Genomic DNA, 54,759 nt, shown 5'->3' with positions numbered 1-54,759 from the left:
TCCCCGTCCGCCGGGGCCCGCCCCGCGAGCCCGGCCCCGTAACCGACCTCTCACCCCATCGGCTCGACGGAAGGCTCGGCCCCGACGGTTCCGGGGCCGGCTTCGCGGCCGGTTCCGGAGCTCGCTTCGCGTCCGACTCCTGAACCGGCCGAAGAGCTTCCGCTCTCCGCCACCCGGCTGCCGGCCCCTTCCTCCCCCGGCAGATTCCGCATCAGCAGCCAGTACCCGAGCGCGGCCCCGGTCCCCAGGACGGCGCATGCCCCCCAGAGCCACTGCGCCCCGAACCGGTCGATCACCGCACCCGACATCAACGGGGCGACCAGCGCGGCGGCCGACCAGGACATCGTGTACATCCCCTGGTAGCGGCCCCGGCCCCGGGCCGGCGAGAGCCGGACCACCAGGCTGCTCTGGATGGGCGAGTTGACGATCTCGGCGACCGTCCAGACGCAGATGGTCAACGCGTACACGGCGACCGACCCGGCGAACGCGGTGAGCCCGAATCCGTACCCCGCCAGCAGCGACGACACGATGAGCAGCCGGCGCGGATCGCGGTGCTGGATGAAGCGGGTGACCGGGATCTGGAGCGCCACGATCAGCACACCGTTGACGGCGACGGCGGTACCGAAGTCGGAGCTGGAGAACCCGTCCGCCCCCATGGCCACCGGCAGCCCCACGTACCCCTGCTGGAAGATCAGGGCGATCACGAAGGACAGCCCCACGACGCTCATGAACCGGCCGTCGCGCAGCACGGTGGAGAGCCGGACCTCGTCCGCGCCGTCGACCGCGCGCTCGGACAACGCCGCCTTCCCGGGCCTCGACTCGGGCACCTTCAGGAAGACGACGAGGGCGCAGCCGAGGGTCATCGCGGCCTCGCCGAGGAACCCGGCGAGATAGCTGTACTCGGCGACGAACCCGGCCCCGGCGGAGGAGACGGCGAAGCCGAGGTTGATCGCCCAGTAGTTGAGCGAGAAGGCCCGTACCCGGTCCTCGGGCCGGACGATGTCGGCCATCATCGCCTGCACAGCGGGCCGCGAGGCGTTGCTGGCCATGCCGACGACGAAGGCGACGGCCGCGATCGCCACCGGATGGACCATGAACCCGAGGACGGCCACGGACGCGGCGGTGGAGCTCTGCGCGATGAGCATGGTGGGCCGACGGCCCAGCCGGTCGGTCATCACCCCGGCGCCGAGCGAGGAGACGACCCCGCCGAGCCCGTGCAGCGCGGCGACCAGACCGGCGTACGAGGCGGAGTAGCCCCGGTCCAGGGTCAGGTAGAGCGCCATGAACGTGGCGACGAACCCGCCGAGACGGTTGACCAGCGTGCTCGTCCACAGCCACCAGAACTCCCTGGGGAGACCGGACACGGACTCGTGTGCGGCCCGTCTGAGACCGGCGACAGACATACGGGATCCCCCCAGGGAAGTACGGAGCGAGCACCGCCGGTAAGAGGCCCGACGACTTTCCGAACATTACGAATCCTGGATCGCGGTCCGCCAGTGGATTGACGCCGCACGTCAATCGTCCCGGCCCCGGGCCTGTGGCACGGCTCACCCTCCCCACCCGTGCGCCGCCTGTCCGCCCTGTGACCGGCCCGCGCAGCGCCCACAGGGCTTCGATTACGCTCGGGCCCATGGCCGACGCACCGTACAAGCTGATCCTCCTCCGCCACGGCGAGAGCGAATGGAACGCGAAGAACCTGTTCACCGGTTGGGTGGACGTCAACCTCACCGAGAAGGGCGAGAAGGAGGCAGTCCGCGGCGGTGAGCTGCTCAAGGACGCCGGTCTGCTCCCCGATGTCCTGCACACCTCTCTCCAGAAGCGCGCCATCCGCACCGCGCAGCTCGCGCTGGAAGCCGCGGACCGCCACTGGATCCCCGTCCACCGCTCCTGGCGGCTGAACGAGCGCCACTACGGCGCCCTGCAGGGCAAGGACAAGGCGCAGACGCTCGCCGAGTTCGGCGAGGAGCAGTTCATGCTGTGGCGCCGCTCGTACGACACCCCGCCGCCCGCCCTGGAGGACGGCACCGAGTTCTCGCAGAGCGACGACCCGCGCTACGCGACGATCCCGCCGGAGCTGCGCCCGCGCACCGAGTGCCTCAAGGACGTCGTGGTCCGCATGCTGCCGTACTGGTACGACGGCATCGTCCCGGACCTCCTGGCCGGCCGCACGGTCCTGGTCGCCGCCCACGGCAACAGCCTCCGGGCCCTGGTCAAGCACCTCGACGGCATCTCCGACGCCGACATCGCGGGCCTGAACATCCCGACCGGCATCCCGCTCTCCTACGAGCTGGACGCCGACTTCCGCCCGATCAAGCCGGGCGGCACCTACCTCGACCCGGACGCGGCGAAGGCCGCGATCGAGGCCGTGAAGAACCAGGGCAAGAAGAAGTAGGAAAAGTGATCATGCCCCCCACCTGCGTCTTTCGGGCAGGTGGGGGGCCGTTTCATTTCCCGGGCCGTCCGTGGGCCGTCAGCGCGGGGGCTGGAGCGCCGCACTGAGCGCCTTCCGCGCCCGGTCCCGGCTGCTCGGCATGAGGTGGGCGTACACCTTCAACGTGAGGCCCGGGTCGCACCCCGGTGACCTGTGACGGCGAAGATTGATCCATGGCCACCGAACTTTGACTGAAAGCGAGGGCTGATGAGCCGCCGCATATCCCAAGGCGTCCTGGTCGTCGGTTCGATCGGCGTCCTGACCAACAGCGCGGACGCGATCGAGTCGGGGCATCTGGAGCCGCACCACGCCTTCGCCGCGGTGGTCGCGCTCGGTGCGGGTGGCGAGCTGCTCAAGGAGCGGCGGCCCAGGGCTGCGCGGGCGTTGTACGCCGTGATGTCGGTGCTGCTTGTGGTTGCCGGATCCGTCGCAGGGGCCCGGGCATGGGCCTCACTCTTCAAGGGCGCGGACTACAGCTGGCTCGACCTCGGACTCGGGGTTCTGGTCGTGCTCTACGTTGCCGTCAGCACGGGTCGGCTGCTCGCGCATCTGTCCCACAGAGCATCGAAGTCTCGTAGAACTGCCGGCATGCTCAGCGAGTAGCACCGGCACCGGTCGAACTTCGGTGGCCATGGATCAATCTTCGCTGTCACAGGTCACCCGGCACGGTCCGCCGGCGCCGACTCGGCCAGCCGGGATCGGCAGCGACGTCACGCGCCAGGTCTCCATGGCGGTCTGATCCTTCGAATGAGTCTTCAACCATGACGTGAAACTCGGGTTCTGAGCCATCTGTCGGGGCCGCATGGGAACCGCGGAACTGGGAGCGCTGGTGACGCCAGTACCGAACCGTCACCCGGAAGGTCAGCAGGAAGACGAGCCGGAGCTCCACGCGGACAACCATGGCGGCACCGGCGAACCAGGCGCGCAGCCGGAGCACTTCGGCGCCATGACAGGGACCGAGTCACAGCCTTCTCCACTGCTTCAAGGCACCGCGCTCCGGCCATGCCCGCGCTCCTGCCCCAGGCCCGCCCGGCGCTGCCGCCGTCGACGCGCGCCCGCAGTGGATGGGCCCGGACGGCACGGGACGAGAAGGCGGAACCGGCCGGATTCGAACCGGCGTCCTCGCGATTTTGGAGACCGCGCGCGACGACCTCTGCGCTACGGCTCCGCCCCGTCCACCATCGTACGGACTCCCGCTGTTTCCAGGGTGCCCGTGCCGCTGCCGTGACCGATCGGACAGGAACTGACGGGGAACCACGGTGACTGACGGACAGCCCGCAGAAGAACGGCTCCGACCGATTCACTGGGCGGGGCCGTTCCACCGCGTTGGGTGCCCCCGCGCCTCGTCACGCCCCCGGCGTCGCGAACGGCCCGCACTCCCCCTGCCTCTCCCCCTCCACGCTCAACACCCGCCCGATGCGCGCCGCCAGCGTGTCCCACGGGCGGCACGCGACCACCGGCAATGCGTGCAGGGACGCCTGATCGCCGAGCCATCGCGAGTACGCCGCACTGACCCGGGCCCGATGCGTCTGTTCCCCGCACTCGGGTTCCCGCGCCGCGTAGTTGGCGGTGATCCGGTCCGCACTCTCCTCGTGCAGGAACACCGCCCGGACGCGGCGACCGGCCGCCCGCCCCTCACGGATCGCTTCCACGGCCGCCGCCGGGGTGAGGTAGTCCCCCTCGACCAGGGCGGGCACGTCGACGGTCAGGCGGTTGCGTACGACGCCGAGCACCGCGGGCTCCAGGGCCCGGGCGGTGGCGATCTGAAGGTTCAGCACCTGCTCGACGGTGAGCCGCCCGGTGTCGGGGATGCCGTCGAAGTGATGGAGAGCGGGGTGATGCTGAGCCGTCGTCATGGCCTCGACGGCACTGACGACGTCGTCGAATTCGACCACGAACCCTGCCGCTCCGGTGGCCAGTTGGGCGGCAACCCGGCTCTTGCCGACGCCGGACGCTCCACCGATCAGCAATATGTCCCACGATGTACCTGTCACGGTGCGAACGTATCGCGCGGGTTCCTCGTCCGCCGCAGGCCCTGGCGCTAACGTGACCCACGTACCGGTCCGTACAAGGACGGAGCCGACCTGACGGGCCGTACGGAGCGCAAGGAGAGCGGGGAGAGCAACCATGGGCGAGCCCCTGAAGACCTACGTCGGTGGCGCCGAAGTCGACGTTCCCAACAGCATTCCGGACATCCGGGCCACCCTGCCCGAGGAGAGACGCGAGGAGTTCGACCGCGCCATCAACGACGCCGGTGTCAGCGAGATCCAGGCGGTCATGCGGCACTGGATGCTGGAGGCCGTCCCCGATCCGGAGGCCGAGAAGATCCTGGACCGGCTGGCGCAGGACGAGGCCGAAAGGCGGACGGTCGCTTGAGCTTCCGTATCTCCTACGCCCCGCCCGCCGACGACTCCCTGGCCAAGATGCGCGACGGCGAGACCTTCCGGAACGAGATGGCCCGCACCCTGGGACTGGACCCGTACGGGCACGGGTCGTCGGCCGTCAAGAGCGAACGCGACCGCCGCGAGGCGACGGTCGCCGGGGCCATCGTGCTCTACTACGTCTCCGGGTCCGTCCTGATCGTCACCGTGGTCCGGCTCGTCCCACTGCCCTGACGGGTACCGGAAGAACAGGGACCGAGGACCCCACGAACGGATCACCGGCCGGGCCCGCGCGACGCCCACCCAGGAACGGACCGCCCGGCGGACAGGCACGACACCCGCCCCCGCCCACGGACCTCCGCCCGCCCCTCGGAGCCCGGGGTGCTCCGCCCGGTCTCATTCCCCGGGGTCGGCGGGGAGGTCGATGATCCTGCCGTTCTCGTCCACGCTGTGGGTCTCCCAGTACTGGTCCCACTTGTCGCCCACGTGCTCGGGAACCTTGCCCTTCGGGTAGCGGGCGTACCCCTTCGGCGGCTCCTCGCCGTTGGGTGTGCACGCCCCCCCGGAGCTCCCGACGGCCAGGACCGGGTACTCACCGCCACCGCAGGTGGCGTCCTGGAGCGAGCAGCCCGTGGTCAGCACGGCCAGGGTCACGGGGACCAGCGCCAGGCCCACCGTGATCCGGCCCGTTCGGCGTCCGCCGCTCCTGCGTACGGCGTGGTCACGTCGACTGGTCCTGCGCATGTTCGACTCCCTCGGAACGACTGGTACGACTGGTGCGACCAGCCTGCCCGGAGGCCGAGACATCGCTCATGAGTACGAGTACTCACCATGGCGGGGGTGCCCTACCCACCCTGCGGGCACGGCACCCCACCCGCCCTCACGCCAGCTTCGCGGCCTGCGCCTCGACCACCGCGGTCGGCAGCTCGAAGTCTCCGCCACCGCCCATCGCGGCCAGGTTCATCGAGGAGAACGTGGCGAACGACGGGCCCTGGCGCAGAGCCACGAGCTTCATCCCGACCTTTTCCCCGTCCTGTTCCAGCTGGACCGTCCAGGCGGCCGCGTCCTCGCCGCCCTTGACCTTCTCCTCGGTGATCTTGCTGACCTTCTGCTTCTCACCGGCCGCCGTGAAGTCGAACCCGCCCGCGCACTCGGTGGCGGCGGTGCGCAGCGCGGCGACCGATTCCTCCGCGCCCTTGCCGTCGTACGAACCGAGGGCGAGCTGCGTCGTCGTGATGTCGAACGCCGCCTTGAACGCGCCCTCGGCATCTGTGCCCTGCTTGTCCATGCTGCCCTTCTTGGGCTCGCTGACCACCGTCCGCTTGGTGAACGCACCGGGCTCGCCCACCTGCGCGCCCATCAGCGCGTCGGCCAGCGGAGCGCAGACCTCCTTGCCGACCTTGATGTCGTCGACGGAGACCACGTCCTTGGCCGCGGCCTTGGAGATCTTGTGACCCTTGACGTCGCCCTGGGCCAGCGCGGCCTTCTCCAGCTCGGCGGCGGTCAGCGCCTTGGCGGCCGGCTTCGCGGCGGCGTCCTTGCCCTTGGCGTCCGCCCCCTTGTCGCCGGACCCGGAGTCCGAGCCGCCGCAGGCGGTGGCGAGCAGGGCCAGGCACACCGTGCTGGCGGCAACGGCGGTACGGCGTATGACGGTCGGTCGCATGGTCCGGGGATCCGTATCTCTGAGCTGATTCTTCGGGTTTTGCTCACCCTATGAGCGGGAGTTGGTTTGATGATCAATCAAAGGGGGCACGGGATGCGATCGTGACGGCGCCGTGATCATCCCGTGAAGGCGCCCCAGGCCACCGCGACCTCCACCGGATCGCACCACAGAGGGACAATTCCGCACATGCTGCCAGATGACACAACCTCGGCCGTCCTGCGCTCAGTTGGCGTGACCGCGGACCGGATAGCCGCACGGGCGCCCCTCGCCGGAGGCACGTTCAACGCCGTCACTCGCGTGACTCTCACCGACGGCGACGACTGGGTGGTGAAGACACCACCGCCCGCCACGGCCGGAACCCTGATGAGCTACGAGCGCGATCTCCTGGTCAACGAGGTCGAGTTCTACACCCGGGCGGCCGGTTCGACGGTCATCCCCCGCGTCCTGCACAGCGAGCTCGACCCGGACGCCCCGACCGGCCCGTACGTGATCACGTCGGCCCGTCCGGGACGACCCTGGAGCGAGTTCACCCCCGACTCCCTGTCCGCAGCGGAAGGGCGCCGGCTCCGCGGCGACCTGGGGCGGATCGTCGCCCGGCTGCACTCCGTCACGGGGTCCGGCGGCTTCGGCTATCCGGGACGGGCCGTGGGCCCGCTCGCCCCGACCTGGCGGCAGGCGTTCACCGCGATGACCGACGCCGTCCTCGCCGACGCGGACGCCTACCGCGCCCGGCTGCCGCGTCCGACGGCCGGCATCCGCGCGCTGCTCGCCGCCGCGTCGCCCGTGCTCGACGACGTCACCCGGCCCGCGCTGGTCCACTTCGACCTGTGGCAGGGCAACCTTCTCGTCGACGGTGAACCCGGCGCGCGCACCATCGGCGGAATCATCGACGGGGAACGGATGTTCTGGGGCGACCCGGTCGCCGACTTCGTATCGCTCGCGCTGTTCGGGAACATGGAGGAGGACGCGGACTTCCTCGCCGGGTACACGGAGGGCGACGGGCGCGGAATCGCGTTCGACGCGTCCGTGCGGCTGAGGCTGGCGCTCTACCGCTGCTACCTCTACCTGATCATGCTGGTGGAGACCGTCCCGCGCCGCGTTCCGCGGGAGCAGCTGGACCGGACATGGACGGACGTCGCCCCGCAGCTCGTGTCGGCGCTGGAGGATGTGGAGGCGGCGCTGCGGACGAGGGGCTGACCACCGGCCCGCAGCGCCCGCGCCGGCTCAGAGGCGGACGGCGCGCTGGGCGTCGTGGAGGTTCGGCGGCCAGACCGCTTCCGGTGTGCCGTACGCCTCCAGCCTGGTGTGCAGATCTCCGGTGAAGTCCGGGACGTCGATCTGGTCGAACTCCGTCACCTCGCTGACGCCGACCGTCGCGCTGTACGGGGCGAGCCCGTCGATCCGCATCAGGCCGGCCCGCCCGTTGGTGACCCGGATGTTCCAGTGCGTGAACCGGGCGCCGAAGAGCGGCCCCGCGCTCGCGTCGCCGCCGTGGCGCCCGTTGTTGTCGACGGTGATGTCGGTACGGACGTTGGCGAACGGCATGCCGCGGTGGGAGTCGAACGTCCCCATCTCCATCACCCCGCGCGACCAGACGTTGTGACTGGACAGGCCCTCGACGTTGATGCCGTGCAACTGGGTTCCGGCGGGCGCCGGCACGGTGCGCCGCTCGATCGTGAAGTCCTCGACGAGGTTGTCGTGGGAACCCTCGCGGCAGTAGTACGGGTGGTGCGAGCCACGCCCCCCGACCCGCGTGCGGCGCAGGGTGCAGGCGGACGCGCCGATCAGCCCGAAGCCGTTGTCGACATGGCGGACGGTGACGTCGTCGGCCCAGCAGTCGTACGCGCACTGGAACGCGACCCCGTTGTACCCCTTGTCCAGCAGATGCTGCGACTGCGGTGTCTCGACCGCTTCGAGCGTGAGGCCCTCGACGCCGGAGCCGGTGAGCGGGGCGACGAGCGTGGTCAGGCGCGGATCCCACTCGGGGCGGACGTCGAGCGGGAGCGGGCGCTCCAGCGTGACCCGGTGTCCGTGCACGGCGGTGACACGGACCGGCCACTCGTAGGGGACGTACGACGTCAACTTGGTCTTGTCGTCCCAGTAGTACGCCTCGGGGCCGGGGCCGCCGCCCGCCATGTGCTCCAGGAGCGTGTGGCCGGCGTCGTCGGCGAGACGGAGGAGGACGAGTCCACCACGCTTCAGCTCCGACGTGTCAGGGACGGTGATCGAGCGGTCGCCCCGACGGGCGGGGGCGACGGTGGTCAGGGTCCGCCACTCGTCGCGCCGGTTGCCGGTCCAGCCCTCGAAGGGCCAGGCCTTCGCCCTGATCGCTTCGGTGAGGGAGCTCCAACGCTCCTTCGGGCAGAGCCAGATGAGACCGCCCGCCCAGGACCAGCTGGACTTGTCGCCGCCGTAGCGGCTGCCGTACACACCGATCAGTTCGGTGAGGTTCTTGGTCGCGTACAGCTTGGTGCGTCCGCTTCCCGCGCCGCGGACCACCACATCGCTGTGGCCGATCCGGATGATGTCGTCGATGCGGTACGTGCCGGCAGGGATGAGCACGGTGCCGCCGCCGCGCTCTCCGGCGGCGGCGATGGCACGGTTGATCGCGGGGGCGGCGTCGGCGGAGTTGTCCGGCTTCGCACCGTGGTCCAGGACATCGACGACGAAGCCGTGGCCCTTGCGGCGGGGCGGTTCGCAACCGCCGCGGTAGCCGGCCCGGCCGATGAACGGGACCTGGGGGTGGGTGAAGGGAGCGGCGGCGAACTCCCGCCAGAGCGGGGTGGCGCGCGGACCGGCCGTGGCGGCCTCCCGGCCCGCGGGGGTCGTCCGCCCCGTACCGGACGGGGCGCCGCGCGTCGCGGCGGACGCCGTACCGCCGCCGATGACACCGGTGGCCGCCGCCGCGACGGCCACGGCGCTGCCGAGCAGCCCCCGTCTGCTGATGTTCCCCATGGTCGCCATGAATCCGAGCCGCCTTTCATGCATATGAACGACGTTCATATCTGCGTCGGTGGTGAGCATGCCACGGTGCCCCGGCGCGGCGAAAGGGTCATGCATCGGGGAAATCTTCGGCAGGGGAAGCGGACCGAGGAAGCCCGGAGGAGGACCGACGAACGGCGCCGACGGAGGATGTCAGCAGGGGAGGTCGGCCCGGCCCGATCGTTCCGGCCGGCCGGCACGGTCGGTCGGCCGAGCCACCGGGGCGGGCCGTTCGGCCGATTCGGCCGAGCCTCGCACGGAGGTCAGCGGGTCAGCGTTCGGAGCGCTGGGTCAGATGTGTGAACGCATCCAGATTGCGAGTGGACTCGCCGCGCGACACCCGCCACGCGTACTCCTTGCGGATCGCGCTCGCGAAGCCCAGCTCCAGCAGGGTGTTGAACGAGCCGTCGGCCGCCTCCAGGACCGTACCGAGCAGCCGGTCCAGCTCCTGCGGGGTGACCACGGAGAGCGGCAGCTTGCCGACGAGGTAGATGTCGCCCAGCTGGTCGATCGCGTAACTCACTCCGAAGAGACGGAGGTTGCGCTCCAGAAGCCAGCGATGGACCGCCGCGTCGTTCTCGTCCGGGTGGCGGACGACGAAGGCGTTGAGGGAGAGCGAGTGCTTGCCGACCCGCAGCGAGCAGGTGGTGGACAGCTTCCGTGTGCCGGGGAGCTTGACGACGTAGCTGCCGGACTCGGGGCTCTCCCATTCGAGCCCGGCGTCCTTCAGGGTCGCCTCGATGATCTGCGCGACCTGCGTCGTCACCGCTCGATCGGGTACGTCAGCCATGGTGCGAGCGTACGCGACGGCGATGTTCCTGCACCGCTGCCGTGTACACGTCGGCGGTCGCGGACGCCGCGGTGTCCCAGCCGAAGCCCTGGGCGTGCGCGGCGGCGGCGGCCCCCATCCGGGCGACCAGTTCCGGCGCTTCGGCGAACCGGGCCAGCGCCCGCGCGTACGCCTGCGGGTCGTGTCCGGGTATCAGGAAGCCGCTGACCCCGTCCCGGACCGCCACGGGAAGGCCGCCCACGGCCGCCGCGACGACGGGGGTGCCCGCCGCCTGGGCCTCGATGGCGACCAGGCCGAAGGACTCGCTGTACGAGGGCATGACCAGCACGGACGCGGCCCGGAACCAGTCGGCGAGCCGGTCCTGCCCGACCGGCGGGTGGAACCGTACGACATCGGCGATGCCCAGCCGTGCCGCCAGCTTCTGCAGCCCCTCCGGCTTGGCGAGCCCGCTGCCGCTCGGCCCGCCGACGACCGGTACGACCATCCGGGTGCGCAGCGAGGGGTCACGGTCCAGCAGGGCGGCCACCGCGCGCAGCAGGACGTCCGGGGCCTTCAGCGGCTGGATGCGGCCCGCGAAGAGCGGGATCAGGGCGTCCTGCGGCAGTCCGAGGCGCGCGCGGGCCGCGGCTCGGCCGTCGGCGGGGCGGAAGCGGTCGAGGTTGACCCCGGGGTGGACGACGGCGACGGCCCCGGGATCGGCGTCGTAGAAGCGGACGAGTTCGTCCGCCTCCTCGGCGGTGTTCGCGATCAGCCGGTCCGCCGCGCCGACGATCTGGGTCTCGCCGATGACGCGGGCGGCGGGCTCGGGGGTGTCGCCCTCCGCGAGCGCCGCGTTCTTCACCTTCGCCATGGTGTGCATGGCGTGGACGAGCGGGACGCCCCAGCGCTGGGCGGCGAGCCAGCCGACGTGGCCGGAGAGCCAGTAGTGGGAATGGACCAGGTCGTAGTAGCCGGGGCGCTGGCCGGCCCACGCCTGCATGACGCCGTGCGTGAAGGCGCAGAGCTGGGCGGGCAGTTCCTCCTTGGCCAGGCCCTCGTAAGGCCCCGCGTCGACGTGGCGGACCAGGACGCCGGGCGCCAGGTCGACCGCCGGGGGCAGCCCGCCGGTGGTGGACCGGGTGAAGATCTCGACCTCGATGTTGATCGCGGCGAGACGCTTGGCCAGCTCCACGATGTAGACGTTCATGCCGCCCGCGTCACCCGTGCCCGGCTGGTGCAACGGAGAGGTGTGCACGGAGAGCATCGCGATGCGACGGGGTCTGCGGTGGCCGCCGGGGAAGGCGGCGGGGAACCTGAGACGCGGCGCGACACGGCTGCTGCCGAGCCGGGAGACGTACTGACTCACGTCGTCCGGTCCTCCTCACTCAGGGCATGACAGCGAAGGGACTGGAGCCCCTTTCGAGGGCTGCAACAGCGGAACCTCTCCTTTCATTTCCGCTTTACCAAATCATTACGGCGAGCGGGCCGCACGCCGGGCCGGGGCCCGGCCCGGCACCCGCGCCGTCCCGGCACCCCACGGGATCGTTACGCTCGCTTGCATGCGCCCCATCGGCACCCCGACCCGCGGGACCACCAACCCGAACCGGCTCCGCCGCATGGACCGCTGGATCGCCGCCACCCACGGCCCGGCCCTGCGCCGCGCCGCCGCCCCCGTGGCCGTCGACCTCGGGTACGGCGCCGCCCCCTGGACCGCCGTCGAGCTGCTGCAACGCCTGCGCACCGCCGAGCCGCGCACGGCCGTGGTCGGCATCGAGATCGACCCGGAGCGGGTCGCGGCGGCGAAGCCGTACGAGCGCGAGGGCCTCACCTTCCTGCACGGCGGCTTCGAGATCCCGCTCCCCGAGCGCCCCGACCTCATCAGGGCGGCGAACGTGCTGCGCCAGTACGACGAGGTCGAGGTCGCCGCGGTCTGGGAGCGGCTGTGCGCCCGCCTCGCGCCGGGCGGGCTGCTGGTGGAGGGCACCTGCGACGAGATCGGGCGACGGCACGTATGGGTGGCGCTCGGTCCCGAGGGCCCGCGCACGGTGACCTTCGCGACCCGGCTCGGCTCCCTGGACCGCCCCTCCGACCTCGCGGAACGCCTGCCCAAGGCGCTGATCCACCGCAACGTGCCGGGCGAACCGGTCCACGCGTTCCTCCGGGACTTCGACCGGGCCTGGGCCGCGGCCGCCCCGTACGCCTCGCTGGGCGCCCGGCAGCGCTGGATCACGGCGGTGCGGGCACTGTCGGGCGACTGGCCGCTGACCGACGGGGTACGTCGGTGGCGCCAGGGCGAAGTCACGGTGAAGTGGTCCGCACTCCGGCCCGACCGGCAGCCCGACGCGCGCTGACGACCCCGGCGGACCCCGCGTCCGGGGAGGCGGGCGGGAACGCGGGCGGGGCATCGTTCGTCCTGATGATGGGGAGCGGTCCCCGGGACGGGGGAGCGCTCCGGGGGCGCAGACCGACCTCCGTGACCGTCAGGACAGCGACTGTGCGCCTCTGTTGCTTTTCGACACGGCATGGCACGATCTCGTCAACGGCGAAAAGTTACTGACGGTAAATCAGATTCATTGGATTCATTCGGAGGGGGATCTCGTGAACCGACGTCACTGTGCCGCAGCCGCGATCACTCTGGTCTGCGCACTGACCGCACTCACCGCACCGGTCCAGGCGTTCGCCGCGCCCGCACCCCCCTCCCCCTCCGTGACACAGCACGAGTCCGGGCCGAAGGCGCCGGAGAAGAGCCTCGAAGAGGTGCGCGAGGAGATCGACGCCCTCTACCGCAAGGCCGGGGCGGCCACCGATGCGTACAACCTCGCCGAGGAGAAGGCCAAGAAACAGTCCGGCGAGATCGTCAGGCTGGCTCGGGCCATCGTCGAGGGACAGGCGAAGATCGCCGAACTCAAGGCCCAGGCGGGCGCCCAGGCCCGCGAGCAGTACCGCACCGGCGGGCTCCCGCCCGGCGCGCAGTTCATGCTCAGCGACGACCCGCAGTTGTTCCTCGACGGGGTGAACCGCGTCCGGGAGGGCCAGCAGGCCGCCCAGGGTGTCCTCGGTGAACTGACCAGGACCCAGCAGGACTTGGAGACGTACACCCAGGACGCGAGCGCCAACTGGAAGAAGCTCGAGGCCGGCCGCCTCAAGCAGGCCGAGGCCAAGAAGAAGATCAACACGCAGATCGCCGCGGCGAAGAAGCTGGAATCCCGGCTGAAGAAGGAGGAGCGGGCCCGTCTGCTGAAGCTGGAGCAGGAGGCCGAGTACAAGCTCCAGACGGCCTGGCTCAGTTCCGGCGCGCTGAAGGACATCAACCGCGAGGCGAGCGCGAGCGGAAAGAAGGCGGTGGCCTTCGCGACGGCGCAGATCGGCAAGCCGTACGTCTGGGGGGCCGAGGGGCCCGGGTCGTACGACTGCTCGGGACTGACGTCACAGGCCTGGGCGGCGGCGGGCCGTCCCATCCCGCGCACCTCGCAGGAGCAGTGGCGGCTGCTCCAGCACATCGACATCAAGGACATGCGCCCCGGCGATCTGATCATTTACTTCGGCGACGCCAGCCACGTGGGCATGTACATCGGCGACGGCGCCATCGTCCACGCCCCCCGTCCCGGCCGTAACGTCACGCTGGCGGGTGCGGGTTCGATGCAGATCCTCGGCGTGGTCCGCCCGGACAAGTAACGGGCACCTCCGAGCACACGGCCACCGGCCGTACGGAGCAGGGGCGGCCGACCGTGCCAGAAGGGGAAGAACGGCCGCACGAAGAGACGGCGGCCGACCGCACCAAAAGGGAAATACCGGACGCACGAACAGGGGGCCCCGCCCGGCCCGGCGGAGCAACCGTCCGGACGGCGGGCCCGGCCCTCACGGCAGTGACCCGCGCCACCCGCCCTCCACAGCCCCGCGTGACGTTTGTCATGCCCGCACATCCGCGCCCGCACCCGCTCATCTCGCCGGATCCGTGACCTGACGCGGCTTATGCCGGTGCATATGACAGCGGTCGCGTGCGGTACGCCATTCCGTTCCCCGGCCGCGGACCGCTATGGTCCCCGTCTGGCGGGTCGTCGATCGTCGCTCCGCCGCGCCCTCGGGGGGAGGGAAGGAAACCCGAACCGATGCCCGTACCCGCACCGCAGCAGCGCGCCGTTCCCCCTGCGGAGACCTCCCATGGCGCCGACCTCACCCTTCTGGTGATCGGGGACGACCCGGCGGGCACCTTCACCGTCCCCGAGCTTCCGGCCGCGGCCGGAACCCGGGTCCGTATCCGCACCGCCCGCAACCTGACCGAGGCGGGCCGCCTCCTCACGGACGACGTGGACTGCGTCCTGCTGGACCTGGCCCTGCCGACCGGCGGCGAGGCCCGCTCCACCGGAGCGGAGGAGGCCGACCGGCTCGCCGTCCTCAAGCACGTCCTGCGGATCGCCCCGTGCCATGCCGTCCTCGCCCTCACGGCGGAGGACGACGTCGAGCTGGCCGCCGAGGCGGTACGGGTCGGGGCGCAGGACTACCTCTTCCGCGGTGAACTCGACGGACGCCTGCTCAGCCGTGCCATCCGCTACGCCGTCGAACGCAAGCGCGCCGACGTGGCGCAGCGCCAGCTCACCGAGTCCCGGCTGCGCGCCCAGGAGAACGCCCGCCTCGAACGCGGCCTGCTGCCCACCCCGCTGCTCGAAGGCTCCGATCTGCGCTTCGCGGCCCGATACCGCCCCGGCCGCAGCCGCGCGCTGCTCGGCGGAGACTTCTACGACACGGTGCGCACACCCGACGGCACCGTCCACGCGATGATCGGCGACGTCTGCGGGCACGGCCCGGACGAGGCGGCGCTCGGCGTGGAACTGCGCATAGCGTGGCGGGCGTTGACCCTGGCCGGGCTCTGCGGCGACGAACTGCTCTCCACGCTCCAGCAGGTCCTGGAGCACGAGCGGGAGAGCGAGGAGATCTTCGCGACGCTGTGCACCGTCGACATCGCGCCCGACGGCAGGCGCGCCGGCCTCTGCCTGGCGGGCCACCCGGCCCCGCTGATCGCGAGGCACGGCCGCACCGCGCGCCTGCTCCCGTACGAGGACGGCGGCCCCGCCCTGGGGCTGCTGCCCCGCCACGCCCTTCCCCGGACGCTTCGAACAGGGGACACCGCATGGCCACTGCGACAGGTGGAGCTCGGCAGTTCCTGGAGCCTGATGATGTACACGGACGGGCTGATCGAGGGGCGTGTGGGGCCGGACAGCACCCAGCGGCTCGGTCAGGACGGAATGGTCGCGATGATCGACCAGCAGCTGGCGGAGGGGCTCGTCGGCGAGGATCTCCTGGAGGCCGCGGTCGCCCGGGTCCGAGAGCTGAACGGCGGCGAGCTGACCGACGACGTCGCGGTCCTGCTGCTCGACCGCGACCAGGAACTCATCCGGGGCGAGGGCACGAACGGCGACCGGGGCGCGAGCATCCCGCGCCCGCGCCCCGGATCGGCCTCACCCACGGCTCCCGTGTACGCCGCGAACTCCGCGAACGCTCAACGCCCGCCGTTGTAGGGCCCGTACGGCCCGTCACTGCTGGAGCCACCGCGCCGGCCGCCGCCCGAGACCGCCTTCAGCGCGGGCCGTACGTCCACCAGGAAGACGATGGACGCGACCAGCCCCGCGATCTGCAGGAACAGCATCGGCACGAAGAGATTCACGGCAACGGTGATACCGAGGATGATCAGCCAGAAGGACTTCTTCTGCTTGTCCGCGGCCCGGTAGGCGTCCTCACGGGCCGTCGCGGCCATGAACAGGGCGACCACGGCCAGGACGAGCATGACCATGTAGAGCAGCCAGACGAGTGTGCTGAATCCTGTGAGCAACATGGTGTGCACCGCCTAATGAATGGATGAGCGCCTCGCGGCCAAGGTACCGGGACAACGAGCCGGGCACCTGGAAAGGTGCCCGGCTCGTTGTCCCGTACACACCCCGGCGGCGCCGGGGCCCAGGGCCTCTCGTCCGTATCGGGCCGGGCCGATCCGGATGAACGACCCTACTTCGCGGTCGGCGGAGTGGTCTTCTTCGCGGCCGGCTTGCGCGCGGGCGCCTTCTTGGCGGACGCGGCCGGGGCCTTGCTCTCCGGCTTGACGGCCTTCGGAGCGGGCGAGGCCTTGGCCGGCCCCGGCTTGGCGGTCTGCCCCGGCCTGGCGGCCGGCTCCGTCTTCGCGGTGCCTGTGGGCCTGGACTCCTTGCGCGGTTCGACGACGACGGCGATCTCCACGATCTCGTCGGCCGTCTCGCCACGCCAGTTCCTCACGGTCTGCTCACCGCGCTCGGCGACCTTCTCGTACGTCTCCCGGGCCCGGACCGCGTACTCCGCGGCCACTCCCAGGCTCCGCATCGCCAGGTCCTGGGCACTCTCGCCCAGCTTCCGCAGATCGCTGTCGAACGACCCGATCACCTCGGTGACCTTGGCCTGCACGGTGGCCTGCGCCTCCTTGGCCTGCGTGGTCACCTTCTCCTGCACGGCCTTGGGGTCGGCGTTGCGCACGGCCTCGATGCGCTCCGGCGCCTCGGCACGCAGCTGCTCGATCAGCGCCGGGACCTTGCGCGCCTGCTCCACGGCGAGGTCGGCCGTACCGGCGGCGAAGTAGAGGGGGGTCGGGTCGGTGAGGGTCTTGCGCAGGTCATCGGTGATGGCCATGACTGTGGTCCTCCCGGATCATCAGACTCAGTGTGAGGGTTTTGAAGGCTTTGAAGCCGGGTCGGCATCGCTGCCGTCGGCCGTGCGGTGGCCGTCGGCACCGGGGCGGCCGTCCGCACCGGCACCCGATCCGGACTCGCCGCCGGTCTCCGATCCGGCTCCGACGCCGGATTCCGGTCCGGGCTCGAACCCGTTCTCCCTGCGGAAGGAGTCGTAGATCTGCAGCAGCACACTCTTCTGCCGCTCGTTTATGGACGGGTCGGCCAGAATCACCGCCCGCGTCTCCAGCTCCTCCCGCTCCCGCTCATCCAGAATCCCGGCCCGCACATACAGGGTCTCGGCGGAGATCCGCAGCGCCTTGGCGACCTGCTGCAGCACCTCGGCGCTCGGCTTGCGCAGCCCACGCTCGATCTGGCTGAGGTAGGGATTGGACACCCCGGCGGCATCGGCGAGCTGCCGCAGCGACAGCTGCGCGTTGCGCCGCTGCTCGCGCAGGTACTCACCGAGATTGCCGACGTTGAGAGATGCCATACATCGATGGTGCGCCACTCTTGCTAACTTTTGCAAGCACCCGCTTGCAAAAGTGCGCCACACCACTCGCACGGAGGGGCGAGCCTGAGCACGATAGGTGTCGTATTTGCAGGACATCTGTCGTGCCGCTGCTGCGGCCTCAAGGCGATGCGGGAAGGCAGGATGCTCCTCACTGGACCGTCGCCTACAGAGGAAAGGAACCTTTGCCGACGCGCTGACCCGGCGCTCACGTGCGCCAGGCAACCGGCGTCCCGGCTACTCCCATAGCCCAAGTACCCTCCCCCTGGCCAAGCCCGCGATACTCAGACGAGTACGTTTTCCAGTGACCTGCCTGAGGGGGCTGCGTGGTGAAGGCATGGATGATCCGGGCCGGGGCTGACGGCGAACGCGAGGACGCCTCACTCAGCGAAGGCCTAACTATCGCTGGCTGGCCCGAGGTCGGTGACCTCACCCACTGCTCATCCTGGGACGACCTCCGCACAGAGATCGACAAGGCTTACCCACGCGAAAACCCGCGGGTCCTGAGCAACTGGCAAGGCCAGTTGTGGCGCTTTCGTGCCGTTCTAACTCCTGGCGACATCATCGTGCTCCCTCTGAAGGCCAGCAGCGTTGCGATCGGGTACCTCACCGGCGACTACCAATACCGGGCTGACTCGCCCCCCGGGTTGCGCCACGTACGCACTGTTACCTGGAGCCGTACCGATGTGCCACGCTCCGAGTTTCGTGCGGACCTGCGTGCCACGCTCGGCTCACTCCTCACGGTGAGCGAGCTGCGCCGTCTCGACGCAGCATCCCGGCTCACCGCCCTTGCCAATGGCAGCCCTGATCCGGGAAACCCCGACGCTCCCAAGCACTTGAGGCTCCTGGAAGGCCCGGCTGCCCTGGCCGAGAAAGTGGCTGAAGCAGCCAAGGGCCGCCCCATAGAACTTGCCGTACGCGACTTCCTAAGCATCTGGGACGTCGTGAGCCGCTCGTCCAAGGCCATAGCCACCATCCGGCGTGATCTGGCTGAGTTCGGCCTCTCGACCGTCCCGCCTTTTACCGAGGTCCCGATCGACCACACCATCCGTGTCATCCCCATCGGGCAGGCCCCGGAAGCCGAGCGGCAGCTCCTGGGGCAAGAGACGGGTGCCCTCGAACTGGAAACCGTAGAACCTGACGATCCAGGACCTGAACTCCTCGACGTTCCCGACGAGGACACAGCGACCGACGCTGGGACGGCGATCGGCGCTGTGGAAGGGGACGAAGACGAGGACGGAGATGAGCAGCAGGCTCCGCGAACAGTCCCGGTGGTGGTGACGGTGGGACGGCTTCCCTCAGCCCGCAGTCGCCTGAAGTCGGTCCGCCTGTCCGACCCGCTGAACCTCGCTATAGAGATCATGTCCGAGCACTCCTTCGATCAGCTACCCGTTCTCGACGATGACGGTCACCTACGTGGCTCCATCACCTGGCGGGAAATCGGCGCGACGAATCGCCCCACGAACGCGCTGGTCAAGGATGCTGCTGTTCTGAAGGTCCGATCGGTACGTACTGACGACCCCCTGGTGGACTGCCTAGTCAACGTCGCGGACCACGGCTGCGTGTTCGTCGTCAACCCGGACGGGACCCTGTCGGGCATCGTGACAGGGCACGATCTAGCCCACCGATTCGAACAGGAGCTGCGGCCCTACGCCCTCCTGGAGGAACTGGAACGCCGACTGCGCCGCGCCCTCATCCTCGCCCTGCGCCGGATCAAGGAGACGACCGGCGAGTACGGCCTGCCGGGCGACCCGACCAAGATCCAGAAACTCGCGACGAAGGGGATGAACTTCAGCGACTACGTGCAGCTGTTGAAACGTTCCGACGTGTGGGAGGCGACGGGCTGGCAGTTCCCCCAGGTGCGCTTCACCGAGCGCTTGGACCGAGTCAGAACGATCCGCAACGAGACGATGCACTTTCACGAGATGGATGACGACCGCGCCAGTGCGGTCGAAGAAATCCGTGTCGCCCTGCAGATGCTCAAGACGGTTCAGCCACAGGCCTGAACGCCGCGTCGCACAGTCGCTGGACGAGTGGGTCAGACGCTTCCGCGCTTCGGGCAGGTCGGCAGCTTGGAGAAGCTGCGAGGCGATGGGTGTCCAGGACGGCCCCGGCGCCAGATAGCCGCATCGTCCCTGGTCGGCTGGATCTCCGAACGTAGCAGCAGGTCCAGCCCACCCAGATCGAGCGCGGCCTGCGCGCTCGCCCGACCCTCCGCACACGCCAGCACGATCCTCGACCGCAACACCAACGCCTGAGACGCCGTCCGCTTACGCAACCGGCCACGCAGCACCTGTCGTTCGCGATCGGACAACTCCAGCGACAACGGCTTCGAACCAGGCACCACCCCGCCCTATGACCGCCCTTGAACTTTGGACTCAGGACACTAGCGCGTGAGGGCGCCGAGGACCTTCCCGAGCGTAGTGGCCACGTCGAAGTCCCGATCCCATGTGAGTGCGACGAGGTCGTCGAACTCGGCCTCAGGGCGGAGCAGATTGAGGACGTCGGCTTCGAATACTGAGCCCGGTTCCGCGAGGCTGAGCGCCACGTCGTGGAAGCAGCGGTACGTGTTGCGTGACCGGAACATGACCGAGTACTCACCGTCTACGAGCTCTCCCACGGAGACATCCCACTTAGCTTCAAGCGCCTGCAGTGTGCCGGCGACCCTGTCGGCGTTGAGCGGCTCGGTCAACAGATCCACTCCCACCGCTTCTCGGGCCGAATCCAACGGAAGCGTCTCGTCCCAGACCACCGAGAGGTGGCGCTCGAAACCGATTTCCTCGCGAACTGTTTTGTTGAACTCCAGGTAGTCGGTGTCCAGTTTCGTACGCATCCAGCGGGTGATCCAGAGGATCGGGGCGCTGATCAGATTCGCCCGCAACGATCCATTGCCGTCACCGTAGACAGATTCGCGGATGCTCGTCAGCAGCTCTTTGCAGTGGTAGTCCTTGCAGAACCGGAACAAGTGAGCCGACCGCCGTGGCAGACCGCCCCAGAGGGAGGAGCGGGGGAGGGGGAAATCAGCCAGAATCGTCTCCAGTTCGCGTTGGAGTCCCGGCTTGGCGGCCGACAACACGAGGGCGTCGTCGTTCTCGTCCCACCGCCCGGCGCCCTCATAGTCGAACTTCGCCTTGCACGAAGCATATATAACGGCTTGAGCACATGTATTGAACAGCACCGTGCTCACCCGGTACGCAACCTCGCAGTGATAGTTGAGGTTGAATCGGTCGAGCTCTCCGTCGGCGACCCGCTCGAAGATATGCTTCGCCGACAGCACGTCTCTGGCGGCACGGCCGAGGATCCGCTCGACCTCGCCGGACGAGCTGTCGGCGGACGCTTCGTTGGGGCGCAGATCATCGGAGACCTCCTCGATTGCCGAGTCGAGCCGCTGGAGGGTTACCCGAAGCATGCCGCGTACGGTGTCGATGCGGAGCCGCTGCGCCTCATCTTGGAGCAGCATCTGTTCAATGATCAGGTCAAGGTCGGCCAAGAAGGGGTAGCGGTCACGCACAAGCGCGTGTCGCCGCCCTCGGGCGTTCTGCTTCGTGAACATCTCGGTTATGACGAGGCCGAGTGCAAAGATGTCCGCCGGCTTACCGATACCCAGGGCGTTGTTCCTCACCATCTGCTCGGGAGCGAGGTAGTTCCGGTTCACTAGGAGGTCCCCGCGATTCGTGAGCGAGGAGTCCTTGAAATGTGCGATGCCGAAGTCAGCCAGGACGAGCCGACGCGCATCAGGATCGACGAGGACATTCTCAGGTTTGATGTCGCGATGCACTATGCCGTCACCGTGCACGTACGCGAGCGCATCGCAGAGCTGACGCGCGTAGTCGAGAAGCACGTCAGCATCGGTTTCGTCGTTGATCACGTTTCGCAGCGTCATAGGGTAGAAGTCCATGACGTAGTAGAAGAAGTTCGCGTCCTCGGAGCGCGCGTGGATACTCACGACGTTCGGGTGGCTCGATGTCTGCCCGTACTCGATCTCCTGCTTGAAACGCTTGTTACGAGCGGAGTCCGCGTCGCGGGCCTTCTTAATCCGTTTGACTGCGAACACCTGACCGTCCGGCTTACGGCGAGCCTTCCACACCACGGCCGATCCGCCCTCTCCCGGAGCTGAATCGCGCTCGTAAGTGACTCCGTCGATGATGAACGGTTCGTTCTTCGGCATGAAGCCACCCTACTGACCCTCGGGGCGGTGACGTCGGCCAATTGCCGCCAGGCTCTCCCGCCGGTTCGCGGCGAACCGGGGACCGCCACTTGCGTACCGCCTCTCGCGAGACACCCAGAACGTCAGCTATCTAGCTGGCTCTCGATGCGAGTGACCTGATCAGGGCCGGGGTGATCCACACCGGGCACCATGGGGTTCTCGTAGTCGAACTCCACCTTGCCGAAGGAGTCGCTGGTGATGGGCGGGGGGTCATTGTCGGCGATGATCAGTTGCAAGCGTTCGCCATATGCGTCAGCCAGCGTCCTGAAGCGACTGTAGATCTCGGCCGCGCGTTGCCGGTCGGAGGCGTTGTTACCAAATGCCTTGCGCGGTGAATCGATCACGAGGAGCGATGGAACGAGGACGTCGGAGTGGTCGAGTCCGAAGGCAAGGAGCGTGAGGCTGTAGGCGAGGTTGACGGAGGTGGCGATGCCCCCGCCGGAAGCCTGCAGGGTCTCGAACGGCCGTCCGTTGACCACCGGCAGGTAGGTGTCGCGGTCGATGACGGCCGTGTCGACCCACGGCAGGTTCCAGCTGGTGAGCAGTCGGCTGAACTCAGTGCTGAGATCACCGAGCAGAGTCTGGTTGGCCTTGAGCTGCTCGGACTTCTCCTTGATGTCTTTGTTCACCTGTCGGCGGTCGGCCTTGAGTGAGCGGATGTCCGCGTCGATGGTGCGCACCCGTGCCCAGGATTCGCGCAGTTGGGTGATGGCATCAATGCTGGCCTTGAGCGAGGCGACGCGGGAGCTGGCCTCGGCGATGGCGTCGAAGCGCGGGGCGACCGCATCACGGGTCTGGGCGTCGAGCTCTCGGCGCAGGCTGGTGACGGCGAAGCTGAGTTGCTGCGACCGCTCCTGGACGGTCTGCAGGTGCGCCTCGTCCGACTGCTGGATGCGCTGTGCGTCCTCAAGCTGCTGCTGCAGGGCCGTGTGTGTCTCTTCGATGGCAGCCGGGTCGATGTCGGCCTCGACGGGGTCGGGTTGGAGACAGACGAGGCAGTGACCGTCCTCGACGGCCCGGGCTGCCAGCGACTGCATGCACCGCGGGCAGACGACGAACTCGAAAGGGGAGAGCTGGTCGATGGCTGTGACCGACCGTGCGAGACGGGAGAGGTCGAGCTGTACCTGAGCAACGACGGCATGCCGCGCCTCCACGAGGTCGGCGGCCGCGGACACTTCTTCTTCGGTCTGCCGCGCGGCGCGGATGGCGTTCTGCAGCTCGTCACGCACCGCGGTGTCGGCGGCGGTCTGTTCCTGAAGTTCGGTGCGGAGGCTGGCCAGGGCGGACGATGCGCGCTCCAGGGTGTCGCGCAACTGAGTTAATTCGGCCCGCAGTTCGTCGTCACTGCGGTGGTCGGAGGCTGCCAGGAAGGAGCTGACGTTGCCGTGCTCGGCGGTTCTGGCCTTCAGTGTGTCCAAGAGCTGGTTCCTGGTGCGTTTGAGCTCCATGAGCGCACTGTCGGTGAGCCCGAACATCAGGCGGAAGAGCTCTCTGCGCTTGGTCTCAAACCAGCTGTCCAGGTGACCGACGACCTGGCGGTCGATCTCGCGTGCCTGGAGGTAGGCGTAGGCGTACAGGTCGTTGAAGGTGAGGTTCTGCGGCCTCGCTGCTCCTTCTCGCCGTGCGGCGATCTGTTCGCGCGGGAAGCCGAGCGCGTCCAGGAGGTGGTCGGAGAGCGTGGTGACGCCTTCCGAGGCCCGCAGAGGCAGGGTGCGTTCCAGCGCGAGGGAGTGTGGATCGAGGAGATCCACAGAGTCGGCGGTGTCTCCCTCGATGGTCCGCCGGAGGACGACACGTTCGTCGCCAGCCGCGACCTCGGCCTGGACCGACAGGACGTGGTCGCGGACCGCCGGGGTGAGCATGGCACTGCCGCCGAGGGCGTGCTTGAAAAGCATCAGCAGACTCGACTTGCCAGTGCCAATGGGGCCGGTGATCACTGTGGCCGGACGGTCGAAGCGGTAGGTCTGCTCCGCCTCGGCGGTCGTGACGGTCAAAGAGACGATGCGCAGGTGGACGGCCATGTCAGATCTCCGTCCGCCAGGGCCGGTCGACAGCGTCGGGCAGACGGTCGTAGATGAGGTTCTTCAAGGCCGATCCTGACTTGTTGAAATGCCGCTTGAGCAGCTTGATCCGGCTGGCGACAACGGCCCATTCCGGCGTTGTGGCAAGAGAGGCCGCGGCGGCGGCGCCCTGCGGCGTGGCGCGGAATTCGGCTCTGGCGCTGTTGCTGTAGACGATCAGGCCGCGGGCGGCGAGCGAGCCGAGGACGCTGCAGTAGCGCTGGTCCCAGGGACCGTACTTGTAGCGGGTCATACGGCTTTCGACCGCGAGGCGCTCGGGTGATGTGGGGGCGGTTCCTGCCGGCCACGACGCCTCGCCAGCGGGCAGGAGATGTTCCAGCATCGCTGGATAGCGCAGCAGGAAGTCGAGTTTAGCGAGCTTTGTCAGGCCGTCGAGCCCCCCTTTGGGGGTGGTGAACTGCGAGATGAGCAGGAGAATGCGCGCCTCGTGGTAGTGGACCTCACGCTGCTCTGCCTGCCGCCGCTGCGTCCGCATGCGCGCTACCGCGGTCTCGAAGTCAGCGCTGTGGGTCATGAGGCTTCCTCATCCGTGTTGAAATTCACGGAGAAGAAGAAGAGGCACTCGTCGCACAACTGGTAGGCCAGTCCCCGCAAATGCAGGTTGCTGAGCAGGAACGGCGGCGGCGACGGTAGAGCGTCGACCTTCAGTTTCTCGGCCAGCAGGTCGTTCATCTTGTTGCCGAACTCGCTGCCCTCGGCGACCTGAGCGCGCGCATGGCGTCGGCACTCGAAGGCCATCTCCAGCACGTCCATGGACAGGTTCAAAAGGTCGGTTTCATCCCCGACCAGGCCGGAGCGGCGCTCGGACCAGGTCGTGTACCACGCGGAGCGGAGCCGTTCGGCGAACGCCGCCTCGTCCAAGGGAACCAGGCCCCGGCGCAGCTTGCGGCCGAGCTTTGCCCCTCCCGGTGCGAGCACGGGCGTCTGACCTCGGGGGAACGTGGGCAGCTGAACCGTCGTGTACGCGATCGCCTGGCGGACGATCTCGCGGGTGATGCTGCGCCGGCCGATGCGCTGCTGCATCCGCGTGCTGTGACGGACGCGGCTCGGGTCGGCGATGTAGACAGCAAGTTGGCTGCGGTCGCTCTCATCACGGTTGGCACGCTCGATCCGGTCCACGACGGCCCGGTAGGTGCTCTCAAGGTCGACATGCACCAGCTGCAGTTGCTCGACGGCAGGTACCAGAAGCCGTTGGATGTTGACGTCGGTGATGTGCGCTCGCTGGGGTGGATCGCAGGAGATCTCCAGGACTGCGAGGAAGCGAAGGACCCTCTCCACGAACCCCGTTGGCACCTGGATGTCAGCGAGCTTGCTCACCTGGGGTGTGTCCGGGACATTGGGATAGGGCTGTTTCCAACGAACTTTGAGCATCTGGCGGGCGATTGTCTCCGCCATAGAGGGCAGCCCATCCGTGAGTTCCGGCTCCGGGCCGCACATCCGAGCCAGCGTGCCGGCATTACCCTTGATCGGACTCAGCGCCGCGTTCGTCGCCAGTCTGAGTCGGACATTGGCGGCACACTCGCATGCGCACCAGCGGTCAAAGAGATGGGTAAGGCCGCCGCTCTTGCACAACTCCGTAAGCGACCAGGTGCCCTGATTTTCTTCGCGATGCTTGACCGATACCAGTTCCACCGAACCATCGGCCCACGCCACGACGAAGTCCTCGTGCCACTCGCAGACGACGAAGTCAATTGCGTCCTCCGTGAGCATGGCGAGACACTCTCGGGCGGCTACCTCCGCCTGGTACCGGTAACGGCCCAGCGTGTCCGAGCCACTGTCTTCTTCCGGAGCCAGTTCGAAGATGGCGTGCGGTGAACCGTCCGGACCCTCCGGCTCAGCGGACGCTCTAGCGCCTCCAGCCCCAACACCCGTGCCCGCCGTGTCGACCATCGACGCCCCCGATCCGGCCCCGTATCAGGGCACGTCCCCCGCCGCTTCCATCCCGGCACCGGGATTGAAGATCCCTACCTTTATCACACTCCATCATCGCTACGTAACAGTCCGTCGCAATTTGGCGCCTTTAGCAGTCGCCGACCGCAGCCCTCATGGGCGTTGAGATCCAGGCAGCGCGGCACAAGTAGGCGCTGAGCGCACGGTCGGCATCGCGAAGTCTGTGAACGATCGGGCTCATCGACTCTCGCGCCTCGCAGGGAAACGCATCACCCGCCGCCAGCTCGACACGATCCACGTCGACCACGCCAGCGAGAGAGCCTTCCGCGGCGAAGCCCGGCGCGGAAGGGCAGCCGGATGAACGGCCGACACCGAGGGCCCGCCCCGGTCACCTCGCTGCCCTTCGTCCCGGCCATGCTGCGTCCGCTGCCGCATCCGGTCACTCCGTTCGCGAACGAGACCCTCGACTCCTACCGCAACCGTCTGGCCACCGTGAACCAGACCGAGTTCCGCACCATGGGCAACCCCTCACGCTGGCTCCAATGCCCCCTCAACGAACTCGAACGGCTGGAAATACTCAGCGGCCAGCCCCGCACGACCCTGCTCTGGGCCATCCCGGAGCTGCGGCACCACGCACCCGACATCGTCGCTCCGTCCGACGTCTTCATCTTCAACACGCGCGCCGCCTGCGATCTCTGCAGCGAGCGCTCCGGCAACAACGGCCAGCCCATCCAGGTCTACCTCCGCGGGCTTCACGACAACGTCTGCATCCGTCACCGGCGCTGGCTCAGCTGCGGTCGTGCGAACGTCTTCGAGCAGATCGACCTCTCCCGCGCCCCAGAAGTCGTCCGCGCCCAGCGCCTCCTTGACCGGCTGGAACGTCGGCACGGGACGTTCGCTCTGGGCCGCCAACTACCCCCAGGTCGCCAGGTTCACGAAACTGATCATCTCCCTGGCACAGCGACCGGCGACCGAACGTAAAGTCGCGCACCTCACCGGCACCACCCAAATCGAGTTCGAACAAGCCTTCCACCTGGACCACCGCCCCCGGGGCATCACACTCCCGTGGCTCCGCAACGGCCTCGTCGGCTTGGTGGAAATCGTCGCCGATCTGACCTGGGAGGACGAACCCCTGTCACACACCGCGCAAGCCGGATGATCGACGTCCTCGCTCTGGAGCATGCGCGGCCAGCTTCATAATCGGATCAGGCCCCTTCGACACCGACATGCGTGCGGTGGTGACGAGGAGCATCGATCTCGTCGAGCAGGGCGATCGCGAAGTCGTCGTGGGAGATGCGACTGGCCATGTTGACGTCTGAAGTGGAGTAGCGGCCAGAGCCCGCCCCGGCGTGATCGAAGTCACCAGCCGGGCTGATGATCAGCCAGTCCAGAGAAGTCGCCGAGGAACGCAGCACAGCTGTCCCGGCCGCGTGACCGAGACAGAGGGGCCTGTATTCCTGCGGAAAACCGGGAGTGTCCATCAAAGGCGTCCCCTCACTGGTCTCCAGCGTTGCCGCCAGGCCGACAGCGACCAACCGACCCACCCCCGCTCGTGCCAGCCCATCAAGGAGAGCGCGAGCGGCGGCTGTGAAGAAGATGTCCGGCTGAGCGCCAGCATCGTAAGCGGCCATGATCGCGGCGTCATGCCCGGCCGCGAGATCGGCGACAGCGTCTGCGTCAGTGACATCACCGCTCACCAGACGGACTCCCGCACCTTCCATGTCCGGGTGCCTGGAGGCGTTCCGGACGACTGCGGTGACATGGTGCCCCCGGCGGAGCGCCTCACTGACAGCCACCCGTCCGACTCGCCCGCCCGCACCGAAAACAAGGACCTTGCCCATGGATTACCTCGCTCGCGCCTCAAGAAGATCTGTCCGCTGACATGCCCGAGCAAGGTAGCCACATCCATGGTTACCTCCTGGATACCGCACTACGGTGGCGCTGTGACCAAGCCCCTGGACCCAGAGATGTTCGACCCGCTCTGCCCCTCTGACCTGATGCCGTTCCGAGTGGGAGACAAATGGGCCGGGATGATCATCCAGTGCCTTGAGGACGGCCCGCGCCGGTTCTCCGAGCTACGGGTCCCACTGCGGAACATCACATCCAAGGTGCTCACACAGTCCCTCCGGGCACTGGAGCGTGACGGCTTCCTCGTCCGAACGGTTCATGCAGGACCCGTCCGCCACGTCGAGTACGAACTCACGTCGCTCGGCCGGAGTCTCCTTGACCTGCTCAACGCGGCACGCGCATGGGCAGAGGCACACCTGGACGAACTCATCGACGCCCACGAAGCGCACCACCCACCGGCCGAGCCAGCCAACACGCCCCCTCACTCAAGGCCAGACACCTCATCTTGACCGAGACGGGATCTCCAGAAGCGTCTCACTCAACTTGAGGCACCCCAGGTCAGAGCATCAACCTGCCTCATCCTCAGCGAGACCGGACACCCGTGTCCTGACTCCGCGGAGTCGAGGCGGTCCCGGTCTGGATGGCCTGCCCGCGGAGGAGGCGGGTCCTGTGGTGGCAGCGGCACCTGACCGAGCCGATGACGCTCGGACCAGGCCCCTTCGACACCGACATGCGTGCGGTGGTGACGAGGAGCATCGACCTCGTCGAGCAGGGCGATCGCGAAGTCGTCGTGGGAGATGCGACCGGCCATGTCGACGTCTGAAGTGGAGTACCTGCCTCGTCCTCGGCGAGACCGGACACGTGCCGCACCAGGACGGCGTCGCACCGCGTGGCGTCCGTGCGATGCTGGACCGGTGACGCTATCGGACCTGGTTCGGCTCCGCCGGGCCCGCGACCTGATGGACCGCGCGTACGCGGAACCGCTCGATGTCCCCGCGCTGGCACGCGCGTCCCACATGTCGCCCGGCCACTTCTCCCGCAGCTTCCGCGCCGCCTTCGGGGAGACGCCGTACAGCTACCTGATGACGCGCAGGATCGAGCGGGCCAAGGCCCTGCTGCGGCGCGGCGACCTGTCGGTGACGGAGGTCTGCTTCGCCGTCGGGTGCACGTCGCTGGGGTCGTTCAGCTCGCGATTCACGGAGCTGGTGGGCGAGAGCCCGAGCGCGTACCGGGCGCGCGCGCACGAACAGGGCGCGGGCATCCCGGCGTGCGTCTCCAAGATCCTCACGCGCCCGGTCAGGAACAGGGAGCACGACCGGACGCGGAAGGAGGAACCGGCCGCAGACAAGGAGCCGGCCGAGGAAGCGGAACCGGTCAGGAACGGAGAAGCGGAGCGCACGGCCCGCTCGTAGCGTGAGGTCCATGGAAATCAAGCTTTCGCAGTGCTTCGTCGCCGTCGACGACCACGACGAGGCGCTCGCCCTCTACCGGGACGTGCTCGGATTCGAGGTGCGCGACGACGTCGGGTTCGAGGGGATGCGCTGGGTGACGGTCGGCGCGCCGTCGCAGCCCGACGTGGAGATCGTGCTGGAACCGCCGGCCGCCGCCCCCGACGCCTCGCCGACCGACAAGCAGGCCATGGCGGAACTGCGGGCCAAGGGCATGCTGCGCGGCGTGATCTTCGCGACCGACGACTGCGACGCCGCCTTCGAGCGCATCCGGGCCTCGGGCGCCGAGGTGCTCCAGGAAACGGTCGACCAGCCGTACGGGGTCCGCGACTGCGCCTTCCGCGACCCCGCGGGCAACATGCTGCGCTTCGCCCAGCGCCGCAGCCGGTGAGCCCTGCGTCGGCCCGGCTCCGCCGACCGCGGACCGGCCTGCGCCGGTCCGCGGTCGGTGAATCCGGCCGGTACGCAGTGGACGTACTGCTCAGAGCCGGTCGGAACGAGCCGGGCGACACCGACGGAGACCGTGAGGGCGGTCCCGCGCAACAGAGGGAGAGACGATGAGCACGGACCCGCAGTCGCCTGCGCCGAACGTCGCCGACAGCCACGCGCTGATCCGCGTGCACGGCGCGCGCGTGAACAACCTCAAGGACGTCAGCGTCGAGATACCGAAGCGCAGGCTGACGGTGTTCACCGGTGTCTCCGGCTCGGGCAAGAGCTCCCTGGTGTTCAACACGATCGCCGCGGAGTCGCAGCGGCTGATCAACGAGACCTACAGCGCCTTCGTGCAGGGATTCATGCCGACGTCGGCGCGGCCCGAGGTCGACGTGCTCGAAGGGCTGACGACGGCGATCATCGTCGACCAGCAGCGGATGGGCGCCGACCCGCGTTCCACGGTCGGCACCGCCACCGACGCCAACGCGATGCTGCGCATCCTCTTCAGCCGGCTCGGGAAGCCGCACATCGGCCCGCCCAGCGCGTACTCCTTCAACACCGCCTCGGTCCGGGCGAGCGGTGCGATCACCGTCGAGCGCGGCAACAAGAAGGCGGTGAAGGCGACCTTCAACCGCACCGGCGGCATGTGCACGCGCTGCGAGGGCCGCGGCACGGTCTCCGACATCGACCTCACCCAGCTCTACGACGACTCCAAGTCGCTCGCCGAGGGCGCGTTCACCATCCCCGGCTGGAAGTCGGACAGCTTCTGGACCGTGCGGGTCTACGCCGAGTCGGGCCTCCTCGACCCGGACAAGCCGATCCGCGATTTCACCGAGAAGGAGATGCGGGACTTCCTCCACCGGGAGCCGACCAAGGTGAAGGTCGAGGGTGTGAACCTCACCTACGAGGGCCTGATCCCCAAGATCCAGAAGTCGATGCTCTCCAAGGACAAGGAGGCGCTGCAGCCGCACATCCGCGCGTTCGTGGAACGGGCGGTCACCTTCACCACCTGCCCCGAGTGCGACGGCACCCGGCTCAGCGAGGGGGCCCGGTCGTCGAAGATCGGGCGGCTCAGCATCGCCGACGCCTGCGCGATGGAGATCCGCGACCTGGCCGCATGGGTGCGCGGCATCGAGGAGCCTTCGGTGGCACCGCTGCTCACCGCCCTGCGGCAGACCCTGGACTCGTTCGTGGAGATCGGCCTCGGCTACCTCGCGCTCGACCGCCCGTCGGGCACGCTGTCGGGCGGCGAGGCGCAGCGCGTCAAGATGGTCCGCCACCTCGGCTCCGCGCTCACCGATACGACGTACGTCTTCGACGAGCCCACCTCCGGCCTGCACCCCCATGACATCAGCCGGATGAACGACCTGCTCCTGCGCCTGCGGGACAAGGGCAACACGGTGCTCGTCGTGGAGCACAAGCCGCAGACGATCGCGATCGCCGACCATGTCGTCGACCTCGGCCCCGGCGCCGGCTCGGCGGGCGGCACCGTCTGCTTCGAGGGCACGGTCGAGGGGCTGCGGGCCGGCGACACCGTCACCGGCCGCCACTTCGACGACCGGGCCGCCGTCAAGGAGACGGTGCGCAAGCCCTCCGGGGTGCTGGAGATCCGCGGCGCCACCTCCCACAACCTGCGGAGCGTCGACGTCGACATCCCGCTCGGGGTGCTCTGCGTGGTCACCGGTGTGGCGGGCTCCGGCAAGAGCTCGCTCGTGCACGGATCGATCCCGTCCGGTGAGGGTGTGGTCTCGGTCGACCAGGGAGCCATCAAGGGCTCCCGACGCAGCAACCCGGCGACGTACACCGGGCTGCTCGATCCGATCCGCAAGGCGTTCGCCAAGGTCAACGGCGTGAAGCCGGCGCTGTTCAGCGCCAACTCCGAGGGCGCCTGCCCCACGTGCAACGGCGTCGGCGTCGTCTACACCGACCTGGCGATGATGGCGGGCGTCGCCATCCCCTGCGAGGAGTGCGAGGGGAAGCGGTTCCAGGCATCGGTCCTCGAATACCACCTCGGCGGCCGTGACATCAGCGAGGTGCTCGCGATGTCGGTGTCCGAGGCCGAGGAGTTCTTCGGCGAGGGCGAGGCACGGACACCGGCCGCGCACAGGATCCTGCAGCGGCTCGCCGACGTCGGGCTCGGCTACCTCAGCCTCGGCCAGCCGCTGACCACGCTGTCCGGCGGCGAGCGGCAGCGACTCAGGCTGGCCACGCACATGGCCGAGAAGGGCGGCGTCTACGTCCTCGACGAGCCGACCACCGGCCTCCACCTCGCCGACGTCGAGCAGCTCCTCGGCCTGCTCGACCGGCTCGTCGACTCCGGCAAGTCGGTCGTCGTCGTCGAGCACCACCCGGCGGTCATGGCGCATGCCGACTGGATCATCGACCTCGGCCCCGGGGCCGGCCACGACGGCGGCCGGATCGTCTTCGAGGGCACCCCCGCCGACCTCGTCGCCGCCCGCTCCACCCTCACCGGCGAGCACCTCGCGGCCTACGTCGGCGGCTGACCGAAGCCCTCACGGGGACCGTGGGACGAGGCACTCCCTGCCGTTTCGACTCGTCCCACGGTTCCCTCATGGGTCGTGGCCCGCTACGAGCCGACCCGGGCCGCCCGCGCGGCGATCGCGGTCGGCGTCGGTGGAAGGCGCTCCTCGCCGCCGCCGCTCGTTGAGTCTCCCCGCAGTGGTGGTGAGTCCGCGGTTGCGAACGGACCGTCGCCTCAACGGTCGGCGGTCGACGAAAGCGCGGGACGGCCGTGCCGGACGCGACCGGTGCGCACCCGGCGGGTCATGACCCGTCGGTCGCGTCCTACTTCCGCAAACTCCACGTCCAAAGCGCACTGGCCCGGTGGTCGTGCTCGAAGCCGGGCCCGAGGGGCCCCACCCGCTCGATCGCCTCCTCGGTGCGCGGATCGTCGCGCCGGGCGAGGCCGAAGGCGGCGTCCAGACGCACGAGTTGGTCATCCTCGTCGAGGAGCGCGACCAGGGCGTCCGCGACGGCGGGCGCGGGGTCCCCGGACGCGGCCAGTGCCACCGCGGCCGCCGCCCGTACACCGGCATCCGGGTCCTGGGCCAGGGAGAGCAGGGCCCGGGTGGTCTCCGGGGTGGCCGCGTTCCCCGTACCCAGCACCGTGCATGCGCTCTTCCGCACGCCGGCGACCGGGTCCTGCGCGAGGGTCAGCAACGCGGCCCTCGCCGCGGGTGCGTGGGGGACGTCATGTGCGTGGAGACCGTCGGGCACCTGACTGCGTACGCGCGGAGCGGGGTGGTCGACGTACCGGAGCACGATGGCCTCCTGGTCCGCGTGCTCGTGCTCGTTGAAGGCGTCGAGCACCTGCGCGAGGGCCCCGGCGTCCGTCTCCTCGACCGCCCAGGCGGCCAGGAGCTCGCTCTCCTTCTTCGCGTAGTGGTCGGGGCCGTAACAGAGAATCGCCCTGGTCCACAGGTAACGGGCCAGAACCCGGCGGTGGACGGGGTCGGGGTGACGGCGCAGGGCCACCAGGGCCGACCAGGTCTCGTTGCTGCGCCGCTGAGCGAGGACGTGATGGACCGCCGACCAGTTCACATGGTCCTCGTCGGGCCGCTCTACACAGCGGGCAACCAGTTCGTCGACGGGTGCGAGTATGCGGAAGGCCCACTCCAGCAAGGTCAGGACGGCACCGTGGCCGGCCCGTACGACGAGTCCGCCGAGCGAGACCTGATCAACGTGGTCGTACAGGTAGTCGTCCTGGACGCACACCACCGCGGCGGGGCCCGGCGCGCGGGTCCTGCGCCGCAGTTCCTCGGCCGCGCCCGTCTCGTACCAGTCCCGCGCCAGGGCGAGGAGCCGTTCGCGGGCGGCCTCCGAAAGTCGCATGCGGGGCTCGTACCCCAGCACCGCCGAGACGACCGCCGGGGAGCCGCCGTCGACGGCGCGCCACAGCGGCGTGGTCCCGTCCGGCAGCGGCCGGTCGGGGTCCGCACCGCCCTCCACCAGGGCCTCGGCGACCGGCCCGTCGTACGCGGCCACGGCCGCACACAGCACCGGCAGCCCGTCCGCGTCCGCCGCGTCCGGATCCGCGCCCTCTCTCAGCAGGGACCGCACCGAGCCGGCCTCCCCCGCTCGCACCGCTGACACCAGCTGACCGTCGAGTCCGCCCTCGTCCATGCCTCCGTCCCCCCACCCTGTTTCCGAGGACGGCGTCGGGCCCGTACCCGCCCGAGAAGGACGGTCGGGCCCGAGTCACCGCCCTTTCCTTGGCCCTGCGCCTCGCTGACGCCTCGCTGGACGCCCGGCATCGCAGTCGGTCACCGATGACGTGGCGATGCGGGCACGCGGGCCCGGCCCGTTCCGAGCGAGAGGCTCTACAGGCGGCGCACCGCAACAACCGCTGAACTGGCCGGTGTGGTGAGTATTTCAGTCGCGTCCAGGGCTGGATGAGTGAGGTAGAACATGCGGAGCTCGTCCACTTCGCCGTCGAAACGGGGCGGCCAATGGGGCGAGGGGGTGAAGTCGTCCAGGACGAGAAGGCCACCGGGAGCGAGCAGTTCGACGACGCGCCGGGGGTCGTCGCGCTTGCCCCCGCCGTCGCAGAAGAAGACATCGAAAGGACCGTGCTGCTCAAGCAGCCGCCAGTCCCCGGTGAGAACGCCGACCCGCTCGTCGTCCGCGAAGACACCCGCCGCTCGACGGGCCAGCTCCTCGTCCCGCTCCACGGTGACCAGGCGGGCACCGGCGCCGAGGCCACTGTGCAGCCAGGCGGTGCCCACGCCCGAGCCGGTGCCGCTCTCCGCGATGATTCCGTGGGGTTTCGCGGCTGCGGCCACCCTGAGCAGCCTCCCCACTTCAGGGATGCAACTCTTCTTGAAACCCGCCTCGGAGGCGACACGCTCTGCCTCCACCACGCGAGGCGGGACCTCACGTTCTGCCATGATCACGCTCCCCTCCGCTGTGACCACGACGCTATCCGCCGACAGGGGCGTCCGCCCGGAGTTCACGTATCCGGGCCGGGCGGAGCTTCACGGTCGAAGCGCCGGCGAGTCCGTCACGGGCCGGGCGTCACCACGGGCCGGGCGTCAGCCGATGCCTGCTGGAAACCGAGCGAGCGGTGGCACCTCCGCGATACGTTGCCGCCATGGCTGAATTCGTACTGGTGGCAGGCGCATGGCTCGGATCGTGGGCATGGGACGAGGTGGCGTCCGAGTTGCGCACGGCCGGGCACGCCACGCATCCGGTGACGCTGTCCGGTCTCGCGGAGAAGCAGGATGTGCGGGCAGGGCAGCAGACCCATGTCCAGGACATCGTCGACGAGGTGGAGCGCCACGATCTCCACGATGTCGTCCTGGTCGGCCACAGCTACGCGGGCATCCCGGTCGGTCAGGCCGCCGAACGGATCGGTGACCGGCTGACCCGCGTGGTCTTCGTCGATTCCGAGGTCCCGGTCGACGGTGAGTCGTTCGCCTCCGGCTGGTGGAACGGCCCGGCGGCGCTGGAGGCCATGATCACGGGCAACGGCGGCTCCTGGGCGCCGCTCACGGCCGCCGACTTCGAGGGCCAGGGCCTCACCGACGAGCAGATCGCCCGGATCGTGGGCGGCTCGACTCCGCACCCGGGCACCGCGCTGACCGAGCCCGCCGTACTGGCACGTCCGCTCGACGGGCTTCCGGCGACGTACATCAAGTGCCTGCTCGACGGCGACGAACCGAATGACGTCGTGGCCGAGTTGCTGGCCGCCGAGGAGCACTGGGAGCTGGTGGAGATGGACACCGGCCACTGGCCGATGTTCTCCCGCCCGCGCGAGCTGGCACAGGTCCTGCACCGATCGGCCACGAGGTCCTGAGCCCCGGCGCGAGGGCCGGGGAACGAATGCGCAGATCCGGCCCCCCGGTGGTCATGCCGCCGCGCACGACCTTCCCATCGATCGGCTCAGAACCGGCCTCGGCCCCCTCCCCGGCCCCCGGACCCGGCACCTTCGAACCGGGCGGCAACGTCACCGTCCCACGCCTCGGTTCCGGGGCGATGCAACTGCCGGAACGGTGGAGCGGGCCCGCCCGTGACACGGCGAAGGCCGTGGCCGTGGCCCGACGCGCCGTCGAGCTCGGGGGCGCAGGCCTCGCACACCGACCACCGCCGGTACGACAGGCTCTAGGATCCCGCCCATGGCTATCGACCCCGGCTACACCTGCTCCTGCTGCGGCGAACACCACGCGGAACTGCCGATGGGCTATTCGACGATGGCTCCCGACATCTGGGACGCGAGCCTGGAGAGCGATCCCGACAGCATGCTTTCCTCGGACCAGTGCATCGTCAGGCACGAGCACTACTTCATCAAGGGCCTGATCGAACTGCCCGTCCTCGGCGGCGAGGAGCCCTTCTCCTGGGGTGTCTGGGTCTCGCTCAGCCGGGAGAACTTCGGTCGCGCCCTCGATGTGTGGGAGACCTCCGGCCGCGAGTCCGAGCCGCCCTACTTCGGCTGGCTGAGCACCGAGTTGGGGCTGTACTCGCCGCGCACGACCAACCTCAAGACGAACGCCCACACCCGCCCGATCGGCCGCCGCCCCCGCATCGAGCTGGAGCCCACCGACCATCCGCTCGCCGTGGAACAGCGCACCGGCATCACGCGCGACCGGGTGCGGGAGATCGCGGAAGCGGTGCTGCACGGCAAGGACGTCCATGCCTGAGCGGCCCCGCCGGACACACCCGGCGCCGGCGGGTGCGGCGGGGCATTCTCACCAGTGCCGTCGCGGCGCCGGCGCGCAATGATTCGACGTGTTCCCCGCCGGTGCGACGGTCCGGCTCCCGTCCTTGCGGCTCCGGACCGCGGCCCGACCGCCACTCCTGCCTACCGCTCGTCCCCGAGTCCCGACCGCAGCAGCGTGAAGGCGAGTTCGGCGGCCTCGACCGCACTCCCGTACGTCCGGTCCGCGCTCTCCCCCGCGTCCATCCGCCGCCAGTTCTCCAGGGCCAGGATGCGCAGCACCGCGATGATCTGACCCGCGGCCAGCCGGTCCCGCACCCGGTCGCCCAGCGCACGCGCGAGCGCCGCCTCCGAGCGGCTCTGGTAGCCGTACAGGCGGGCCACGAGGGACGGAGTCCCGTACAGCAGCCGCTGGAACGCCAGCACCTGCGGAATGTCGCAGAGGCCGGTCACCGGGTCGCGCCGCTCCAGGCCGTCCAGGAAATGGCGGTGCAGGGCCTCCAACGGGGACTCGTCCTCCCCGCGGGCGGCGACCACACGGGCCGCCTCGTCCTCGTGGTCGGCGAACCGGTGCAGGACCAGGTCCTCCTTGGCCGGGAAGTACCGGAACAACGTCGGCTTGGAGATGTCCGAGGCAGCCGCCACTTCCGCCACCGAGACCTTGTCGAAGCCCCGCTCCAGGAACATCGCGATCGCGGCTTCGGAGACCGCCTGGTACGTCAGCTGCTTCTTCCGCTCACGCAGGCTCATCGGCTCGTGCGGCGCGCGGCCCGCCTGCGCCGCCGATTCCGGTCCGGGCTTCTCTCCGCTCATGAACGAGAAGCGTACGCCTCGACCTCAACCGGACTTGACGTCCGGGAGCGGCCGCGGCGCGAGCGCCTGCGCCGGGCTCGCCCCCGGGGTTCCACGTCTCAGAAGACGTCCGGGCACCAGGGCCGTCGCGCCGCCCGGAACATGCCTTCCGCCAGTGCCACCGCACCCGGCGTGAGTTCCTCGATGCGCCCCAGGGCCGCCAGCCGGACCGGCGACTCGTCACCCAGGTAGAGCGTCCCCAACTCCCTCACGTCCAGGGCGAGATCGGCGGCGGCAGTGGTGGGGACGCACGTCGCGCCGGACCCCGAGGCGTCCAGGCGGTAGCGGCCGGCGGTCAGACCCGTGCCGTCGTGGATGTCCAGGGTCAGCGCGCCGGGTACCGCGTAGGTGCGGGCCTCCAGGGCGCGTACGACGTCCAGGACGCGTACCCACAGCCAGTCCGCCTGGGTCACGATGCGGGCCGCGCGCGGATCCGGGAGGAGGAGGGGCAGCAGGTCGTCGGGGGCCCGGTGGCCGGTGCGGACCGTGGCGATCCAGTCGATCGAGCAGACGAAGTGCCACAGCGTGCGCTCAGCGGCCGGGGTGACGGCGATCTGCCCGAGCACCGTGGCCCGGTTGAGCGGCTGCTTGGCGTCGCCCCAGTGATCGTCGGCACGGTAGGCGATCAGGCCGTCGACCTCACCGTCCGCGTTGGTGTAGAGCGCGTAGAAGGGTTCCGTCCAGGTACCGGGCCCGGTCGGGTCCTCGCCGGTGTTCAGCTCCCACCAGCGGGTGTCACGATTGATCGCACCGTGCTGCCGGGCGCGCAGCCGTTCATGGAGGGCCGGTCCCAGCTTGCGCACGTCCGCACCGGTCACCAGGTCGATCCGGCCCCCGTCCGACGCGGAGGGACCGGACCAGCGGGGGTCGAGGCCCGCCCTCGCCACGTCGATCTCCCACTCGGTCGTCCACGTCGCCGGGCCGAAGCCGTACCGCCCGTAGATGGGGTACTCGGCGGCGATCAGGGTGGCGACCACGTCGCCGCGTTCCTTCGCCGCCGCCAGGTCCGCGGCCATCATCCGGCTGAGCAGCCCGCGGCGTCGGTGCGTGGGCGACACCGTCACGTTGGAGATCGCGTCGGACGGCACCGTGGCGCCGCCGACGACGGTGAGTTCCTGCGCGAACGAACGGTACGTGGCCACGCACCGCCCGCCGTCGAACGCGCCCTGCGTACGGGTCAGGTCGGTGTGCCGGAGACGGCTGGCGACCTCCTGGTCCGTCACGCTCGGCGGTTGCAGGAATCCGGTGTGCTTGGCGCACAGCCAGCCGGGAAAATCGGACTCGGTGATCGTACGGACCTCGGGGCACATGCGCCCCACGCTAGGCACCCGACCCACGGCCTGTCGCCCGGTTTTCCACCGCCTCCGTTCCGGTCAGAACGCGGCCCGGATCTCGCCGACCTCGCCACCGCCGCCCAGCAGCGGCGCGTGCCCGATCCGGGAGACCACCGGGGCGTCGATGCCGAGCAGACGCAGCGACCGGGCCAGCACCGGGCCGAGTGCCCGTGTCGCACCGTCGTCGATCTTGAAGGCCAGCGCCCGGCCGTCCGCCAGGGCCACGGCCTGCACCGCCTCCGCACCCATCTTGGAGAGCGCGCCCGGCACCTCCCGCATCAGCCAGGTGTCGGGGCGACGGGTTCCGGCCACGTACTCGGGGTGGGCCCGCATCGCGTCCCCGACCCGGCGCTCCGCCGTCCCGGGATCCGCCGTCACGAACGCGCGGAAGGCCCGCGCCAGCCCCACCAGGCTGATCGCCATCAGCGGCGCCCCGCAGCCGTCCGTACCGACCGCCGAGACGGGCTCGCCGGCCGCCTCCTCCACCACCTGGTGCACCAGCTGCTGGAGCGGGTGCGCCGGGTCGAGGTAGGACGCCCGGTCCCAGCCGTTCACCCCGCACGCGGCGAGCATGGCCGCGTGCTTGCCGGAGCAGTTCATGGTGATCCGCTCCCGGACACGGCCCGCGGCGAGATACGTCTCCGCCTCCGCCGGGTCCAGCGGCAGATCGGGCGGGGTCTGCAGATCACCGGGGGTCAGTCCGTGCTCGGCCAGCATCGCGGTGACGAGTTCGAGGTGGAAGCCCTCGCCCGAGTGGCTCGCGGCGGCCAGCGCCAGCCGCTCCCCGGACAGATCGAGCCCGGCCCGCAGCACGGCCGCGGCCTGCATCGGCTTGTTGGAGGAGCGCGGGAAGACCGGCGCCGTCGGATCGCCGAGTGCCTTCTCCACACTGCCGTCCGCCGCCAGCACGACCAGGGAACCCCGGTGCCGGCCCTCCACGAAGCCGGACCGGACGACCTCGGCCAGCACGGGGAGCGACTCGGGGGATATGACGGAGGGGGCAGCGGCGGCGCTGGAGGTCATGGTGGCCTTCCGGGGACGAGCGGAACCAGCCCCCGGAAGGGTCGCTTCAGGCGAGCAGGTCGTCTACTTGTGCTTCACCATCACGGTACCTGCGGGCGATCTCGGCACTGCAATCGTCAGCGGTGCGTTGCAGCTGGTGACGGCGCCGGGAGACCTGCTGTTCGTAGCGGACCAAGCGCCCCATCGCGGTGTGCAGCTCCTCGTCCGTACGGGCGTCGAGGTCGGAGAGTTCGACCTCGGCCAGCGTCTCGGCCGCCAGCCTGCGGTACTCGTCGCTGCGCGGCGTGGTGAGTGTGACGTGCCGGGCGGAGGAGCGGTGCTGGGACGGGGTGTCGGCGAGGATCTCGGAGAGCCGGTCCACCACCGGCTTCTCGGGATCCAGCCGCCGGGCCAGCTCGGCCCGCAGGATGTCGATCCGCCCCTGGACCAGCCGCCGCACATAGCTGAGGTCGGCCTCGTCCCGCTGCGAGTCGCGGCGCAGTGTGCGCAGCTCCGGCAGGCGCAGGCCTTCCAGCTCCGGCTGCGGTCCTGCGGGTGGGCCGTCCACAAGGCCGTGACCGGTCCGCTGGACCGGTGGGCGCAGGGTGCCGGTACTGGTACTGGTGCCGTTACGCGCGACCGGCACGGCGCCGGGGGACTGCCCGGTTCCATGGGTACTCATGCTTGTGTCCATCCCCTCGACCGGTGCGTCGGCACACCGCCTTCCCAGCATGGTGCCACTCCAGTGGGGCCTGTGTGGATGCTCTGTACCCGTTCAGCCCAAGATAGGTTGGTCTGTATGCGTGCAGTGGTACAGAGGGTGGACGGTGCGAGCGTCACGGTGACCGACGGCGCGGGCGCGTCGGGCGGACCCGAGGTGGTCGGCGAAATCATCGGCGAAGGACTGTGTGTGCTGGTGGGAGTCACCCACGGGGACACCGCGGAGAAGGCGGCCCAGCTCGCCCGCAAGCTCTGGTCGGTCCGCATCCTGGAGGGCGAGAAGTCCTGCTCCGATGTGAATGCACCACTTCTGGTGATTTCGCAGTTCACTCTCTACGGGGACGCCCGGAAGGGGCGCAGGCCCACCTGGAACGCCGCCGCGCCCGGCGAGGTCGCCGAACCGCTGGTCGACGAGGTGGTGGCGCAGCTGCGGGCGCTGGGGGCGCGGGTGGAGACGGGCCGGTTCGGGGCGGACATGCGGGTCTCGCTCACGAACCACGGCCCGTTCACCGTCGTCGTCGAGGTCTGAGCCGGGTCCCGGTCCGGACGCGGACGGGTGGGGCATCCGGCGGGAACGACGCGGACGGTCCCGCGCAGGGAATCTGCGCACAGGAGCCGGAGGACCGGGGCCCTTCGCCCGGATCGGCTCCGCTCCCCGGTCGGGCCCGGTCCGGACGAAGGTCCTACGGCTCCACGACCGTCTCCTGGGCGGCGGCCGTGTCCCCCGCGAGCAGTTCCGCGTCCACCGCGACGTTCCGCTTGACCAGGGCCAGCGCGATCGGTCCCAGTTCGTGGTGGCGGGCCGAGGTGGTGATGAAGCCCAGCTGCCTGCCCTCGGCGCCGTCCGCGGCGAGCCGTACCGGTGTGCCGTGTCCGGGCAGGACGACCTCGCTGCCGTCGAGGTGCAGAAAGACCAGCCGCCGCGGCGGCTTGCCCAGGTTCTGCACCCGGGCCACGGTCTCCTGGCCTCGGTAGCAGCCCTTCTGGAGGTGGACGGCGGTGCCGATCCAGCCCAGCTCGTGCGGGATGGTGCGGTGATCGGTCTCGAAGCCGAGGCGCGGGCGGTGCGCCTCGACGCGCAGCGCCTCGTACGCGAGGACGCCGGCCAGGGGGCCGTGTGCGGCCGCGTACTTCTCCAGGTCGGCGCGGGGCAGGAACAGGTCCCGGCCGTACGCCGTCTCCCGTACCGTCACGCCGTCCGGGACCTCCGCGATGGAGCCGGCCGGCAGATACACCACGGCGAAGTCCTCGGTGCGGTCGGCGACTTCGACCCGGTAGAAGAACTTCATGGAATCCAGGTAGGCGACGAGGTCGCCCTGTGTGCCCGGCTCGGCGTGCATCCACACGGTCTCGCCGTCGTCGACGAGATAGAGGGCGTGCTCGATGTGTCCGTTCGCGGTGAGGATCAGGGCCTCGGTGGCCTGTCCCGGGGCGAGTTCGCTGACGTGCTGGGTGAGCAGGAGATGCAGCCAGGCCAGCCGGTCGCTGCCGGTGACGGTGACGACGGCACGGTGCGAGAGGTCGACGAGGCCGGAGCCGTCGGCGAGGGCGCGCTGTTCTCGGAACAGATCGCCGTAGTGCGCGGCGACGCCTTCGTCACGGCCCTCGGCGGGTACGGCACCGGGCAGGGACAGCAGGGGGCTCTTCATGCGACCAGCGTACGACGCGATTTACGGCTCGGTCCGGGCCGCTTCGGCCGTCCGGGCCGCGCCTGCGGACGCCGCCTTCGCCGTGCAGTCGGCGCAGCGGCCGAAGATCGCGAAGTGCTTCATGTCCGTCTCGAAACCGAAGTCGGCCTGGAGCTTCGCGGTGAACTCGGCGACGACTTCGACATCGGCCTCGATGACGTTCGTGCAGTCGCGGCAGACCAGATGGATGTGGTGGTGGCGGTCGGCCAGGTGGTACGTCGGCGCCCCGTGCCCCAGATGGGCGTGGCTGACCAGCTCCAGCTCCTCCAGGAGTTCGAGCGTCCGGTAGACGGTGGAGATGTTCACGCCGGACGCGGTCCTGCGCACCTCGGCGAGGATGTCGTCGGGCGTCGCGTGTTCCAGCGTGTCGACGGCTTCCAGGACGAGCTGCCGCTGCGGCGTCAGCCGGTAGCCGCGCTGTCGGAGGTCGGTCTTCCAGTCGGTGCTCACCACACGCTCAGTGTAGGTCGGGGTGAGCACCTGCCCGCAGCTGTGTCCGAAAGGAATCCGTGGCCCGCGCGCCGCGAAACCCGCGAACGCGGGTCGGCGGAACCGACGGCCGGAACAGGGCCGGCCGGCGGGCCGTGTGGGCGGCGGTCTACTTGAAGAAGGCGATGCCGTCGTCCGGCAGGTCGCCGAGGCTCTTCGCCATCGCCTCGACCTCCTCCGGAGTGACGACCTTCTTCAGGTGCGCCGACATGTACGGGCGCAGCTCCACCTCGGGGGTGGCCTTCTCGCCGACCCACATCAGATCGCTCTTCACATAGCCGTAGAGACGCTTGCCACCGCTGTACGGGCCGGACGCCGCGGTCCGCGCCACCGCGTCGGTGACCAGGTCGATCTGCGGCTTCTGGTCGGCCAGCTCGCCGTACCAGATCTCGATGACGCCCTGGTCGCGGACCATGACGACCTCGACCTTGCGGTCCTTGTCGATGCGCCAGTAGCCGGACTCGGACTCCAGCGGCTTGACCTTCTTGCCCTCGGAGTCGAGCACCCAGGTGTGCGAGACGTACTCCAGGAAGTCCCGGCCGTCGTGGCTGAAGGAGACTTCCTGGCCGAAGTTGCACTGCTCGGCGCCGGGGAAGTCGGAGACACCCGCGCCCGCCCAGTTGCCGAGGAGGAAGGCCAGCGGGACGAGGTCCGGGTGGAGGTCGGACGGAATCTCGATCATGAGCGGCTCAGACGATCTGTGAGGTGGGGTGCGACTTCGGACGTGACACAACGAGACGTGGGTGTCACGTTGTCCTGACAGGGGTTGCCCGCTCGGACGGGAACGAGGGCGGGCAGGGTCAGCGCTGACCCTGGTACAGCTTCTTCACGGTCACACCCGCGAAGGCGAGAACGCCGACGCAGACCAGGACCAGCAGGGCGGAGAAGAATGCCTCAAGCACGGGAACTCCTTGGAACGAGCGGTACGGCGGCAGTACGCGGCCGGATCCAAGCCTAATGGGTTGACCCCCTGCGCGTCGGTTCGGGGTTTGCCCCGGGGGTGGCCCGGGACGGGTCGGCCCGGCGGCCGCGCGCCCGACGATTACAGTTCGACACATGCCGAAGAAGCTCGTGATCAAGGTGACTGCCGGTGCCGACGCAGCCGAGCGCTGCTCCCAGGCGTTCACGGTGGCCGCGGTCGCCGTCGCCAGTGGTGTGGAGGTCTCCCTCTGGCTGACCGGGGAGTCCTCGTGGTTCGCGCTGCCGGGGCGGGCCGCCGAGTTCGAACTGCCGCACGCCGCCCCGCTGCCGGATCTGATCGAGTCGATCCAGGCGGGCGGTCGGATCACCCTCTGCACGCAGTGCGCGGCGCGTCGCGACATCACCGAGCAGGACGTCCTGGAGGGCGTACGGATCGCGGGGGCCCAGGTCTTCGTCAGCGAGATCATGGCCGACGGCGTCCAGGCCCTCGTCTACTGACGCGCGCACGGCCCTCGGCGCCGCCCCCGGCCGTGTTCAGTGCCGTTTCTTGCCGTCGAGCTCGTCCCACCACTCGTCCGACTGCGGGTCACCGGACGGATCGTCCCACCAGCGGTCCTCCGGGCCCCGCCGGTTGGCGATCATGGCCGCGACGGGCGGGATGACCATGGCGACGAGACACATCGCTATCGCGGCGGGCATCGACCACAGCCGGACGAAGGCCCAGGCCGACACGAAGAGGACGATGCAGCCGCCCATCATCAGGAAATAGCCGCGACGGCGTCGGGCGTACATACCTCAAGCGTAGGCCCGTACCCCGCCTCCGCGAACGGCACGAAGGGCCGTACCCCGCTTCGGAAGGCGTCCAACCCCCGGGGTACGGCCCTTCGGCCGGCAAGGCGTCGCGGGAGCACCGGCCGGGCCGGTGTCCCCGCGTTCGGTGGCTAGACGGCGATGGCGACCTCGGAGAGGCCACCGGTCTGCGCCACGACCGTGCGGTCGGCGCTGCCGCCCGGGACGAGGGCGCGCAGCGTCCACGTGCCCTCGGCCGCGTAGAAGCGGAACTGTCCGGTCGCCGAGGTCGGGACCTCCGCGGTGAACTCGCCGGTCGAGTCCAGCAGGCGCACGTAGCCGGTGACGGGCTCGCCGTCGCGGGTCACGCTGCCCTGGATGGTGGTCTCACCGGGCTTGATGCCCGAAGCGTCGGGACCGCCGGCCTTTGCTCCACACATGGTCTTCTGTCCTTCTGGGTCGGGAGTCGTGCTGGTCCGGGTCGTGCGGAATTACTTGTTGGCGCCGAGCTCGATCGGCACACCCACGAGGGAGCCGTACTCGGTCCACGAACCGTCGTAGTTCTTGACGTTCTCCTGGCCGAGCAGCTCGTGCAGCACGAACCAGGTGAGCGCGGAACGCTCGCCGATGCGGCAGTACGCGATGGTGTCCTTCGACAGGTCGACCTGCTCGGCCTCGTAGAGCGCCTTGAGCTCGTCGTCCGACTTGAAGGTGCCGTCGTCGTTGGCGTTCTTCGACCACGGGATGTTGCGGGCGCCCGGCACGTGGCCGGGGCGCTGGGACTGCTCCTGCGGGAGGTGCGCCGGGGCGAGCAGCTTGCCGCTGAACTCGTCGGGCGAGCGCACGTCGACCAGGTTCAGGCTGCCGATGGCCTTCACGACGTCGTCGCGGTAGGCGCGGATCGACTCGTCCTGCGGCTGGGCCCGGTACTCGGTGGCCGGGCGGGACGGGATCCGGTCTCCGTCGACCAGGTCGCGGGAGTCGAGCTCCCACTTCTTGCGGCCGCCGTCGAGCAGCCGGACGTCCTGGTGACCGTAGAGCTTGAAGTACCAGAACGCGTAGGACGCGAACCAGTTGTTGTTGCCGCCGTACAGGACGACCGTGGTGTCGTTGCCGATGCCCTTCTCGGACAGCAGCTTCTCGAAGCCGGGCTGGTCGATGAAGTCACGGCGGACCGGGTCCTGGAGGTCCTTGGTCCAGTCGATCCGGATCGCGTTCCTGATGTGGTTCTTCTCGTACGCCGAGGTGTCCTCGTCGACCTCGACGAGAGCGACCTTCGGGTCGTCGATGTGGGCCTCGACCCAGTCGGCGTCTACCAGGACGTCACTGCGGCTCATTCTGTTCTCCTCCGGGGCGGTCTGCGGCGAGATGGTGCGAGACGGTGCGTAATGCGGATGTGCGGCGGCGCAGGGTGCGGCGCACGTGCACAGAGGCGATGGGGATGGGGCCCCGACATCGGTCGAAGGGCCGGGGAACGCGGGGCGCCGAAGGCTCCCGCTCAGACAGTGCGACAGAGCATGGCGGCGACGCGACACAGGTCCACGGCCCGCCGCTTCGTGAGATCCGCCCGGCCCCGCTGTGGGAGACCGCCGATTGAGCACTGCATGGCACCGATCGTAGGGAGGTACGGGCGGGCATGTCACCGCCGTACCGTATCGCGAGACGCGATCGTCCGTAATGCGAGACACGAACGTCGGCGCGGCGTCCGGGGCGCCCCGCGCGCACCCTCGGCACGCCTCGGTCATCTGCGGATCGGACGCGACCGTCTCACTATGTGGTGTAGCGGGGCGTCGAAGCCCCGCCCCGACTCGGCCGTCCCCGCCCGGTGGGTCTCATCGACGGGGACCGCGGGCCGGACTCATCCGGCGATGCGGACGTCCGTGCCCGTCACCGAGATCTCCAGGCCGTCGGCGGTCGGCCGGATCCTCTGCAGCTTCAGGCCGCTGGGCAGACCGCCGACCTCCCGCTCGAAGTCGGTCTTCTGGCGCACCAGGCCTTCGAGCCCGGGAATGCCCTCGCCCGGCACCTTGTCCGCGTGCACCTTGATGGTGTGGCCGTCGATCAGGGTGACGGTGGAGAGCACACTGCGCGACAGCGGGCGGCCGAGGATGTCGACCGTACCGGTCACCTTCACCTTGCCGTTGCCGCCGTACTCGACGGCCACGCCGTCGCTGGCGGCCTTGGTCAGGTCCTCGTACGAGATGACGGCGGTGCCGGTGGCGCGGGCGGCGGTGGCGCTGGAGTAGCCGTCGGCGAGCTTCACCTCGTACAGCGCGGCGTTCATCCTGCTGATCCGGATCCTGCGGCCGTTGGCGTCGGTCTCGATGCCGGTGATCTCGACGTCGACCTCGTCGAGCTGCGATCCGGCGACCTGCGTCAGAAACGGAAATCCCTTGATGGAGACATCCGTCGAACCGATCGTGGCACCGGTGACCTCGACCCGTCCCTCGGCCTCCGACTCGGCGAAGTACACCGCCGCCCGGTCGACGGCGACGAAGATCCCGCCCAGGACCACCACTATGACCAGCAGTATCCGCAGTGCACGCATGCCCGTTCTTCCCCCACCCTGCATCCGGCCGGACCCCTGGCGCCCATGCGTCCGCCACGGATGCACAGCACGCCCGGGGTGATCGACGAGCAGGCACCCCCCTTCGGTTCCCGAGGGGGGTGGTACCGGTCGCCTACGAGATCACGCGGCCGATCAGATAGACGGCGGGGGCCGCGGCGGTGAGCGGCAGCGCCACACCGGCCGTCATGTGGACGAACCGGGACGGGTAGTCGTAGCTCGCCACCCGCAGCCCGATCAGTGCGCAACCACCCGCCGCGAGGCCGAGCAGCGCGCCCTTCGCGCCGAGATCGGTGAACGTCCCCGCCACGGCGCCGGCGCCCGCGGCGGCGAGCAGCGCCACCACGACCGAGGCCGGTCCGCGCAGCGGCAGGGCGCGGAGGAGCACGGCGACCGCGACGGCCACCCCGCCCACCGTCACCGCGTCCGGGACCGCCGCGAGGTGTCCGGCGGCCAGGACCGAGAGGGCCGCCGACGCGACGGTGGCCATCAGCCCCTGCATCCGTTCGTCGGCGCTCGCGTGGCTGCGCAACTGGAGGACCACGGTCAGCAGCACCCACACGCCGAGGGTGCCGAGGATGGCGGCCGGTCCGTTCTCCCGGCCCGCGGCGAGCAGCGCGATGTCGGCGACGAGACCACCGGCGAACGCGAGCGCGATGCCCTGCCGGGCCGGCCACATGCCGTTGAGCCGGAACCAGCCGGCCGCGGTCACGGCCTGGAGCAGCACCAGCGGCACGACCAGGGCGTACGACCCGATCGCGGCACCGAGGGCGAGCAGCAGCCCGAGTCCCGCGGTGATCGCGGCGGGCTGCATGCCCGGCGCGATGATCGGCGAGCGGCCCTCGGCGCGGGCGCGCTGGGCGTCGGTGATGCGGCTGTTGCCCAGAGTGGTGGGCGCGCTGTAACCGGCGGCGTCGTCGAGCGTGGAGGCGGCGGCCGGGCGCGCTTCCGCAGGAGCTGCCGCCCGGACCGGCTCGGCGGCGCCGCTCGCGAGCGGGACCTCCGGAGGCAGCGGGTAGGAGCCGGAGGCGCCGTGCGGCTGCGCGTGCTGCGGGCGCGGCTGACCGTCGGTCCCGGCATCGGTCTGCACGGGCTGCTGCACGGGCTGAGCGGGCTGGATGGTCGGCTGGTACTGGGTGTCCCAGGTCTGCCCCTCCCAGGTCTGCGTGACCCCGGGGTCGTGCGTGCCGTGGGCCGCGGGCGCGACGGGTTCAGCCGACCGGCCCTCGGGCCACGCGGGCCCGGGGTCCGTCCCGGGGGCTCCGGGCGTCCGGTGCGCATCGTGCGTCTGCTGCGGGGCTCCGTACGCGGCCTGCTGCCCGTAGGGCTGCGCGCCGTACGTCTCGCCCTCGTACGGCTGTCGCCCGTGGGCCGGGCCGCCATAGGAAGACCGGTCGCCGTAGGACTGGTCGCCGTACGCCTGCGCGCCGTAGGACTGGTCGCCGTACGACTGCTGCTGCCCGTGGGTCGGGTCGCCGTACGACTGCTGCTGCCCGTGGGTCGGGTCGCCGTACGACTGCTGCCCGTACGACTGCTGTCCGTACGGCTGCTGTCCGTACGGCTGCGGGGGCTGCTGCTGTCCGTAGGTCTGCGCGGGCTGCGGAGCCTGGCCGTCCGGCCGGTCGTACCCGGGGCCGTACCCCTGGCCCGGGTCCTGCCCGTACGGATGCTGGTGATCATTTCCGTACGGATACTGGTGATCGTTGCTGGTCATGTTCTGCGGTTCACCCTCCTGCGAACGGCGGGAGCACCTCGACCGTGCCGCCCTCGGCAAGGCGTACGGTCTCATGACCTCGGGTTCCGACGGGGGCACCGTCGATCAGGAACGAGCACCTTTGCAGCACTCGGGTGAGCTCACCGGGGTGCCGCTCGCGCACCGCGTCGAGCGCCTCGGCCAGAGTCACGGCTGTGTACGGTTCCTCCGCTGTCCCGGCGGCGGCCTTGGCGGCGGCCCAGTAGCGGATCGTTCCCGCGGGCATGGCGGCACTCCTCTCGTCTCGCATCAGCTGTCCATCATGAATCACGGTGCCGCCGCCCAGTCGCCGATGCGGGTGAGCAGGCTCTCGTCCGCCGCGTTCTCGGCATGGCCCATGCCGCGCTCCAGCCACAGCTCGGCGCCGTCGCCCGCCGCCTCGGCCAGCATCCGCGGGTGGTCCAGCGGGAAGTACGGGTCCCGGTCGCCGTGCACGATCAGCAGCGGGGCCGGGGCTATCAGACCGGCCGCCTCCACCGGCGGGAGCGGTACCGGATCCCAGTCGTCGCGGGCGATCCGGGTGCGGAACCCGTAGCGGCCGACCAGCCGGCCGACGGGCCGGGTGACCATCCAGTGCAGCCGGCGCATCGGGGCCGTACCCCGGTAGTACCAGCGGGCAGGGGCGCTCACTGCCACCACCGCGTCCGCGTGCGCCTCCGCGCGTGCTCCGACGCGCCCCTCGCGCTCCACGACCCCGCGGGCCTTCTCCGTCGCCCGTCCCGCGTACAGCGCCCCGTGCCGCAGCACCACGGAGCCGCCCATCGAGAACCCGACGGTCACGACCCGCCGGTGTCCGAGCGCCCGCGCCCACTCCACCGCCGCCGCCAGATCCAGCACCTCGCGGTCGCCCACCGTCGACCGGCCCCCGGAGCCACCGTGACCGCGGAAGGAGAACGTGACCACGGCCGCACGCCGGGCGAACACCCCGGCGGCCCGTCGGACGGCGGGCCGGTCCACCGAACCGGTGAACCCGTGCGCGACCACGATCGCAGTACCGTCGAAGGACGTTCCCGCAGCGGCCCCGGCACCCGCCGTACACGGCTCGTACACCGCCTCGATACGGATCCCGTCATCGGTCCGCAATGCGGTGCGCAGAGGACCGGGCGTGATCAAGGGAACAGAGGAACTCCGAAATCGCCCCTCGGACACAGAACTCATGTGGGCTATTCTGCTGGGAAGAGGATCCGGGCAAAGCAGCCCCCGGGTCCTTTTGTGCTTTCCCGGCGTTGTTACGGAGAAGTTTCCACAAGCTCAGCGGTCCCGGGGCGCGGGACCGCAGCCGTAAAAAACCGTATGACAGCCGTCGTACGGCAACCCGTGCGAAAGCCCGCACGAAACGTACGAAGAAGTGCCGCATACTCCCCCGGGCCCGAGCCCGGGAGTGCCCCTCTCGCAGGGAACGAGGAGGACCGACGTAATGGGCGAGCGAACCGTGCACGATCATCGACCGACGACCCAGGCAGGTGGGCGGCGATGAGTTCACTGCTGCTCCTGACAAATGCCCTTCAACCGTCGACGGAGGTGCTTCCCGCGCTCGGTCTCCTGCTGCACAGCGTGCGGGTGGCACCGGCCGAGGGCCCCGCTCTCGTCGACACCCCCGGTGCCGACGTCATCCTGATCGACGGCCGCCGCGATCTGCCGCAGGTGCGGTCGCTGTGCCAGCTGCTGCGGTCCACCGGACCGGGCTGCCCGCTGATCCTCGTCGTGACGGAGGGCGGTCTCGCGGCCGTCACCGCCGACTGGGGCATCGACGACGTACTGCTGGACACGGCGGGACCGGCCGAGGTCGAGGCCCGGCTGCGGCTGGCCACCGGCCGGCAGCAGATCGGCTCCGACGACTCGCCGATGGAGATCCGCAACGGCGATCTGTCGGTCGACGAGGCGACGTACAGCGCGAAGCTGAAGGGCCGGGTCCTCGACCTGACCTTCAAGGAATTCGAACTGCTCAAATATCTGGCGCAGCACCCGGGCCGGGTCTTCACCCGCGCCCAGTTGCTCCAGGAGGTCTGGGGCTACGACTACTTCGGCGGCACGCGGACGGTCGACGTCCATGTGCGGCGGCTGCGCGCCAAGCTCGGCCCCGAGCACGAGTCGCTGATCGGCACGGTCCGCAACGTCGGCTACCGCTTCGTCGCACCGGAGAAGGTGGAGCGCGCCGCCGAGGAGGCCAAGGCCCAGGCCGCGGCGGAGGCGGCCGCCGGGCCCGTCACCCGCCCGGAACGGCAGGCGACGGCCGGGGCCGCGGAAGAGATCCCGGTCCGGCCCGCGCGCAGGTAGCGGGTGACAGGTGGACCGGGCCGGGTCACGGAGCCGGCCCGGTGCGTGCGGCCGCACGCACGCACGCGGCGTGCCGGTGATGACGACACCGTCGCGAACACGCCCACCGGGCCCCGCGAACCCGGCCCGGTCCACCTGTCACCCGCTTGGTCCATCCGCGTAGACTGCCGCGCGTGGCCAAGGTGACGCGGGACGATGTGGCGAGACTGGCGGGTACGTCGACCGCGGTCGTCAGCTACGTCATCAACAACGGACCCAGGCCGGTCGCCCCGGCCACGCGCGAGCGGGTGCTCGCCGCGATCAAGGAGCTGGGTTACCGGCCGGACCGGGTTGCCCAGGCGATGGCCTCGCGGCGGACCGACCTCATAGGGATGATCGTGCCGGACGCCCGGCAGCCGTTCTTCGCGGAGATGGCGCACGCGGTCGAGCAGGCCGCCGCCGAACGCGGAAAGATGGTGCTCGTCGGCAACTCCGACTATCGCGACGAACGCGAGGTCCACTATCTGCGGGCCTTCCTCGGCATGCGGGTCTCCGGGCTGATCCTGGTCAGCCAGGGCCCCAGCGAGCGGGCGGCGGCCGAGATCGAGGCGTGGGACGCGCGGGTCGTGCTGCTGCACGAGCGGCCCGAGGCGATCGACGACGTCGCGGTCGTCACGGACGACATCGGCGGTGCCCAGCTCGCCACCCGTCATCTGCTGGAGCACGGCAACGCGTACGTGGCGTGCCTCGGCGGCGTGGAGTCGACCCCGGCGGTCGGCGACCCGGTCGCCGACCACGTCGAGGGCTGGCGCCGCGCGATGCACGAGTCGGGGCGCTCGACGGAGGGCCGGCTCTTCCAGGCCCCGTACAACCGTTACGACGCCTATCAGGTGGCGCTGAAGCTGCTCGCGGGGCCGGACCGGCCGCCGGCGATCTTCTGCTCGACCGACGACCAGGCCATCGGGGTGCTGCGGGCCGCGCGCGAACTGCGGATCGATGTGCCCGGGGACCTCGCGGTGGCGGGCTTCGACGACGTGAAGGAAGCCGGGCTGACCGATCCGCCGCTGACGACGGTCTTCTCGGACCGCCCGGCGATGGCGCGGGCGGCCGTGGACCTGGTGCTCGACGACTCGTTGCGGGTGTCGGGGTCGCGTCGCGAGCGGCTGAAGCAGTTCCCGTCGGCGCTGGTGGTGCGGCGGTCGTGCGGCTGCGGGGAGCCCACGGCCTCGGCACGATAGGCCGGGCGGGACGGCGGCACGCACGGGCCGGGCGCGTCCGGCGGGCCCCGGAGCCGGGCCGTGTCCGCACCTCCCGCTCCGTGCCGGGTCCGTCCCCGGCGTCCTTGCCCCGGTACGGCCGGCCGGCCGGCGGCACGCCCCGTGCTCCCCGCCGTACCCCCGGCACTTCCTCGTCCGGCACACTCCCTTATATCGGGCATACGAGGTTCTGCCGGGCTTCTCAGGGCGTGCTCAGGCTTCTCTCATCTTGGCCGGACACGCTTTTGGTCATGACAGAGAGCCAGCGCCCGAGCGGCGAGTACCCGATGTACCCCTCGTACGGCAACGGTGACGCGTCCTACCCGCCACCGCCGTCCCACCAGCCCGCGCAGCCGATCGCGACGGGCCCCGGCACCACGGTGTGGCCCGGGCGGGGCGGCGCCGACGGGCACGGCGGCGGCGACGACGGATACGGGTCCGCCCTCCCGCAGCCCGCGCCCGAGCCGGCCGGGCCCCGGCGGCGCGCCAAGCGGCCGGTCGCGCTCCTGGCGGCCGTGGCGATCGCGGCGGCGGTCGTCGGCGGTGGCACCGCCACCGTCATCAGTCAGCTCACCGGCAACGACGCGAACGGCACGGGCGGCGGTGTCGTCCCCGGCACCACCGTCTCGCAGAGCAGCAAGGGCACCGTCTCGGGTGTGGCCCAGGCCGTCTCGCCGATGATCGTCGAGATCAACGCGACCTCGACCGCGGGCGAGTCCACCGGCTCCGGCGTCGTCATCACGTCCGACGGCGAGGTCGTCACCAACAACCACGTCATCTCCGGTGCCTCGTCGATCAAGGTGACGCTCAGCACGGGCAAGACGTACCGCGCGAAGGTCGTCGGCACCGACTCCGCCAAGGACCTCGCGCTCATCAAGCTCCAGGGCGCGAGCGGGCTGAAGACGGCCACACTGGGCGACTCCTCGGCCGTCGCGGTCGGCGACCAGGTCGTGGCGATCGGCTCGCCGGAGGGCCTCACCGGCACGGTGACCAGCGGCATCGTCTCCGCCCTCGACCGCGATGTCACGGTCGCCAAGGAGGACGGCAGCGGCCAGGACCAGAGCCAGGGCCAGGGCGGGCCGGGACAGTGGCCGTTCGAGTTCGGCGGTCAGCAGTTCAACGGCGACACGGGCAACTCCACCACCACGTACAAGGCCATCCAGACCGACGCCTCGCTCAACCCCGGTAACTCCGGTGGCGCGCTCATCAATATGAACGGCGAGATCATCGGCATCAACTCCGCGATGTACTCGGCGAGTTCGTCCGGCGGATCCAGCAGCGCCGGCGCGGGCAGCGTGGGTCTCGGGTTCGCCATCCCGGTGAACACGCTCAAGGCCGACCTCGACAGCCTGCGGGCCGGCAACAGCTCCTGAGGAGACAGTCATGCACCACCCCACGCACACCCCCGGCGGCCCGGCCGACCTGGCCCTGCCTCTCGCTCTCGTCACGGAACTGGCCGTCCGCCGGGCCTCCGAGCCGCCCCGGGTCCCGGAGATCCGCACCACCGCGGGCCGCAAGCGCCGGGCCGCGCGACGACGTGCCGCGGCCGTGCGAGGCTGAGAGCACGGCGGGCGGGCCCAGCGGCCCGCCCCGGCGGCCCGGAACACACCCGGAAGGCCGGGAGGCCGTGACACCCGGAACGCCGGAACGCCGGAACGAGAAGAGGACAACGAGCGATGAGCCCCGCCGAAGACGATCCGCAACGCATCCTGATCGTCGACGACGAGCCCGCCGTACGTGAGGCGCTGCAGCGCAGTCTCGCGTTCGAGGGGTACGGAACCGAGGTCGCCGTCGACGGTCTCGACGCCCTCGCCAGGGCCGAGTCGTACGCCCCCGACCTCATCGTCCTCGACGTCCAGATGCCGCGGATGGACGGCCTGACGGCGGCCCGACGGCTCCGTTCCACCGGCACCACCACCCCCATCCTGATGCTCACCGCACGCGACACCGTCGGCGACCGGGTCACCGGTCTCGACGCGGGCGCCGACGACTACCTGGTCAAACCCTTCGAGCTGGACGAGCTCTTCGCCCGCATCCGGGCCCTGCTGCGCCGCAGCTCGTACGCGGTCGCGGCGGGCGGCGACGTCCCCGACGACAATGTGCTGGCCTTCGCCGATCTGCGGATGAACCTCGCCACCCGCGAGGTCACCCGGGGCACCCGCCGGGTCGAGCTGACCCGTACCGAGTTCACCCTGATGGAGATGTTCCTGGCGCACCCGCGGCAGGTGCTGACCCGCGAGCAGATCCTCAAGGCGGTGTGGGGCTTCGACTTCGAACCGAGCTCCAACTCCCTGGACGTGTACGTGATGTACCTGCGCCGCAAGACGGAGGCGGGCGGCGAACCGCGGCTCGTGCACACGGTGCGGGGGGTCGGTTACGCGCTCCGCTCCGGCGGCGGTGACGGATGACCGGGGCCCTGCGCCGGCTGCGCGCCCTGCCCCTGAGGAGCCGGCTCGCACTGCTGGTGGCGACGGCGGTGGCGGTCGCGGTGGCGGCGGTCGCGGCGGCCTGCTGGTTCGTGACGCGGGCGCAGCTGGAGAACCAGCTGGACTCCTCGCTGCGCAATGTCTCGGTCAGCGACGACTACGTGCAGGTGCTGCTCACCTCCTGCACGCGCCCCGGACACGCGTCGGCACCGCAGCTCGAAGGCGCGTACATCGTTCAGCTCGTCACCGTCACCGGGAGCACCTGCACCGCCGCCGATGTGTCGCCGATCGGAGTGAGCGCCGCCGACATCGCCGTGGCCGCCGGGCTGCGCGACAACGCGCTGCACACGGCGAGGGCCAAGAACGGCACGAGGATGCGCGTGTACACCTACGCGTTCGAGCCCCGCAATCCGATCCCGGGCCTGCTGCCGGGAAGCTTCGCGGTCTCCGTCGCCCGCCCGATGAGCGAGATCGACGACCCGCTGTCCACCCTCGCCTGGGTCCTCCTGATCGTCTCCGGCGTCGGTGGCCTCGGCGCCGGCGCGGCCGGTCTCTGGGTCGCCCGCACCGGTCTGCGTCCCGTCGACGAACTCACCGAGGCGGTCGAGCACGTCGCCCGGACCGAGGACCTCACCGTCCGCATCCCGGTCGAGGGCGAGGACGAGATCGCCCGGCTGTCCAGCTCCTTCAACTCGATGACCGCTT

General features: G+C 70.0%; 57 protein-coding genes and 1 tRNA gene (1 of these 58 cut by a window edge). 25 read left to right on the top strand and 33 right to left on the bottom strand.

Annotation, left to right across the window (positions count from 1 at the left end):
* Positions 1–50: 50 nt before the first annotated feature.
* Positions 51–1,403: an MDR family MFS transporter gene (locus ACIRP2_RS07115; RefSeq protein WP_404247408.1), complete on the bottom strand. Its 1,353-nt coding sequence runs from the start codon at positions 1,401–1,403 to the stop codon at positions 51–53.
* Between the two features lie 227 nt (positions 1,404–1,630).
* On the opposite strand from ACIRP2_RS07115, the gene ACIRP2_RS07110 reads away from it, so the two are divergent.
* Both ACIRP2_RS07110 and ACIRP2_RS07105 read left to right on the top strand, forming a co-directional pair.
* Complete coding sequence (locus ACIRP2_RS07110) at positions 1,631–2,392, top strand: phosphoglyceromutase (RefSeq protein WP_404247406.1); 762 nt, start codon at positions 1,631–1,633, stop codon at positions 2,390–2,392.
* A 246-nt stretch (positions 2,393–2,638) separates the two neighbouring features.
* Entirely contained in the window at positions 2,639–3,034 is a 396-nt protein-coding gene (locus ACIRP2_RS07105; protein ID WP_404247404.1) for a hypothetical protein, read from the top strand.
* Between the two features lie 490 nt (positions 3,035–3,524).
* Here ACIRP2_RS07105 and ACIRP2_RS07100 read toward each other — a convergent pair.
* Positions 3,525–3,599: transfer RNA gene (locus ACIRP2_RS07100), tRNA-Trp, on the bottom strand.
* Between the two features lie 178 nt (positions 3,600–3,777).
* A complete protein-coding gene (locus ACIRP2_RS07095; protein ID WP_404247403.1) occupies positions 3,778–4,425 on the bottom strand; it encodes a hypothetical protein in 648 nt (215 codons plus the stop codon).
* 133 nt (positions 4,426–4,558) lie between these two features.
* On the opposite strand from ACIRP2_RS07095, the gene ACIRP2_RS07090 reads away from it, so the two are divergent.
* Positions 4,559–4,807: a hypothetical protein gene (locus tag ACIRP2_RS07090; protein ID WP_093895895.1), complete on the top strand. Its 249-nt coding sequence runs from the start codon at positions 4,559–4,561 to the stop codon at positions 4,805–4,807.
* Positions 4,804–5,046: a hypothetical protein gene (locus ACIRP2_RS07085; protein WP_351075316.1), complete on the top strand. Its 243-nt coding sequence runs from the start codon at positions 4,804–4,806 to the stop codon at positions 5,044–5,046. Before ACIRP2_RS07090 ends, ACIRP2_RS07085 begins: the two co-directional genes overlap by 4 nt.
* A gap of 162 nt (positions 5,047–5,208) precedes the next feature.
* Here ACIRP2_RS07085 and ACIRP2_RS07080 read toward each other — a convergent pair whose 3' ends face one another.
* Entirely contained in the window at positions 5,209–5,556 is a 348-nt protein-coding gene (locus ACIRP2_RS07080) for an SCO0607 family lipoprotein (protein WP_404247400.1), read from the bottom strand.
* A 136-nt stretch (positions 5,557–5,692) separates the two neighbouring features.
* A complete protein-coding gene (locus ACIRP2_RS07075; RefSeq protein ID WP_404247398.1) occupies positions 5,693–6,475 on the bottom strand; it encodes a hypothetical protein in 783 nt (260 codons plus the stop codon).
* 186 nt (positions 6,476–6,661) lie between these two features.
* Between ACIRP2_RS07075 and ACIRP2_RS07070 the strand changes: the two genes are divergently transcribed.
* Positions 6,662–7,672 carry a phosphotransferase family protein gene (locus ACIRP2_RS07070; RefSeq protein ID WP_404247396.1) on the top strand — a complete coding sequence of 337 codons (1,011 nt, stop codon included), beginning with the start codon at positions 6,662–6,664 and terminating at the stop codon, positions 7,670–7,672.
* A gap of 27 nt (positions 7,673–7,699) precedes the next feature.
* Here the strand turns inward: ACIRP2_RS07070 and ACIRP2_RS07065 are convergent, their stop codons facing one another.
* The 3 genes from ACIRP2_RS07065 to mshA form a co-directional block, all read right to left on the bottom strand.
* On the bottom strand, positions 7,700–9,499 hold the full coding sequence (locus ACIRP2_RS07065; RefSeq protein WP_404249365.1) for a glycosyl hydrolase family 28-related protein: 1,800 nt from the start codon (positions 9,497–9,499) through the stop codon (positions 7,700–7,702).
* A 229-nt stretch (positions 9,500–9,728) separates the two neighbouring features.
* Positions 9,729–10,247: a YbjN domain-containing protein gene (locus ACIRP2_RS07060; RefSeq protein WP_404247394.1), complete on the bottom strand. Its 519-nt coding sequence runs from the start codon at positions 10,245–10,247 to the stop codon at positions 9,729–9,731.
* Positions 10,240–11,592 carry a D-inositol-3-phosphate glycosyltransferase gene (gene mshA / locus ACIRP2_RS07055; protein ID WP_404247392.1) on the bottom strand — a complete coding sequence of 451 codons (1,353 nt, stop codon included), beginning with the start codon at positions 11,590–11,592 and terminating at the stop codon, positions 10,240–10,242. The genes ACIRP2_RS07060 and mshA overlap by 8 nt, the downstream gene beginning before the upstream one ends.
* Positions 11,593–11,785: 193 nt before the next feature.
* Here mshA and ACIRP2_RS07050 point away from each other — a divergent pair, with 193 nt between their 5' ends.
* The 3 genes from ACIRP2_RS07050 to ACIRP2_RS07040 all read left to right on the top strand — a co-directional run bounded on the left by ACIRP2_RS07050 (position 11,786) and on the right by ACIRP2_RS07040 (position 15,742).
* Positions 11,786–12,577, top strand: coding sequence for a class I SAM-dependent methyltransferase (locus ACIRP2_RS07050; RefSeq protein WP_404247390.1), 792 nt, complete (start codon positions 11,786–11,788; stop codon positions 12,575–12,577).
* A gap of 247 nt (positions 12,578–12,824) precedes the next feature.
* Positions 12,825–13,901 (top strand): NlpC/P60 family protein, encoded by a 1,077-nt coding sequence (locus ACIRP2_RS07045; RefSeq protein WP_404247388.1) that lies wholly within the window; start codon positions 12,825–12,827, stop codon positions 13,899–13,901.
* Positions 13,902–14,335: 434 nt separating this feature from the next.
* Positions 14,336–15,742, top strand: a complete 1,407-nt coding sequence (locus ACIRP2_RS07040) for a PP2C family protein-serine/threonine phosphatase (protein ID WP_404247386.1) — start codon at positions 14,336–14,338, stop codon at positions 15,740–15,742.
* Here the strand turns inward: ACIRP2_RS07040 and ACIRP2_RS07035 are convergent.
* The 3 genes from ACIRP2_RS07035 to ACIRP2_RS07025 form a co-directional block, all read right to left on the bottom strand.
* A complete protein-coding gene (locus ACIRP2_RS07035; protein ID WP_351075332.1) occupies positions 15,724–16,056 on the bottom strand; it encodes a DUF2516 family protein in 333 nt (110 codons plus the stop codon). The two genes, ACIRP2_RS07040 and ACIRP2_RS07035, sit on opposite strands and share 19 nt — an antisense overlap.
* A 167-nt stretch (positions 16,057–16,223) precedes the next feature.
* Positions 16,224–16,874, bottom strand: a complete 651-nt coding sequence (locus ACIRP2_RS07030) for a hypothetical protein (RefSeq protein ID WP_404247383.1) — start codon at positions 16,872–16,874, stop codon at positions 16,224–16,226.
* Positions 16,875–16,901: 27 nt separating this feature from the next.
* Positions 16,902–17,405 (bottom strand): helix-turn-helix domain-containing protein, encoded by a 504-nt coding sequence (locus ACIRP2_RS07025; RefSeq protein WP_404247381.1) that lies wholly within the window; start codon positions 17,403–17,405, stop codon positions 16,902–16,904.
* A gap of 344 nt (positions 17,406–17,749) precedes the next feature.
* On the opposite strand from ACIRP2_RS07025, the gene ACIRP2_RS07020 reads away from it, so the two are divergent.
* Positions 17,750–19,429 carry a CBS domain-containing protein gene (locus tag ACIRP2_RS07020; protein WP_404247379.1) on the top strand — a complete coding sequence of 560 codons (1,680 nt, stop codon included), beginning with the start codon at positions 17,750–17,752 and terminating at the stop codon, positions 19,427–19,429.
* Between the two features lie 380 nt (positions 19,430–19,809).
* On the opposite strand, the gene ACIRP2_RS07015 is transcribed toward ACIRP2_RS07020, so the two are convergent.
* From ACIRP2_RS07015 to ACIRP2_RS07000, 4 genes are all read right to left on the bottom strand, one after another.
* Positions 19,810–21,591 (bottom strand): serine/threonine-protein kinase, encoded by a 1,782-nt coding sequence (locus tag ACIRP2_RS07015; RefSeq protein ID WP_404247377.1) that lies wholly within the window; start codon positions 21,589–21,591, stop codon positions 19,810–19,812.
* 122 nt (positions 21,592–21,713) lie between these two features.
* Complete coding sequence (locus tag ACIRP2_RS07010) at positions 21,714–23,651, bottom strand: AAA family ATPase (protein WP_404247375.1); 1,938 nt, start codon at positions 23,649–23,651, stop codon at positions 21,714–21,716.
* 1 nt (position 23,652) lies between these two features.
* Positions 23,653–24,225, bottom strand: coding sequence for a hypothetical protein (locus ACIRP2_RS07005; RefSeq protein ID WP_404247373.1), 573 nt, complete (start codon positions 24,223–24,225; stop codon positions 23,653–23,655).
* Positions 24,222–25,601, bottom strand: coding sequence for a dsDNA nuclease domain-containing protein (locus tag ACIRP2_RS07000; protein WP_404247371.1), 1,380 nt, complete (start codon positions 25,599–25,601; stop codon positions 24,222–24,224). The genes ACIRP2_RS07005 and ACIRP2_RS07000 overlap by 4 nt, the downstream gene beginning before the upstream one ends.
* Positions 25,602–25,958: 357 nt before the next feature.
* Here ACIRP2_RS07000 and ACIRP2_RS06995 point away from each other — a divergent pair, with 357 nt between their 5' ends.
* A complete protein-coding gene (locus ACIRP2_RS06995) occupies positions 25,959–26,582 on the top strand; it encodes a hypothetical protein (RefSeq protein ID WP_404247369.1) in 624 nt (207 codons plus the stop codon).
* 224 nt (positions 26,583–26,806) lie between these two features.
* On the opposite strand, the gene ACIRP2_RS06990 is transcribed toward ACIRP2_RS06995, so the two are convergent.
* Positions 26,807–27,442 (bottom strand): NAD(P)-dependent oxidoreductase, encoded by a 636-nt coding sequence (locus ACIRP2_RS06990; protein ID WP_404247367.1) that lies wholly within the window; start codon positions 27,440–27,442, stop codon positions 26,807–26,809.
* 102 nt (positions 27,443–27,544) lie between these two features.
* On the opposite strand from ACIRP2_RS06990, the gene ACIRP2_RS06985 reads away from it, so the two are divergent.
* The 5 genes from ACIRP2_RS06985 to ACIRP2_RS06965 all read left to right on the top strand — a co-directional run bounded on the left by ACIRP2_RS06985 (position 27,545) and on the right by ACIRP2_RS06965 (position 31,833).
* A complete protein-coding gene (locus ACIRP2_RS06985) occupies positions 27,545–27,958 on the top strand; it encodes a winged helix-turn-helix transcriptional regulator (RefSeq protein WP_404247365.1) in 414 nt (137 codons plus the stop codon).
* Positions 27,959–28,146: 188 nt separating this feature from the next.
* The gene (locus tag ACIRP2_RS06980) at positions 28,147–28,272 is read left to right on the top strand and encodes a hypothetical protein (RefSeq protein ID WP_404247363.1); all 126 of its coding nucleotides are present in this window, start codon (positions 28,147–28,149) and stop codon (positions 28,270–28,272) included.
* Between the two features lie 136 nt (positions 28,273–28,408).
* Complete coding sequence (locus ACIRP2_RS06975) at positions 28,409–28,861, top strand: helix-turn-helix transcriptional regulator (protein WP_404249363.1); 453 nt, start codon at positions 28,409–28,411, stop codon at positions 28,859–28,861.
* Positions 28,862–28,871: 10 nt separating this feature from the next.
* The gene (locus ACIRP2_RS06970) at positions 28,872–29,288 is read left to right on the top strand and encodes a VOC family protein (protein ID WP_404247361.1); all 417 of its coding nucleotides are present in this window, start codon (positions 28,872–28,874) and stop codon (positions 29,286–29,288) included.
* Between the two features lie 166 nt (positions 29,289–29,454).
* Positions 29,455–31,833 (top strand): ATP-binding cassette domain-containing protein, encoded by a 2,379-nt coding sequence (locus tag ACIRP2_RS06965; protein ID WP_404247359.1) that lies wholly within the window; start codon positions 29,455–29,457, stop codon positions 31,831–31,833.
* Positions 31,834–32,134: 301 nt separating this feature from the next.
* Here the strand turns inward: ACIRP2_RS06965 and ACIRP2_RS06960 are convergent, their stop codons facing one another.
* Both ACIRP2_RS06960 and ACIRP2_RS06955 read right to left on the bottom strand, forming a co-directional pair.
* Entirely contained in the window at positions 32,135–33,472 is a 1,338-nt protein-coding gene (locus ACIRP2_RS06960; RefSeq protein ID WP_404247357.1) for a HEAT repeat domain-containing protein, read from the bottom strand.
* 197 nt (positions 33,473–33,669) lie between these two features.
* On the bottom strand, positions 33,670–34,236 hold the full coding sequence (locus tag ACIRP2_RS06955; protein ID WP_404247355.1) for an O-methyltransferase: 567 nt from the start codon (positions 34,234–34,236) through the stop codon (positions 33,670–33,672).
* Between the two features lie 203 nt (positions 34,237–34,439).
* Between ACIRP2_RS06955 and ACIRP2_RS06950 the strand changes: the two genes are divergently transcribed.
* Together ACIRP2_RS06950 and ACIRP2_RS06945 are read left to right on the top strand one after the other, a co-directional pair.
* Entirely contained in the window at positions 34,440–35,144 is a 705-nt protein-coding gene (locus ACIRP2_RS06950) for an alpha/beta fold hydrolase (protein ID WP_404247353.1), read from the top strand.
* Between the two features lie 319 nt (positions 35,145–35,463).
* Entirely contained in the window at positions 35,464–35,985 is a 522-nt protein-coding gene (locus ACIRP2_RS06945) for a DUF2199 domain-containing protein (RefSeq protein ID WP_404247351.1), read from the top strand.
* A gap of 161 nt (positions 35,986–36,146) precedes the next feature.
* Here ACIRP2_RS06945 and ACIRP2_RS06940 read toward each other — a convergent pair whose 3' ends face one another.
* The 4 genes from ACIRP2_RS06940 to ACIRP2_RS06925 form a co-directional block, all read right to left on the bottom strand.
* On the bottom strand, positions 36,147–36,815 hold the full coding sequence (locus ACIRP2_RS06940) for a TetR/AcrR family transcriptional regulator (RefSeq protein ID WP_404247349.1): 669 nt from the start codon (positions 36,813–36,815) through the stop codon (positions 36,147–36,149).
* A gap of 98 nt (positions 36,816–36,913) precedes the next feature.
* On the bottom strand, positions 36,914–38,164 hold the full coding sequence (locus ACIRP2_RS06935) for a GNAT family N-acetyltransferase (RefSeq protein ID WP_404247347.1): 1,251 nt from the start codon (positions 38,162–38,164) through the stop codon (positions 36,914–36,916).
* A gap of 63 nt (positions 38,165–38,227) precedes the next feature.
* A complete protein-coding gene (locus tag ACIRP2_RS06930) occupies positions 38,228–39,211 on the bottom strand; it encodes an asparaginase (RefSeq protein WP_404247345.1) in 984 nt (327 codons plus the stop codon).
* A 46-nt stretch (positions 39,212–39,257) separates the two neighbouring features.
* Positions 39,258–39,872 (bottom strand): ABC transporter substrate-binding protein, encoded by a 615-nt coding sequence (locus ACIRP2_RS06925; protein WP_404247343.1) that lies wholly within the window; start codon positions 39,870–39,872, stop codon positions 39,258–39,260.
* A 117-nt stretch (positions 39,873–39,989) separates the two neighbouring features.
* Between ACIRP2_RS06925 and dtd the strand changes: the two genes are divergently transcribed.
* On the top strand, positions 39,990–40,439 hold the full coding sequence (gene dtd, locus ACIRP2_RS06920; protein ID WP_404247341.1) for a D-aminoacyl-tRNA deacylase: 450 nt from the start codon (positions 39,990–39,992) through the stop codon (positions 40,437–40,439).
* A gap of 154 nt (positions 40,440–40,593) precedes the next feature.
* On the opposite strand, the gene ACIRP2_RS06915 is transcribed toward dtd, so the two are convergent.
* The 3 genes from ACIRP2_RS06915 to ACIRP2_RS06905 form a co-directional block, all read right to left on the bottom strand.
* Positions 40,594–41,559 (bottom strand): YgfZ/GcvT domain-containing protein, encoded by a 966-nt coding sequence (locus ACIRP2_RS06915; protein ID WP_404247339.1) that lies wholly within the window; start codon positions 41,557–41,559, stop codon positions 40,594–40,596.
* Positions 41,560–41,580: 21 nt separating this feature from the next.
* On the bottom strand, positions 41,581–42,051 hold the full coding sequence (locus ACIRP2_RS06910) for a Fur family transcriptional regulator (RefSeq protein WP_404247337.1): 471 nt from the start codon (positions 42,049–42,051) through the stop codon (positions 41,581–41,583).
* Positions 42,052–42,196: 145 nt separating this feature from the next.
* Positions 42,197–42,769, bottom strand: a complete 573-nt coding sequence (locus tag ACIRP2_RS06905) for an FABP family protein (RefSeq protein WP_351075359.1) — start codon at positions 42,767–42,769, stop codon at positions 42,197–42,199.
* 374 nt (positions 42,770–43,143) lie between these two features.
* Between ACIRP2_RS06905 and ACIRP2_RS06900 the strand changes: the two genes are divergently transcribed.
* On the top strand, positions 43,144–43,506 hold the full coding sequence (locus ACIRP2_RS06900; protein WP_365689654.1) for a DsrE family protein: 363 nt from the start codon (positions 43,144–43,146) through the stop codon (positions 43,504–43,506).
* Positions 43,507–43,542: 36 nt separating this feature from the next.
* On the opposite strand, the gene ACIRP2_RS06895 is transcribed toward ACIRP2_RS06900, so the two are convergent.
* The 8 genes from ACIRP2_RS06895 to ACIRP2_RS06860 form a co-directional block, all read right to left on the bottom strand.
* Positions 43,543–43,800, bottom strand: a complete 258-nt coding sequence (locus tag ACIRP2_RS06895) for a DUF3099 domain-containing protein (RefSeq protein WP_404247335.1) — start codon at positions 43,798–43,800, stop codon at positions 43,543–43,545.
* A gap of 149 nt (positions 43,801–43,949) precedes the next feature.
* Complete coding sequence (locus ACIRP2_RS06890) at positions 43,950–44,237, bottom strand: DUF1416 domain-containing protein (protein WP_351075365.1); 288 nt, start codon at positions 44,235–44,237, stop codon at positions 43,950–43,952.
* A 51-nt stretch (positions 44,238–44,288) separates the two neighbouring features.
* Positions 44,289–45,134 carry a sulfurtransferase gene (locus ACIRP2_RS06885; RefSeq protein WP_404247333.1) on the bottom strand — a complete coding sequence of 282 codons (846 nt, stop codon included), beginning with the start codon at positions 45,132–45,134 and terminating at the stop codon, positions 44,289–44,291.
* A 161-nt stretch (positions 45,135–45,295) separates the two neighbouring features.
* A complete protein-coding gene (locus ACIRP2_RS06880; protein ID WP_350983699.1) occupies positions 45,296–45,403 on the bottom strand; it encodes a putative leader peptide in 108 nt (35 codons plus the stop codon).
* A 252-nt stretch (positions 45,404–45,655) separates the two neighbouring features.
* A complete protein-coding gene (locus tag ACIRP2_RS06875; protein ID WP_404247331.1) occupies positions 45,656–46,345 on the bottom strand; it encodes a DUF2993 domain-containing protein in 690 nt (229 codons plus the stop codon).
* A 133-nt stretch (positions 46,346–46,478) separates the two neighbouring features.
* Positions 46,479–48,077, bottom strand: coding sequence for a hypothetical protein (locus ACIRP2_RS06870; protein WP_404247329.1), 1,599 nt, complete (start codon positions 48,075–48,077; stop codon positions 46,479–46,481).
* A gap of 10 nt (positions 48,078–48,087) precedes the next feature.
* On the bottom strand, positions 48,088–48,342 hold the full coding sequence (locus ACIRP2_RS06865) for a MoaD/ThiS family protein (RefSeq protein WP_351075372.1): 255 nt from the start codon (positions 48,340–48,342) through the stop codon (positions 48,088–48,090).
* 41 nt (positions 48,343–48,383) lie between these two features.
* Complete coding sequence (locus ACIRP2_RS06860; protein ID WP_404247327.1) at positions 48,384–49,274, bottom strand: alpha/beta fold hydrolase; 891 nt, start codon at positions 49,272–49,274, stop codon at positions 48,384–48,386.
* Between the two features lie 315 nt (positions 49,275–49,589).
* Between ACIRP2_RS06860 and ACIRP2_RS06855 the strand changes: the two genes are divergently transcribed.
* The 6 genes from ACIRP2_RS06855 to ACIRP2_RS06830 all read left to right on the top strand — a co-directional run.
* Complete coding sequence (locus ACIRP2_RS06855; protein WP_404247325.1) at positions 49,590–50,393, top strand: response regulator transcription factor; 804 nt, start codon at positions 49,590–49,592, stop codon at positions 50,391–50,393.
* Positions 50,394–50,566: 173 nt separating this feature from the next.
* Positions 50,567–51,610 carry a LacI family DNA-binding transcriptional regulator gene (locus ACIRP2_RS06850; protein ID WP_404247323.1) on the top strand — a complete coding sequence of 348 codons (1,044 nt, stop codon included), beginning with the start codon at positions 50,567–50,569 and terminating at the stop codon, positions 51,608–51,610.
* A 269-nt stretch (positions 51,611–51,879) separates the two neighbouring features.
* Positions 51,880–53,001: a S1C family serine protease gene (locus ACIRP2_RS06845; RefSeq protein ID WP_404247321.1), complete on the top strand. Its 1,122-nt coding sequence runs from the start codon at positions 51,880–51,882 to the stop codon at positions 52,999–53,001.
* A 10-nt stretch (positions 53,002–53,011) separates the two neighbouring features.
* A complete protein-coding gene (locus tag ACIRP2_RS06840; RefSeq protein WP_402278274.1) occupies positions 53,012–53,188 on the top strand; it encodes a hypothetical protein in 177 nt (58 codons plus the stop codon).
* A 116-nt stretch (positions 53,189–53,304) separates the two neighbouring features.
* Entirely contained in the window at positions 53,305–54,036 is a 732-nt protein-coding gene (locus ACIRP2_RS06835; RefSeq protein WP_404247319.1) for a response regulator transcription factor, read from the top strand.
* Positions 54,033–54,759 carry the 5' portion of a sensor histidine kinase gene (locus ACIRP2_RS06830; RefSeq protein WP_404247317.1) on the top strand. The gene runs 701 nt beyond the window's last position, so the window shows 727 of its 1,428 coding nt (coding positions 1–727); its start codon is at positions 54,033–54,035; its stop codon lies off the right edge, out of view. Before ACIRP2_RS06835 ends, ACIRP2_RS06830 begins: the two co-directional genes overlap by 4 nt.

This window comes from Streptomyces sp. NPDC101194 (genome assembly GCF_044767885.1).
GTDB lineage: Bacteria > Actinomycetota > Actinomycetes > Streptomycetales > Streptomycetaceae > Streptomyces.
This window is presented reverse-complemented; position numbering and strand designations above follow the sequence as displayed.

Bases quoted from the DNA above. Each gene is read 5' to 3' on its own strand.
- ACIRP2_RS07115 (WP_404247408.1), bottom strand. From the start codon at position 1,403: ATGTCTGTCGCCGGTCTCAGACGGGCCGCACACGAGTCCGTGTCCGGT.
- ACIRP2_RS07110 (WP_404247406.1), top strand. From the start codon at position 1,631: ATGGCCGACGCACCGTACAAGCTGATCCTCCTCCGCCACGGCGAGAGC.
- ACIRP2_RS07105 (WP_404247404.1), top strand. From the start codon at position 2,639: ATGAGCCGCCGCATATCCCAAGGCGTCCTGGTCGTCGGTTCGATCGGC.
- ACIRP2_RS07090 (WP_093895895.1), top strand. From the start codon at position 4,559: ATGGGCGAGCCCCTGAAGACCTACGTCGGTGGCGCCGAAGTCGACGTT.
- ACIRP2_RS07080 (WP_404247400.1), bottom strand. From the start codon at position 5,556: ATGCGCAGGACCAGTCGACGTGACCACGCCGTACGCAGGAGCGGCGGA.
- ACIRP2_RS07075 (WP_404247398.1), bottom strand. From the start codon at position 6,475: ATGCGACCGACCGTCATACGCCGTACCGCCGTTGCCGCCAGCACGGTG.
- ACIRP2_RS07070 (WP_404247396.1), top strand. From the start codon at position 6,662: ATGCTGCCAGATGACACAACCTCGGCCGTCCTGCGCTCAGTTGGCGTG.
- ACIRP2_RS07065 (WP_404249365.1), bottom strand. From the start codon at position 9,499: ATGCTCACCACCGACGCAGATATGAACGTCGTTCATATGCATGAAAGG.
- ACIRP2_RS07060 (WP_404247394.1), bottom strand. From the start codon at position 10,247: ATGGCTGACGTACCCGATCGAGCGGTGACGACGCAGGTCGCGCAGATC.
- ACIRP2_RS07050 (WP_404247390.1), top strand. From the start codon at position 11,786: ATGCGCCCCATCGGCACCCCGACCCGCGGGACCACCAACCCGAACCGG.
- ACIRP2_RS07040 (WP_404247386.1), top strand. From the start codon at position 14,336: ATGCCCGTACCCGCACCGCAGCAGCGCGCCGTTCCCCCTGCGGAGACC.
- ACIRP2_RS07035 (WP_351075332.1), bottom strand. From the start codon at position 16,056: ATGTTGCTCACAGGATTCAGCACACTCGTCTGGCTGCTCTACATGGTC.
- ACIRP2_RS07030 (WP_404247383.1), bottom strand. From the start codon at position 16,874: ATGGCCATCACCGATGACCTGCGCAAGACCCTCACCGACCCGACCCCC.
- ACIRP2_RS07025 (WP_404247381.1), bottom strand. From the start codon at position 17,405: ATGGCATCTCTCAACGTCGGCAATCTCGGTGAGTACCTGCGCGAGCAG.
- ACIRP2_RS07015 (WP_404247377.1), bottom strand. From the start codon at position 21,591: ATGCCGAAGAACGAACCGTTCATCATCGACGGAGTCACTTACGAGCGC.
- ACIRP2_RS07010 (WP_404247375.1), bottom strand. From the start codon at position 23,651: ATGGCCGTCCACCTGCGCATCGTCTCTTTGACCGTCACGACCGCCGAG.
- ACIRP2_RS07005 (WP_404247373.1), bottom strand. From the start codon at position 24,225: ATGACCCACAGCGCTGACTTCGAGACCGCGGTAGCGCGCATGCGGACG.
- ACIRP2_RS07000 (WP_404247371.1), bottom strand. From the start codon at position 25,601: ATGGTCGACACGGCGGGCACGGGTGTTGGGGCTGGAGGCGCTAGAGCG.
- ACIRP2_RS06995 (WP_404247369.1), top strand. From the start codon at position 25,959: ATGAACGGCCGACACCGAGGGCCCGCCCCGGTCACCTCGCTGCCCTTC.
- ACIRP2_RS06990 (WP_404247367.1), bottom strand. From the start codon at position 27,442: ATGGGCAAGGTCCTTGTTTTCGGTGCGGGCGGGCGAGTCGGACGGGTG.
- ACIRP2_RS06980 (WP_404247363.1), top strand. From the start codon at position 28,147: ATGACGCTCGGACCAGGCCCCTTCGACACCGACATGCGTGCGGTGGTG.
- ACIRP2_RS06975 (WP_404249363.1), top strand. From the start codon at position 28,409: ATGGACCGCGCGTACGCGGAACCGCTCGATGTCCCCGCGCTGGCACGC.
- ACIRP2_RS06970 (WP_404247361.1), top strand. From the start codon at position 28,872: ATGGAAATCAAGCTTTCGCAGTGCTTCGTCGCCGTCGACGACCACGAC.
- ACIRP2_RS06965 (WP_404247359.1), top strand. From the start codon at position 29,455: ATGAGCACGGACCCGCAGTCGCCTGCGCCGAACGTCGCCGACAGCCAC.
- ACIRP2_RS06960 (WP_404247357.1), bottom strand. From the start codon at position 33,472: ATGGACGAGGGCGGACTCGACGGTCAGCTGGTGTCAGCGGTGCGAGCG.
- ACIRP2_RS06955 (WP_404247355.1), bottom strand. From the start codon at position 34,236: ATGGCAGAACGTGAGGTCCCGCCTCGCGTGGTGGAGGCAGAGCGTGTC.
- ACIRP2_RS06950 (WP_404247353.1), top strand. From the start codon at position 34,440: ATGGCTGAATTCGTACTGGTGGCAGGCGCATGGCTCGGATCGTGGGCA.
- ACIRP2_RS06945 (WP_404247351.1), top strand. From the start codon at position 35,464: ATGGCTATCGACCCCGGCTACACCTGCTCCTGCTGCGGCGAACACCAC.
- ACIRP2_RS06940 (WP_404247349.1), bottom strand. From the start codon at position 36,815: ATGAGCGGAGAGAAGCCCGGACCGGAATCGGCGGCGCAGGCGGGCCGC.
- ACIRP2_RS06935 (WP_404247347.1), bottom strand. From the start codon at position 38,164: ATGTGCCCCGAGGTCCGTACGATCACCGAGTCCGATTTTCCCGGCTGG.
- ACIRP2_RS06930 (WP_404247345.1), bottom strand. From the start codon at position 39,211: ATGACCTCCAGCGCCGCCGCTGCCCCCTCCGTCATATCCCCCGAGTCG.
- ACIRP2_RS06925 (WP_404247343.1), bottom strand. From the start codon at position 39,872: ATGAGTACCCATGGAACCGGGCAGTCCCCCGGCGCCGTGCCGGTCGCG.
- dtd (WP_404247341.1), top strand. From the start codon at position 39,990: ATGCGTGCAGTGGTACAGAGGGTGGACGGTGCGAGCGTCACGGTGACC.
- ACIRP2_RS06915 (WP_404247339.1), bottom strand. From the start codon at position 41,559: ATGAAGAGCCCCCTGCTGTCCCTGCCCGGTGCCGTACCCGCCGAGGGC.
- ACIRP2_RS06905 (WP_351075359.1), bottom strand. From the start codon at position 42,769: ATGATCGAGATTCCGTCCGACCTCCACCCGGACCTCGTCCCGCTGGCC.
- ACIRP2_RS06900 (WP_365689654.1), top strand. From the start codon at position 43,144: ATGCCGAAGAAGCTCGTGATCAAGGTGACTGCCGGTGCCGACGCAGCC.
- ACIRP2_RS06895 (WP_404247335.1), bottom strand. From the start codon at position 43,800: ATGTACGCCCGACGCCGTCGCGGCTATTTCCTGATGATGGGCGGCTGC.
- ACIRP2_RS06890 (WP_351075365.1), bottom strand. From the start codon at position 44,237: ATGTGTGGAGCAAAGGCCGGCGGTCCCGACGCTTCGGGCATCAAGCCC.
- ACIRP2_RS06885 (WP_404247333.1), bottom strand. From the start codon at position 45,134: ATGAGCCGCAGTGACGTCCTGGTAGACGCCGACTGGGTCGAGGCCCAC.
- ACIRP2_RS06880 (WP_350983699.1), bottom strand. From the start codon at position 45,403: ATGCAGTGCTCAATCGGCGGTCTCCCACAGCGGGGCCGGGCGGATCTC.
- ACIRP2_RS06875 (WP_404247331.1), bottom strand. From the start codon at position 46,345: ATGCGTGCACTGCGGATACTGCTGGTCATAGTGGTGGTCCTGGGCGGG.
- ACIRP2_RS06870 (WP_404247329.1), bottom strand. From the start codon at position 48,077: ATGACCAGCAACGATCACCAGTATCCGTACGGAAATGATCACCAGCAT.
- ACIRP2_RS06865 (WP_351075372.1), bottom strand. From the start codon at position 48,342: ATGCCCGCGGGAACGATCCGCTACTGGGCCGCCGCCAAGGCCGCCGCC.
- ACIRP2_RS06860 (WP_404247327.1), bottom strand. From the start codon at position 49,274: ATGAGTTCTGTGTCCGAGGGGCGATTTCGGAGTTCCTCTGTTCCCTTG.
- ACIRP2_RS06855 (WP_404247325.1), top strand. From the start codon at position 49,590: ATGAGTTCACTGCTGCTCCTGACAAATGCCCTTCAACCGTCGACGGAG.
- ACIRP2_RS06845 (WP_404247321.1), top strand. From the start codon at position 51,880: ATGACAGAGAGCCAGCGCCCGAGCGGCGAGTACCCGATGTACCCCTCG.
- ACIRP2_RS06840 (WP_402278274.1), top strand. From the start codon at position 53,012: ATGCACCACCCCACGCACACCCCCGGCGGCCCGGCCGACCTGGCCCTG.
- ACIRP2_RS06835 (WP_404247319.1), top strand. From the start codon at position 53,305: ATGAGCCCCGCCGAAGACGATCCGCAACGCATCCTGATCGTCGACGAC.